The sequence below is a fragment of the Gluconacetobacter entanii genome (assembly GCF_003206495.1).
GTDB classification, from domain to species: domain Bacteria; phylum Pseudomonadota; class Alphaproteobacteria; order Acetobacterales; family Acetobacteraceae; genus Novacetimonas; species Novacetimonas entanii.
Map to the genome: position 1 here is coordinate 112,686 of NZ_NKUF01000001.1, position 57,671 is coordinate 170,356.

A 57,671-nucleotide genomic window follows, 5' to 3' on the forward strand; every position below is an offset into this window, starting at 1 on the left:
TTCTTGTGAAAGGATGGGCGCATGGCCTCCGCGGCCGAACAGTTGGCTGCCAATCTGAATTTCAATTCTTTTGCCAACGCAACGGAATTGAAAAAGCGCATCTGGTTCACACTGGGCGCGCTGATCGTTTATCGGATTGGCACCTATATTCCGGTTCCTGGCGTCGATGCGACGGTCATGGGGCAACTGCTGGCCCGGCATCAGGGTGGTATCCTGGGCATGTTCGACATGTTTACGGGTGGTGCGCTTGGGCGCATGACCGTGTTTGCGCTGAACATCATGCCCTACATCAGTGCATCCATCATCGTGCAGTTGATGTCGGCAGCAATTCCGTCTCTTGAGGCCCTCAAGAAAGAGGGAGAGGGCGGACGCCGCAAGCTGAATGAATATACGCGCTATCTGACGGTCGCCATTGCGCTGTTCCAGGCGTATGGAATCGCCATCGGGCTGGAGAACATGCATACCGAGGCCGGATCGGCCGTTATCTCGCCGGGCATGTTCTTCATCGTTTCGTGCGTGCTGACGCTGGTGGGTGGCACGATGTTCCTGATGTGGCTGGGTGAACAGATCACGTCGCGCGGGGTGGGGAACGGGATTTCCCTCATCATCTTCGCGGGTATCGTCGCCAACCTGCCCAATGCGCTGGCAAGCCTGTTCCAGCTTGGCTACACGGGGGCGCTTTCGCCTTTCTTCGTGCTGGTGTTCCTGGTCCTTGCGGCCATTACGATCGCGTTCATCGTGTTCATGGAACTGGCGCAGCGACGGGTGGTGATCCAGTATCCCAAGCGTCAGGTGGGGCAGCGGATGTTTGGTGGCGACTCCACGCATATGCCGCTGAAGGTGAATACCGCGGGTTCGATTCCGCCGATTTTTGCCTCTTCCGTGCTGCTGATTCCCGTGACCATCGCAGGCTTCATGAACAACAGTTCCCTTCCGGGGTGGCTGTCGTTCCTGGGGCAGTCGCTGGGGCAGGGGCAGCCGCTCTACATGCTGTTCTATGCCGCGATGATCGTGTTCTTCTCCTATTTCTATGCGGCGGTGACCTTCAACCCGCAGGAAACGGCGGAGAACCTGCGCAAGCAGGGAGGCTTTGTCCCCGGCATCCGTCCGGGCGCGAATACGGCGGTCTTCTTTGACCGGATCCTGACGCGCATCACGACAATCGGGGCGATGTATCTGGTGGCCGTGTGTCTGCTGCCGCAGATCCTCATCAGTCACTATAACGTGCCGTTCTATTTCGGTGGGACGAGCCTCATCATCATCGTGACGGTGACGATTGATACAGTGACACAGATCCAGTCCCATCTCGTGGCGCACCAGTATCAGGGACTCATGCGCAAGGCGCGTGGCAGGAAGGGTAAATTCCGGTGAACATCATTTTTCTTGGGCCGCCGGGCGCGGGAAAGGGCACGCAGTCAAAGCTGCTGGAGGCCCATTATGGAATCGCACAGATTTCAACGGGCGACATGCTGCGTGCGGAAGTCGCGGCAGGCAGTCCGCTGGGCCAGAAGGTGAAAAGCATCATGGCGTCGGGGCAACTGGTCCCCGATGACCTGATCATCGCCCTGATCGAAGCGCGGATCGACCGCCCTGACTGCGCCAAGGGATTTATCCTCGACGGTTTCCCCCGGACCCGGGCGCAGGCCGAAGCCCTCGATTCCATGCTGAAGAAGACTGGCCGTCACATTGACCTGGTTCTTCTGCTTGATGTGGATGAAGATGCGCTGGCTGACCGGATCGCAGGACGTTTCACCTGCGCCAAGTGTGGCGAGGGCTATAACGACCTGTACAAGCGTCCCAAGGTCGAAGGCACATGCGATGTCTGTGGCGGGCACGAATTCGTGCGCCGTGAGGATGATCGCAGGGAAACCGTGGCCGCGCGCCTGAAGGCCTACCGTGAGCAGACTGCACCGATCCTGCCTTATTATGAGGAGCAGGGGCGCCTGTGCCGGATTGACGGCATGGCTGATATCGACGATGTGACGAAGCAGGTCTTTGCCGCTGTCGATGCTATCACGAAAAAGTGATGCAGAATAATTGACTTGGATGGGCTGGCGGGTATATTCCGCGCCCTCAAGGTATGAGTGCCGCGTGAGTCGTTGACCGGCCGCGCGGTGCTGGTATGACCAACTGGAATTGATGATGGGGTTGGCCGGCGTCTGTCCGGTATGTTCACGACGCTGCGGGGTGTAACCCGGTGGCGTGAAGCAGCCCTGCCGAAATGTTAGTGCCCGTCGTGGACGGGCGGACGAGGAGTAAGTGGCGTGGCGCGTATTGCCGGCGTGAACATCCCAACGAACAAGCGGGTAACGATTGCCCTGCGTTATATCTATGGTATCGGGGCGACGAAGGCCCAGACGATCTGCGACAAGCTTTCGATCCCCGCCGAGCGTCGCGTGAACGAGCTGTCCGATGACGAGATCGTCAAGATCCGCGAACTGATCGACAACGACTATCGCGTCGAAGGCGACCTGCGTCGTGAAGTCGCGATGAACATCAAGCGCCTGATGGACCTTGGCTGCTATCGCGGTCTTCGCCATCGTCGCGGCCTGCCGGTTCATGGCCAGCGGACACATACCAACGCCCGTACCCGCAAGGGCAAGGCTGTTGCGATCGCAGGCAAGAAGAAGGCGGCCCGCTAAACCGGGCACCCTGACATGCATGGACCGGACCTGCCCCGCGCGGGCGGTCGCGGCCATGCCCAATGAACTGACAGGATCGAGAAGATTATGGCGAAAGCTGCGGCACCGCGTATTCGCAAGAAAGAGCGGAAGAATATCATTTCCGGGGTGGCACACGTGCTGTCCACCTTCAACAACACGATGATCACCATCTCCGATGCGCAGGGTAATGCGATTGCATGGTCTTCCGCCGGTGCGCAGGGCTTCAAGGGGTCGCGCAAGTCGACGCCTTATGCTGCCCAGGTCGCGGCCGAGGATGCTGGCCGCAAGGCGCGTGAGCATGGCATGGAAACACTCGAGATCGAGGTTTCCGGTCCGGGGTCGGGGCGTGAGAGCGCCCTGCGTGCCCTGCAGGCGGTTGGTTTCTCCATCACGGCGATCCGTGACATTACGCCGGTTCCCCACAACGGATGCCGTCCGCGCAAGCGTCGCCGCGTCTGATCCGGGAACTCGAATTCGCTTCTCCCTGTTCCGCCCTATGGCAGGGCAGGGGGATCTGATTGTCATCAGGCACCCGGTATGGGTGCCATCTGTTGTCTTGAGTGACGGCAGATCAGTCTTGAAAGGCCATTACCTTGGTCCTCCAGAAAAACTGGCAATCCCTGATCAAGCCGGAAAAACTGGAAGTCGAACCGGGGGCAGAACCGTCGCGCACGGCGACTGTCGTTGCGGAACCGCTGGAACGTGGTTTTGGCATGACGCTCGGCAATGCGATCCGTCGTGTTCTGCTGTCCTCCCTGCAGGGGGCTGCGGTTACGGCAATCCAGATTGACGGCGTTCTGCACGAGTTCTCTTCTGTTGCGGGTGTGCGCGAGGATGTCACCGACATCGTCCTGAACATCAAGCAGCTTGCCCTGCGCATGCATGGCGAAGGCCCCAAGCGCATGGTCCTGACCGCCACCGGTCCGGGCGAAGTGCGCGCAGGCCAGATCCAGACCGGCCATGATATCGAGGTGATGAACCCCGACCTCGTGATCTGCACGCTTGATGAGGGCGTGAAGTTCGGGATGGAGTTCACGGTCAACATGGGCAAGGGGTATGTTCCAGCTGCGGCCAACCGGCCCGAGGATGCACCGATCGGCCTTATCACCATCGATGCGATCTACTCCCCGGTGCGTCGCGTTTCCTACAAGGTCGAACAGACCCGCGTGGGACAGGTGACGGATTATGACCGCCTGCTGCTGACGGTGGAAACCAACGGCGCGGTGACGCCCGAAGATGCGGTGGCCCTGGCCGCGCGTATCCTTCAGGACCAGCTGCAGCTGTTCATCAACTTTGATGAGCCGCGTGCCGTCCGTACCGAGGAACCGCAGGACGACCTGCCGTTCAACCGCAACCTCCTGCGTAAGGTTGACGAGCTTGAACTGTCGGTCCGCAGTGCGAACTGCCTGAAGAACGACAACATCGTCTATATTGGCGATCTGGTTCAGAAGACAGAGCAGGAAATGCTCCGTACCCCGAATTTCGGGCGGAAGTCTCTGAACGAAATCAAGGAAGTCCTGACCGCCATGGGGCTTTCGCTGGGTATGAACGTTCCGGCATGGCCGCCGGAGAACATTGAAGATCTGGCCAAGAGGCTCGACGAGCCGTTCTGATCCTCTGAACCGGAAAGACAGGAAGACTACATCATGCGTCACGGTGTTGCTGGCCGGAAGCTCGGCGTTACCTCGTCCCATCGACAGGCCATGTTTCGGAACATGGCTGTCGCCCTGATCAAGCACGAACAGATCACGACCACCCTGCCCAAGGCAAAGGAACTGCGTCCGGTCGTCGAAAAGCTGATCACCCTCGGCAAGCGGGGCAACCTGCATGCCCGTCGGCAGGCCTTTGCGCAGCTTCGTGACGATGTGATCGTGACCAAGCTGTTCTCGGCCGTGGCTGAACGTTACAAGGCCCGCTCGGGCGGTTATACCCGCGTCCTGCGCGCCGGTATGCGCCATGGCGATGCGGCCGACATGGCCGTGATCGAACTGGTCGATCGCGACGTGACGGCCAAGGGCAAGGATAGCGGCCCGCGTCCGGCCACCGAAGCCAAGGAAGACCTGGCGGCCTGATCGCCACGGTATGTCCTGGAAAAGCCCGGCTTAGGCCGGGCTTTTTTTATGCCATGTGCGCGTAAGTACCATATTATGCGCTGTCTCAGGTTTATTTCCTGTTTCGGATCGTCTAATGAATGGCGGTATAAATTAATAACGATTAAGTTCCGGTAATTTTTCGGGAATGCGCGCGATGGCACGGTCTATATTTTCACGTTTCGGAACGTATGTTTTTGCGGCGGTCATGGCCCTGTGCACGCAGGCATATGCCGCCCCGACGGTGCGTGTGGGCTATATTCCTGTCCTGGGGTCCGCGCCGCTGTTTGTCATGGATGGCGAACACTGGCTGAAGGATACGGGAATCGACATGCAGTTGATCCGCTTCCAGTCCGGGCCGCAGGCGATCCAGGCGCTTGCGGCGGGGAAGATCGACGCCTATGTGGCCGGTGTGCTGCCGCTGCTGCAGGCGCGGGCGCATGGTGTGAACGTCAAGGTGGTCGCCAGCGCCGCGATCGAGGAACTTCAGGTCATGGCGCGCGGTCCGCTGGCCGAAGGGCTGCCGGAAACACCGACCCAACCGATAGAGGGTGCGGCGCTGAAGCAGCGGTTTGACGATTTCGCCCGCACCAGCAGTCGCAAGGCCAAGATCGGCGCGCAGCCACTGGGTTCCGTGCCGGATTCGATGCTGCGGTACTGGCTGAAGGCGCGTAACGGCCTCGACCCGGCGCAGACGGCGGATATCGTTGGCGTTGACCTTGATGCCGAACAGCAGGCATTCTTGGCAGGGGCCGTGGATGCGGCGGTCCTGCGTGAACCGACCCTGACGCTGGTGCGCCATCGCCTGCCGCAGGCGCGCATCCTTGCCACCGGTCATGACATGATGCCGGGCCAGCCGGGATCGGTCCTCGCCATCCTGAACGAGGACGCGCCGGATCGTGCGGAATGGAAGGACAAGTTCCTTGCCGCGTTCGTGCGCGCGACCGACCTGCTGTCGCATTCACCGGACGAGGCCGTGCCCTTTGTGCGCGGTGCGCTGGCGGGCGGCATGCTGCCGCAGGCCATCGTGCAGGAGTCGCTGCGTGCATCGGCCTCGCATTACGTGTCCGACCCGGCCAGCATTGTCGAGTCCGTGACCAAGCTGCAGGACTTTGAGGTCCAGAGCGGCCTTCTGCATGCGCCGCAACCCGTGGCGGACCTGTTTGACCTGGAAAGTTACCGGCGTCTGGGCAAATGAAGCCTGACAGGAAATCACTGATCCGCCTTGGCCTGGGCATCGTCGGCCTTGTGGTGCTGTTTGGCGTCTGGGAGGCGTCCGTGCGTCTGGGCTGGGTGCCGGCGGGACTGCTGCCTGCGCCGTCCTCGCTGGGGCCTGCGTGGCTGGACGAGGTCCGCAATGGCGCGTGGCAGACGGCCATCCGCGACAGCCTGACGCATTACCTCCTCGGGCTTGTGATCGGGACGGTGCTGGGGGCGCTGGTGGGCCTGCTGTGCGGGGCGGTCGGGGTGCTTGATGCGCTGCTGGCCGGTGTGGTGCGCGTCCTGCGGCCCATACCGGGGCTGGCATGGGTGCCGTTCGCGATCCTGTGGTTCGGGCTGAACACCGCCGGGGCGACATTCGTCATCGCAATTTCGGTCTTCTGGATCAATTTCTATGCCGCCTATGGCGCGGTGCAGTCGATCGATCCCGACCTGTATGAGGTCGCCGCCGCATTCGGCCATGGCAGCTTCCTTGGGCGGCTGACGAAGGTGGTGCTGCCCGCGTCCGCGCCGGGCCTGCTGGCGGGGCTGCGCACGGGACTGGGGCAGGCCTGGATGTCGGTCGTGGCGGCCGAACTGTTCGGCGTGCCCGGGATCGGCGCGCGCATGATGCAGGCATCCAGCCTTCTGGCGACGGACCTGGTCGTGGTCTATATGCTGACGATGGCGCTTTTGTATGCACTGACGGACATGGCGTTCATGGTGGTGCGCAGACGGCTTCTGGGCTGGCAGGGGTAGGTATATGGACATGGCAATGCCCGAGACCGGGGTGCGGACCGGGGATGCGACCGATACGACGATGGTCCGCCTGTCCAATATCGGCCTGTCCCATGACAGGGGAAAAAGCTTCATCCTGCGTGGCGTGGACCTCAGCATCGGCAAGGGGCAGTTCGTGGCCCTGCTGGGGCCGTCGGGTGTGGGGAAGTCCACCCTGCTGCGGGTCATCATGGGCCTGACCCCGCCGAGCGAGGGCACGGTCACGCTGACGGCGCCGGCATCCCCCCTTGGGCGGTCCACCGCGCTGGTGTTCCAGGACGCGAAGCTGATGCCATGGCGCACGGTGCGGCAGAATGTCGAACTGGGGCTGGAGGGGATCGGCCTGTCACGCGCCGACCGTCATGCGCGCGCGATGGCTTCGCTGGAACTGGTGGGGCTGGCGGACAAGGCCGATCGCTGGCCACGGCAACTGTCGGGGGGACAGCGCCAGCGTGTCGGCGTGGCGCGCGCGCTGACGGTGGAACCTGACCTCCTGCTGATGGATGAGCCTTTTGGCGCGCTGGATGCGATCACGCGCAGCAGCCTTCAGGAGGAACTGCTGCGGATCTGGGCGCAGACGCACAAGACGGTCCTGTTCGTCACCCATGATATTGACGAGGCCCTGATCCTTGCGGACCGGATCATCGTCCTGTCTGGGCATCCGGCCTCCGTGCGGGGGGATTTCATGGTGGGGCCACGGCCGCGTGACCGTGCCGCCCCCGCGACGCAGGCGCTGGTCGAACGGCTGAAGGCCCTGATCGCAGGCGAACCCGATCCCGGTGAACGGCCCGCGTACTGGCAGGCAGCGGAAATCTGAATCCTGCCGTCACGATGGACAGCACGCCATGTCCCCGACATGATGGGGCATACATGGACCGGCCATGGGGCAGGGGCGTCGTCGCGTGATGCGTCCTGCCGGATGGATAACCGGCAAGGGAGTAACTGGAATGAATGAATTCGAAGCGCAACTGGAAGAAGGCGTCGGCCGCCTGCAGGATGACATCAATGGCTGGGCCGCCGGTGCCCCGCGCGTGGGCGGTGCAAAGGGACTGGGTGGCGCATGTGATACGGTGCGTGACCTGACGGCGGATCGTCCGCTGTTCGCCCTGCTGGGCGCGTCGTTCGCGGCGTTCGTCGCAACATGGCTGTGGCGGCGGCGCTGATCGGCCGCAGGGGTCGCGGGCGGCATGGCTGATGCGCGGGCAACCCTGTGTCGTTATGCCGCGTTCAGGAACGACATGAAGGATCAGGGACTTATATCATGCTGAAACTGGCGTTGTTTTTTCTGGTGGTCTCGCTGGTCGCCGGAGTGTTCGGGTTCAGCGGTATCTCCGCTGTTTCGGCGGGGATGGCCAAGGTCCTGCTCTTTATTGCGATTCTGGGCTTTGTCATCGTGGTGGTGCTGTGCGTCATGCTGGCCCGCACGCTATTCAACTAGAACCCCGCCTTTCTTTACAGAAGGCGACACCCACCCGAAGGTCCCCGGCATGCGCCGGGGGCCTTTTTTACTGGTTTTTGTCCTTCTGGATGAAGGACGGCAGGAACGGGTTGTCCTTCTGCAGCGAACCCTTCGTCGGCAGGCGGGAGACATCCCAGCCGCCGCCCAGTGCCTCGACAAGGTTCACGCTGTCCACCACGCGCTGCTGCTGGATGGACAGCACGTTTTCCGCATCACTCAGGGCCGAGGTCTCGTTGGTGATGACGGTGGTGTAGATCGCGGTCCCGGCCTTGTACTGGTTCAGCGCGACTTCCACCGAACGGTTGGCGAATTCCAGCGCCTTTTGCTGCTGTTCCTGCTCCTGCGCAAGGATGCGCAGGTTCGACAGGCTGTCTTCCGTCGATTGCAGCGCCGTCAGTACCGTCTGGCGGTAGGTGGCGACAGCATTGTCATACTGGGCGTTCGCCTCATGCACGGCGGCGGTGCGTGATCCGCCGGAGAACAGCGTCTCCGTCGCGGCGGCGCCAAGCGACCAGATGCGGTTGGCCGCGTTCATCAGCGACGTGACCGGGTCGCCGCCACTCTGCTCGAAACTGGCGTTGATGGTGATGTCGGGGAAGAAGGCGGCCATGTCCGCCCCGATCTGGGCATTGTACTGCTCCATCGTGCGTTCGGCGGCTGCAATATCGGGGCGACGTTGCAGCAGGTCTGCGGGCACCGTAACCGGGATCGGCGGGATGGTGCGTGTCAGTTCGCCCGGCGTAATGGTCACGTCGGCCGGCGGCTTGCCGATCAGCACGGCAATCGCATGTTCGTACTGCGCGCGGGCAACGCCTGTCTGCACCAGGGCGGCGCGGTTCTGTTCCAGCGTGGTGCGCGCCTGCAGCACGGCGGTCGGATCGGCCGTGCCCGCGTCATACTGGTTCTGCGTGATCTGCAGCGCCTGTTCATTGAACTGGACATAGCGTTGCAGCAGGTCGTGCAGGGAATCCTGATAACGCAGGTTGAAATACGCGGTGGCCAGTTGCGCCTGATAGGACAGGGTGGCGTTCGCGAGGTCGGCGGCACTGGCCTGTGCCGCGGTCACCTGCTCCTGGATCTGGCGGCGGATCTTGCCCCAGATATCAAGGTCCCAACTGGCGGACGGGCCGATGTCATAGGTGTTGTACTGGCTCTTGCCATACAGGGAACTGCCGGTGGAGGACAGCGATCCCGACCCGTGCGCATTGCGGTTGAAGCCGAGGCTGCCGCTGATGGTGGGGAAAAGCTGCGCGCGCACGCTGTCGATCAGCGCGCGTGCGTTGCGGTAGTTCGCCTCGTATTCCTTGATGTTCTGGTTCGACAGCGCAACCTGTGATTCCAGCCCGTTGAGCACCGGGTCATTATAGATCGTCCACCAGTTCTGCTTCGGCAGGCTGGCCATCTGCGGGGCCGCGAGTTCCCATCCCGGCGCGGGTTGCAGTTCCTTGAACCGTGCGGAGACGATGGCGGAAGGGCGGTGGTAATGCGGCCCGACCATGCACCCGCCCAGCAGGACCGCAGGCAGCGCCAGCGACACGACCCGCCAGAGCGCGCGTCGCGCCCGCGCCCGGTTGCGGGGAAGGGCGGCACGAGGGGGCGGGCAGGTGCGCGGCGATGGCCTGGAATGTGTCATCCGGGTCAGGAATCCTGTTTGGAAAGGTTGGGGCGCGAGGATGAAATGCCGGAGGTCAGCCGACGATAACGGTCCCGGCATGCCGCGCCAAGGCGGTCAAGGTAAAGATAGACAACCGGCGTGGTGTAGAGCGTCAGCGCCTGGCTGACGAGCAGGCCGCCGACGATGGCGATACCCAGCGGCCGACGCAGTTCGGAACCGTATCCATGGCCGAAGATCAGCGGCAGCGCGCCAAGGGCAGCGGCGAAGGTGGTCATCATGATCGGGCGGAAGCGCATCAGGCAGGCCGTGCGGATCGAGTCATGGGGTGTCATGCCGTCCTCACGCTCCGCCGTGATGGCGAAATCCACCAGCATGATGGCGTTCTTCTTGACGATCCCGATCAGCAGGATCACCCCGATCATCGCGATCAGCGAAAACTCCTCCCCGAACACCTGCAGCGCCAGCAGCGCCCCCACACCGGCCGACGGCAGGGTGGACAGGATCGTGAAGGGATGGACATAGCTTTCATACAGGATGCCCAGCGTCATATAGACGGCGGCCAGCGCCGCAAGGATCAGCAGCGGTTCGTTATTGACCGATTTCTGGAACTGCGCCGCATTCCCCGCAAAGCTGCCCTGGATGTTGGTGGGCATGTGCAGGCGGACCATTTCCTCGTTCATGATCTGCACCGCCTGGCTGAGCGAGGCGCCATTGGCGAGGTTGAACGAAACGGTGGTCGCCACCGACTGTCCCTGATGGTTGACGCTGAGCGCGGTCAGCACCGGCTTCGGCGTGGAGACCAGCGTCAGCGGCACCATCGTTTCCGAATTGGTCGAGACGGCGGAGCCGGAAGACGTACTGCTGCCACCGGCCAGGGTATTGGCGATCTGGTTGCGGAAGGACTGCGAACTCAGCGCGGATTCCGTCGTGCTGGCGGTGGAACTGACGCGGATGGTGTTCGACACGGTGCCACCGGCGGCACTGCCGCCCGCGACGCTGACCCACACCTGCTTGAGGGTCGTGGGATCCTGCCAGAAGCGTGGCTGGACCTCCATCACCACGCGATACTGGTTGAGCGGGTTGTAGATGACCGACGCCGCGCGCTGGCCATAGGCATCGTACAGCGTGTTTGAAATCAGCTGCGGGGTGATGTTGACGCGGCTGGAGGTGTCGCGGTCGATCGAAACCTGCAGCGCCTCGCCGCCCTGCTGCACGTCGGACGAGATATCGGTCAGTTCATGATGGCGTTGCAGCGCGGTGACAAGCCGGGGCGTCCATTCATACAGGTCGGCCGATGAATCCGACTGGAGCGAATACTGGTAGGCCGCGTTGCTCTGTCGCCCGCCGATGCGCAGGGTGCCCGGCGCCGTGGCATAGAACCGCGCGCCGACCATGTTGCGCAGGCGGTGGTTGATCCGCGCGATGGTCGTCGCGGGCGGGTCGGTGCGTTCCGACTTGTCCTTGAGGATGACGAACAGGTTGGCCTGGTTGGACGACCCGCGCCCCCCCATGAACCCCATCACGCGGGAGACGTCGCGATCCGCCATGATGGCTTTCTGCACCGTGTCGATCTTGCCCTGCATCGCCTGGAACGAAATCGACTGGTCCCCCATCAGGCGTCCCATCAGCATGCCCGTGTCGGATTCGGGGAACAGGCCCTTGGGCATCTTCATGAACAGCGCGGCCATCAGGATCACCGTCAGCGGCAGCGACATGACCGTCAGGCGGCGGTGCGCAAGGGCGATGTCCAGCGTGCGGGCATAGAACTGCTGCAACCCGACCAGCACACCTTCCAGCGCGCGCGATATCCGTCCCAGCACGCCGTTCGTGGGGGGCTTTTCCCCCTCCCGCGACAGCACGCGCGCCGTGATCATCGGCGTCAGCGTCAGCGACAGGATCATGGAAATCACGATGGTGATCGACATGGTCATCGCAAATTCATGGAACAGGCGTCCCGCAACACCCGCCAGCAGCAGGATCGGCAGGAACACGGCGATCAGTGACACCGTGATCGACAGGACGGTGAACGCGACCTCCCGCGTGCCCAGCAGGGTGGCCTGCATCCGGCCCATCCCGCCCTCCAGGTGGCGGCTGATGTTTTCCACCACCACGATCGCGTCATCGACCACGAACCCCGTGGAGACCGTCAGCGCCATGAGCGAGAGATTGTCGAGCGAGTAGCCAAGGAATTTCATCGCGGCAAAGGTCGCGATGATGGAGGTGGGGACGACGATGGCCGGCACGATGGTGATCCGCCATGACCGCAGGAACACCAGCACCACCAGAACGACCAGCACCACCGACATGACCAGCGTGAACTGCGTATCCTCCAGCGCCGCGCGGATGGTGGTGGAGCGGTCCATCATGTTCGACAGGGTCACATCCGCGGGCAGGGCGGTGCGCAGGGCCGGGATTTCCGCGCGGATCTGGTCATTGGTGCGGATGATGTTCGCCCCGGCCTGCGCAAAGATGATCGCAAGGACCGCATGTTCGCGGTTGACGTAGCCCGCGTTGCGCACGTCCTCCACCCCGTCCACGACATAGGCCACGTCGGCCAGGCGCACCGGGCGGCTGTCATGATAGGCGACGATCAGGTCGCGATAGGCCTGCGCGTTGTGCACCTGGTCATTGGTCGCCAGCGTGTAGCGGTAATTGCCATGGTCGATGAAGCCCTTGGGCGTATGCGCGTTGGCCGATGCCAGGGCGGCGCGCACGTCCTCGAACCCGATGCCGAATTTGTACAGCGCCAGCGGGTTCATCTCCACCCGCACGGCAGGCAGCGAACTGCCCCCGACCTCGACCTCGCCCACGCCGCCGATCTGCGACAGGTGCTGCTGCAGCACGTTGGAGGCAAGGTCGTAAAGCTGTGGCGCTGTGCGTGTCTTGGACGTCAGCGCCAGGATCATGATCGGCGCGCCGTTGGGATTGGCCTTGAAATAGCTGGGATTCTGCCGCAGCGACGTCGGCAGGTCCGCATGCGCCGCCTGCAGCGCGGCCTCCACGTCGCGCGCCGCGCCATTGATGTCGCGCGACAGGGAAAACTGCAGCGTGATGCGCGCCTGGTTGGCCGTGGACTGCGACGTCATTTCCGTCAGGTCCGCGATCTGCCCCAGATGGCGTTCAAGCGGGGCGGCGACGGAACTGGCGATTTCCTCCGGCGTGCCACCGGCCTGCCGCGCCTGGACCTGGATGACGGGGAAGTCCACGTTCGGCAGGTCCGCCACCGGCAGGGTCAGGTATCCGATGATGCCGCCCATCAGCAGCGCCACCGTCAGCAGGGTGGTTGCGACCGGTCGCCGGACAAACAGGGCAATCGGATTCACGAGGGCGCCTGCGTCGGGTCGGTGGTGCGTGGCGCGACGTCGTCATCCATGGCGAAGCGCCTGCGCAGGCGCAGGCTGATGCGGTCCATGAACAGGTAGATGACCGGCGTGGTGAACAGCGTCAGCAACTGGCTGACCAGCAGGCCGCCGACGATCGCGATACCCAGCGGCCGGCGCAGTTCGGACCCCGTGCCGATCACCATCGGGACCGCACCCAGCATCGCCGCCAGCGTCGTCATCAGGATGGGACGGAAACGCAGCAGGGCGGCATGGCGGATCGAATGCAGCGGCGACATCCCCTCGATCCGTTCGGCCTCCAGCGCGAAGTCGATCATCATGATGGCGTTTTTCTTGACGATGCCGATCAGCAGCACCAGCCCGATGATCCCCATGATGTCCAGCCCCGACCCCGTGACCAGCAGCGCAAGCAGCGCGCCGATCCCGGCGGAAGGCAGGGTGGACAGGATGGTGATGGGATGGATGAAGCTTTCATACAGGATGCCCAGCACGATATAGACCGCCGCCAGTGCCGCCAGCACCAGCCAGACCTCGTTCGACAGGGAGTTGCGGAACGCCGCCGCCGTGCCCTGGAATGACGTCTGGAAGGTGGAGGGCAGGTGGATGTCATGTTCCGCCCGTTCGATCGCATCTGTCGCACTGCCCAGCGAATAGCCCGGTGTGACGTTGAAGGAGATCGTCGTCGCCGGGAACTGTCCCACATGCGTGATCAGCAGCGGGGCCGTATCCTGCGTAACGGAGGTGACGGAGGCCATCGGCACCAGTCCCGACGTGGGCGAACGTGTCGGGCCGGAGGTGCTTTCCCCCGAATTGCCGCTGATGCCCGGCAGGTACATCTGGTCCAGCGAGGTCAGGCTGGTCTGGAACCGGGGATCGGCCTCCAGGATCACGCGATACTGGTTGGACTGCGTGAAGATGGTGGAAATCTGGCGCTGCCCGAAGGAATCATACAGCACGTTGTCGATCGTCTGTGGCGTGATGGAGTACCGCGCGCCCGTGGTGCGGTCCAGCGTCACATGCGCCACCAGGCCCGCCGCCTGCAGGTCGGACGTCACATCCGACAGGGCCGGTTCCTTTCGCAGGCGGTCGAGGAATTTCGGCACCCAGTTCGTGAACTGGTTGTAGTCCGGGTTTTCCAGCAGGAACTGGTACTGCGTCGCGGCGACGGAGGTATCGAGCGACAGGTCCTGCACCGGCTGCAAATACAGGCTGGCGCCCGCGATGTCGGCGGTTTCACGCTGGATGCGGCTGGCGATCGTGGTGGCGTTGTCGTGGCGCTTGTCCTGCGGGCGCAGGTTGATGAGGAAGCGCCCCTGGTTCAGGGTCACGTTCTGCCCGTCCACCCCCACGAACGACGACAGGCTGACGACGTCGGGATCCTTGAGGATACGCGCCGCAAGCTCCTGCTGGTGGCGTTTCATCGCGTCAAACGACGTGGACTGCGCCATGACGGAAATGCCCTGGATGACGCCCGTGTCCTGCGTGGGGAAGAAGCCCTTGGGGATAATGACCGCCAGCACGCCCGTCAGGCCCAGGGTTGCGACAAAGATCGCCAGCATCAGCCGCTGGTGACGCAGTACCACATCCAGCCCGCGGCCATAGGCGGCGATGGTGGCGACCATCGCGCGCTCCACATGCACGGCCCAGGCGGCTTCCTTGCGGTTTTCCCGCTTTTCCGACAGCAGGCGCGCGCACATCATCGGCACAAGCGTCAGGGACACCACCGCCGACAGGATGATCGTGACCGCCAGCGTGACCGCGAATTCGTGGAACAGGCGTCCCACCACGTCGCCCATGAACAGGAGCGGGATCAGCACCGCGATCAGCGAAACGGTGAGCGAGATGATGGTGAACCCGATTTCCCCCGCACCCTTCAGCGCGGCGGTCATGCGGTCGTCGCCCATTTCGATGTAGCGGGCGATGTTCTCGATCATGACGATGGCGTCATCGACGACAAACCCCGTCGCGATCGTCAGCGACATCAGCGACAGGTTGTCGAGCGAGAATCCCAGCAGGTACATCGCCGCCAGCGTGCCCACCAGCGACAGCGGGACCGACAGGCTGGGGATGATGGTCGCGGGCACGTTGCGCAGGAAGATGAAGATCACCCCCACCACCAGGAACAGCGCAAGGCAGAGTTCGAATTCCACGTCCTCCACCGAGGCGCGGATGGTCGTGGTGCGGTCCGTCAGCGGCGTGATGGTGATGCCCGGCGGCAGCGACTGCTGCAGGTGGGGCAGGGCGTACTTGATGTTGTCCACCACGGCGATGACGTTCGCGCCGGGCTGGCGCTGCACATTGAGCACGAGGGCGGGCGTCTGGTTCGCCCATGCCGCGAGTTCCGTGTTCTCCGGCCCGATGACCACGCTTGCGACGTCGCGGATGCGCACAGGCCCGTTGTTCTGGTAGGCGATGACCTGGTTGAGCAGTTCATCCACGCCCGAAATCTGTCCGTCGATACGCAGGGTGGTGGCGCGCTGCGGGCCGTCGAACGTGCCGGTGGGGGAATTGACGTTCACATTGCCGATCGTCGTGCGCAGCGTGTCAAGGTCGATGCCGAAGGACGTCAGCTTGGGGATGTTGACCCGCACGCGGATCGCCTTGCGGTTGCCGCCCGACAGGCTGACCAGGCCGACGCCCGAAATCTGGCTGATCTTCTGCGCCAGGCGGGTGTCGATGTAATCCTCCACCTCCGTCAGGGGCATCGTCTTCGACGTGATGCCCAGCGTCAGGACAGGCGTGTCGGCGGGATTGACCTTGGCATAGACCGGCGGCGCGGGCAGGTCGGTCGGCAGCAGGGAATTGGCCTGGTTGATCGCGGCCTGCACTTCCTGCTCCGCGATGTCCATCGTCATCGTCAGGCCAAAGCGCAGCGTGATGACCGACGCCCCGCCCGATGACTGCGACGTCATCTGGTCCAGTCCCGACATCTCCCCGAACTGCGTCTCCAGCGGTGCGGTGACGGAGGTCGCCATCACGTCCGGGCTTGCCACCGGATAGAAGGTCTGCACCGTGATCGTCGGATATTCGACTTCCGGCAGGGCGGAGACAGGCAGGAAGTGATAGCCGAGCATGCCCGCCAGCATGATGGCGAGCATCAGCAGGGTGGTCGCGACCGGGCGCTGGATGAACAGGCGGGAGGGATTCACGCGGGCATCTCCGTCAGGGGCGGGGCGATGGGCGGGGACACGACGGTGGCGTCAGTCGTGGGCGCTGTCGGGATCATCCCTGTTTTGACGCAGGCGTGTTCGACGCGGGCGTGGTGTCCGCAGGCGCCGCCGCCGGGGTGGTTGCCGCCGTTTCCGCCGGGATGCTGACCTTGATGCCGCTGCGCAGGTGATCGACGCCATCGGTCACGACGGTTTCGCCATCCTTCAGGCCGGAGGTCACGACCGTCATGCTGTCATTGGCGTGGCCGGTCTTCACATCGCGGACGTCAACGGTGTGGTCGGGCTTGACGACATAGACGAACTGCCCGTTGGGGCCAGTCTGCAGCGCATTGGTCGGCACCAGCAGGACGCCATGCTCCGTCGTGACCATCAGGTGCGCGTTGACGAACTGGTTGGGGAACAGCGTTTCCTCGTTGTTGGGGAAGATGGCGCGCATGCGCACCGTCCCGGTCGAGGTGTCGATCTGGCTGTCGAGTACGCTGACCTGCCCGTCGGCGATCTTGTGTTCGTTGGCGCTGTCCCATGCCTCCACGGCCAGCGCCGTGCCCGCATGCAGGCGTTCGGCCACGGGGCCGATATCATTTTCCGGCAGGGTGAAGATGACGGAAATCGGCTGCATCTGCGTCAGGATGACAAGGCCGTTTGTCTGGCCCGCCGTGATGTAGTTGCCGGCATCGACCTGGCGGATGCCCACGCGGCCATCCACCGGGGCGATGATGTGGCAGTACTCGATCTGCAGCTTTTCATTGTCCACCAGCGCCTGGTCCGCCTTGACCGTGCCTTCGTACTGCTCGACGAGGAACTGCTGGTCCTTTGCCGTCATGGCGGCGACGCTGTTCTGCCGGATCAGGGTCTGGTAGCGCGCATTGTCCACCCGGGCCTTCTGCAACTGCGCCACGTCCTGCGCCAGTTGTCCCTCGTACTGCGCAAGCAGCACATCATACGGGCGCGTGTCGATCAGGGCGAGCAGGTCGCCCTTGTGGACATGCTGCCCCTCAGTGAACAGGACCTTCATCAGGTAGCCGTCGATGCGTGACTGTACCGTCACGTTGGTGATGGGAACGACCGTGCCAAGTTCCGTCAGTACGAACGGCATGTCACCCGCATGCACGCTTGCGACAGCTACGGGTTGTGGCGCGTTGCCCGCGTTGTGCTTCTTGCTGCCGCCGCCATGCGGGAGCAGGAACGCGACCGCAAGCATGACGGCAAGTGCGCCGACGCCACCCCATACAAGGAGACGCCTGCGCCTGGGAGGGGGAGTGGGCCTGCTGCTGCTGGTGGGGGAAGGGGATGACGGGGACTGGTTTGGGGTATCCATGTTCAGGTCAGTTTTCCACCACAGGTTGCATCACGTAGATCGGGGAAGTTTGGCCGTTCGCCAGGGCGCGCGGATGGGCTCGATTCAGGGTAACGTCTAAGGGACAGGCGCATAAAGTATTGGAATGTAACGTCTCGATAAGGGTCTTTTTTGTTATAAAGATGAATGTTTCAGTGTCGATTTAATTTTTGTTATAGTTTGGTGGCGCGGCGTTCCCTTCGCGCACATGCCCGCTGATTTCAGCGCCCGCGCGTGGGGACAGTCGCGCCAGCAGCATCGACGCCGGCACCGCAAGCACCCCCATCGTCACGAATGCCGCGCTGAACGTGCCCGCCGTCGCCTCTCCCGTCGTGGGGGCGGAGAAGGCCATGCGACTGAGCGATAATACACCGGCCGAGACACAGATGCCCAGCGACAGGCTCATCTGCTGCGCGGTGGAGTAGAAACTGGTCGCCGCACTCATCCGCCCGGTGGGCATGTCGGCATAGGCGATGGTGTTGTAGCCGGTGAACTGCAACGCCTGCGACATGCCCAGCAGGAGCATCATCACCACCAGGATCCACAAGGGCCAGTCCGCTCCGACCATCGCAAGGAAGAAGCATGCCGCGGGCAGCACGCCGGCATTGAGCGCAAGGATGTTGCGAAAGCCCCAGCGGCGGTACACCCGCACCGCCAGCACCCGCACAAGCAGCGCGCCAACGGGGGCGACAAAGGTCAGCGCGCCACTATATGCCGCGCTGAGGCCGAATTCCAGTTGGAGGAAGGACGGCAGCAGGAACCCGACCGCCCCCGTCGCAAGGCGGGAAAACAGCCCCGCGCAGACGGAGACGCGAAACGTCGTAACCCGCCACAGCGACAGGTCCAGCACGGGATGGGCGGTATGGCGGGCATGGCGGGCATAGGCCGCAAGCCCCGCGATCCCCACCGCGCACAGGCCGAGCATCGCCATCAGCGAGATCTGCCCGTGGCTCGACAGTTCCACCCCCAGCATCAGCGCGGCAAGCCCCACGCCGGAAAGCATGATGCCGCGCACGTCGAACGGGACGATTTCGGGCGCGCGGATCTGCGGGATGAAAATGCGCGTCAGCACGATGGCCGCAAGTCCGACGGGCATGTTGATATAGAAGATCCAGCGCCACGACAGGTAGGTCGTCAGCACGCCGCCGACCACTGGCCCGATCATCGGCCCGAGCGTCGCAGGCAGCATCATCCAGAACATCACCCCGATCAGCGCGGATTTCGGAACGTTCTGCAAGATGACCAGTCGCCCCACCGGGACCATCATCGCGCCCCCCATGCCCTGGAGCATGCGCGCGGCGGCAAGCGGCCACAGGCCGGGCGCCACGCTGCACAGCAGCGATCCCGCCATGAAGACGGCGATCGCGCATTGCAGCACGCGCCGCCCGCCGAAACGGTCCGCCATCGGGCCGGAGGCGGGAATGAAGATCGCAAGGCTGAGCATGTATGACGTCAGCGCCACGGCGGTCTGCGCCACATCCACGCCAAAGGTCCGCGCCATGGTCGGCAGCGCGGTGGTCAGTACCGTGCCGTCCATCTGTTCCATGAACAGCATGCTTGCAACGATCATGGCGACAATACGCCGCCGCGATGGCGGGATCGCGCAGGAGGGTGGAGGCTGGGTCGTGGGCATGGCGGTCGGCAATCAACGCATTATCGTGCAAGATAGGCAATAGCCGAAGGGAACGTGCTTTCCGGCAACGCGTTGAATCTTGGAAACACATACAGACAGATGCAGGAGCATTGAACATGTCCGACAACAAGAGCGAAGCACTTGAAAACAAGGCAGAAGGTCTCGTGGAGCAGGGGATCGGCCGCGTCAAGGACGCCGCTGGCGGCCTGACGGGGGATTCGCGCCTGCAGGCGGAAGGGAAGGTCGATCAACTGTCCGGCATGGCGCGGGAGGAGTTCGCCGAACTTTATGAGGAAACCGAGGGCAAGCTGGAAAAGGCCGTGACGTTCGTGCGCGAACGCCCGCTGACGTCGCTGGGCATCGCGGCGGCCATCGGGACGCTGCTTGCGCTGCTGTTTGTTCCCCGCCGCAAAGGCTGAGGAAAGCCATCGAGTCGCTTTTTTTTCATTTTAAGGGACTCGTTGATTCCAGAGCATCTTGCGCAACAGTACTTAAAAATGGTTTTCATCCTTCCAGAGCGGAATTCGCATGCGAATCGGGCTGCGACAGCGCGGTTCGTAGCGAGTCGGGAAGAGGTGAATGCCAGATTACTCACGCGAGAGAGCACATGGCGGCAGGGTCGCGGGCGTGGACGAGGTCGGACGCGGCCCGCTTGCGGGGCCGGTCGTGGCCGCCGCCGTCATGTTCATGCATGACGTGCCCGATGACCTTGCCTCCCGCCTTGATGATTCCAAGAAACTCCGGCCTGCCGCACGCCTGCGCGCCTTTGCGGAACTTCAGGCGCTTCCCTCCGCCCTTATCGGCGTGGCCGCGGCGTCGGTTGCCGAAATCGAACGCCACAACATCCTGCGCGCCGCCCATATCGCGATGCAGCGCGCGGTTGCGCGCCTGCCGCAGGTGCCTGACCTCGTGCTGGTCGATGGCAACGCGGCGCCGGATTTCGGCTGCGTGGCGCAATGTGTCGTGGGCGGTGATTCCAAAAGCCTGTCGATCGCCGCCGCCTCCATCGTGGCGAAGGTCATCCGTGACCGCCTGATGGAACGCCTGTCGGTGCGCTGGCCCGGCTATGGCTGGGAACGCAATGCCGGATATGGCACCGCCGCCCATCGCATGGCGCTGTGTACCGATGGGATCACGCCGCACCACCGCGCCGCGTTCGGCACGGTACGCACCATTGCCCGGTCCCTGAACCCGTCCCCGACCCGATCCCGTGCCCGATCCGCGGCCCGACCTACCACCAAGAATGCGGAGCAGCCATCATGCTGACAAACTCATGAGCGGTGCAGTCATGATGGAACTGCCGCTGGACCAGATCCTGCGCGGCGACTGCGTGGAAATGATGCAGACCCTGCCCACGGGGTCGATTGACTGCGTCTTTGCCGATCCCCCCTATAACCTGCAATTGCGTGGGGAGTTGCGTCGCCCGGATGACAGCATCGTCGATGGCGTCGATGATGACTGGGACAAGTTCGCGGACCTCCAGGCCTATGACCGCTTTACCCGCGCATGGCTGAGCGAGGCGCGGCGCGTCCTGCGCAAGGACGGGACGATCTGGGTCATCGGGTCGTACCACAACATCTTCCGCATTGGCGCGATCCTGCAGGATCTGGGGTTCTGGATCCTCAACGACGTGATCTGGCGCAAGTCCAATCCCATGCCCAATTTCCGGGGGCGGCGCTTCACCAACGCGCATGAAACGCTGATCTGGGCCGCGCGTGGTCCCGACAGCCGCTATCGCTTCAATTACCAGGCGATGAAGGCGCTCAATGACGACGTGCAGATGCGTTCGGACTGGTACCTGCCGCTGTGCACCGGGGGGGAACGTCTGCGTAACGAGCACGGGCTGAAACTGCACCCGACGCAGAAACCCGAAAGCCTGCTGCATCGCGTGCTGATTGCCTCGACCAATGTCGATGACGTCGTGCTCGACCCCTTTACCGGGACGGGGACGACGCCTGCGATGGCGCGCAGGCTGCGGCGGCGTTTCATCGGGATCGAACGCCATCCCGACTATGCCGAGGCCGCGATCGGCCGCGCCCGGCGTGAAAAGCCGGTGCCGCTTGACAGTGTGCTGACCACGCCCGCACGGCGCGAATCCCCACGCATTCCGTTCGGTACACTCGTGGAGCGCGGGATGGTGCCGGCGGGCACGATCCTGATGGACCGGCAGAAGCGCGTGTTCGCCACGGTGGCCCCCGATGGTACCCTGATCAGTGGCGGGCACCGGGGGTCGATCCATAAACTCGGCGCGACGCTGACGAACGCGCCGTCATGCAATGGCTGGACCTTCTGGTATTTCGAGCGCGCGGGCGAACTGCAGCAGCTTGATATCCTGCGCAATGAACTGCGCGCGGAACAGGGGGGTGAACAGGCCCGGGCGTAACTGTCCGGGGCCGGTGGCAGGCGATGGAATGGAACCGCACCGCACATTCCGCGAACAGTACCGATGATTTCCTGTTCAGCCAGCTCATTCCCTATATCGGCAACAAGCGCAAGCTGCTCGACCTGATCGTCAGGGCGATCCGCGCCACGGGGGAGGACCCGCGCGCCGCCGATTTCATCGACCTGTTTTCCGGGACCGGGGTTGTCGGGCGGCTGGCCAAGCAGATGGGATTCCGTGTCATCGCCAATGACTGGGAACCCTATGGCGAGGTCCTTGGCCGCTGCTACCTTCAGACCCAGCGCGCACCGTGCTTTTTCGATGGTGTGGCGTATGAGGAGGTCATCGCGCGTCTCAATGCGTTGCCGCCGGTGGATGGGTGGGTGACGCGGCATCTGTGCCCCGATGACGACGATGCCTATGACGTGACGCGCGACCGCATGTTCTACATGCGCAAGAACGGGCGGCGGATCGACGCCATCCGCGAACAGGTGGCGGTGTGGGAGGCGCGCGGCCTGCTGTCGCCGGCGCAACGGGCCTGCCTGCTGGCGCCGCTGCTGTTCAGTGCGTGCTACAACAGCAATACCAGCGGCCTGTTCAAGGGATTTCACAACGGATGGGGCGGTCGCACGGGGACCGCACTGTACCGGATCGCGGCCGACCTGTGCCTGCGGCCTGCGACATTCCTGGATAACGGACGGGACAATGTGGTGCTGCGCGCCGATGCGCAGGACGTGGCGCGCGACCTGGGGGCGTATCTGCGCGGGCCGGCCATCGCCTATATCGACCCGCCCTACAACCAGCATCCCTATGGCGCGAATTACCATGTCCTCAACAGCATCGCGCTGTGGGACCAGCCTGCGCTTTCACCCAAGATCAGCGGCCGTGACAAGGCCGCGATCCGCACCGACTGGCGCACCGTGCGGCGCAGTGCCTACAATTACCGCGATCGCGCGACCGGGGCCTATACCCGCCTGCTGCAGACGCTGCCGGTGCGCTGGATCGCGACGAGTTACAGCACGGACGGGATGATTTCCATGCCGGACATGGTCGCGGCGAACCGCGCGCTGGGACAGGTGTCGGTGTTTACGCGGGGCTATAAACGCTACCGCGTCAGCAGCCAGCGTTTTTCCCCCAAGCCGATGAATGTCGAATTCATCCTGCTGACACGGGTGGGGCACGACAGCAGGCGCAGCGTGGCGCAGATCGTCGATGAAATCCGCATGGCGGAGGCGCGCATCCTTGCACAGCACCCCGAAACCGCGACGGACTGAAAACAGTCAGAGGTTTCTGGGGGCTATGCCTCAGCTACCACCAAAGCCAAGGAAGCCCGCCGCCGGTTTCGCATGGCCGCCGGTCGTGTCATAGCGCGAATCAACCCGCTTGACCCGTCCGGACAGGGGCGGGGTGCGGACCGTATCCGCCGCTTCATCCATCTCCGAATCCGCCGCCGAGCCAGAGGCGAAATGCGGATCTGAATCGGAGAAGGTGCGCATCGACAGCAGCAGGAACGTAATGTCGTTGCGGTTCAGGTCGATGGCCATGTCCAGCGGGCTTTGCCCCAGCACGTTATGCGCCGTCATGTCCGCCCCGCGGTTCAGCGCCTCTTTCGCGGCGCCCAGGCTGCCACGGTTGATCGCATCGAACAGGGCGTCGGTCGGGTTCATGTCGTTGCTGGCATGCCCACGTTCTTCCTCGTTCGATTCCGCACCGGGCAGGGCCGCGGGCGGGGCTGCGGCCTTGGCGGCGCGGCGGGCCTCCGCCTTCTTGGCGGCATCGGCGGCCTCGGCCTCGGCCTCCGCATCATCGGCCTCCTGCGCGTGGGCCATGTGCAGCGGCATTGCGATGACAGGAACAGCCGACAGGAAAAACGCCGCAAGAAACCCGATGCCTGGTCTGGAAATCATGTCTTGTCCCGTAAATGAACGCTGCGCCCGGTACGCGATGCAGGCCTGCATAACCAATGGTGCAGCAATATCGCACGGCGGCGGGGGAACGCAAACTTTGTCTTACGCGCGCCTGCGTCCTTCACGCCACCATCCGATCATCAGCATCGCCAGCACGAAGCACAGCACCATCCATGCGGGCACAAGCGCCCGGGCCTGCTGCCCCGTCACGACATGGGCATGACGGTCGGGAAAGTCGAACCGCGCGGCAGTGGAATGTGGTGCGCCGTCAACCATCCGCATCGCGGGCAGGGAAGGGGCCTCCGGCCTGTCGCCCAGCCAGTGCATACCCCCGCCCGTCATCGCCACAAGCGGTTGCAGGCGGGTGGCGGTGGCGCGCAGGTCAGCGAATTCCTGCGGGTCTTCGGCGCGGGGCGCGGCAAAGGCCTCGTGCCCGTCGCTGTCACGCACGCTCCAGATCCCGTTCTCGTGGGCGGGAACATGCGCGGTGGTGACACCCTTGGCGCCGGTGGCGGTCAGGGGAACCTGCTGCACCGTGCCATCGGGGTGGGTGACGCGCACCGTCCCCGGTGGTGCGGGCAGGAGCGAGCGGCGGGTGATGTTGAGCACCCCGCCGGTAATCTCCGCCTCAAGCTGGTTTTCCTCAAGCTCCGGCTCCTTCATCAGCCAGTGCGAGATGCGCCGCAGCAGTTCGGACTGCGGGCCGCCGCCGCCCTCCCCATGCGACCACAGCCACGCCTGATCCGACAGCAGGAAGGCCACGCGCCCCTTGTCCGCATGGTCCAGTACCAGAAGCGGCTGCTGATGTGGCCCGGTCATCAGGACCTCGCCATTGACGGAATCCGACTGCAGGCTGCGATACCATGGCCCCCAGCCCGGACCGGTGGCCGATGTCGGGGCGCCGGGCAGGTTCGCCGTCACCGGATGGCGCTGCCCCGCCTCGGTCAGCATGGGGCGGAACTTCTCGTCCATCACCCCGTCGGGCTGGATATGGGCGGGCAGGATTTCCGACAGGGGCGTATCCTGCAACGATCCCGGCCCGACGAACTCCGGCCCGCCAATCAGCAGCAGGCCGCCGCCCTCGCGCACATGGTTGGCGATGTTGCGCAGGTAGGCCTGCGGCAGGATGCCGTGATTTTCAAACCCGTCGAGGATGATGAGGTCGAACTGCCCGATCTTCTGCTGGAACAGCTCGTTGACGGGAAACGCGATCAGCGCGAGGTCCGACAGCGGCGTCCCGTCATCCTTGTCGGGGGGGCGCAGGATGGTGAAGTGGACCAGATCGACCGACGGGTCGGCCTTCAGCAGGCGCCGCCACACGCGCTCGCCCTGGTTGGGCGTGCCGGAGACCAGCAGCACGCGCAGGCGGTCGCGCACGCCGTTGATGCGCACGATGTCCTGGTTGTTGACGCCCGATGCCTCGCCCGGCAGTTCCGGCACCGACAGCCCCACCAGCATCGGGCCCGGACGGGTGACGGGCAGGGTGATGTCCTGTGGCTGCCCGATCTGGACGGTACGGGTGCTGGGCTGCGCGCCGCCCTGCGTCATCGTCAGTTCGGTCGCAGCCCCCCGCGCGTCGGGACGGCCAAGGTCGTCCACCTCCACACGCACCGTCACGTCCTGTCCCACGATGCCATAGGGCGGGGCCTGCAGGATGCGCAGGCGGCGGTCGGTTTCCTCCCCCCGTCCGGTCAGCAGCACATGCAGCGGCAGCGTGACGTGATGGTCATGCCCGTCCGATGGCGTCAGGATTTCGGGGGGCTTGGGTGGGATGTCATGGACCTGCCCGTCGGTAATCATGACCGCCCCGGCAAGGCGCGAGGGCGGGATGTCCGACGCCGCCTGTGTCAGCGCGGCGAACAGGCGCGTGCCGTCATGGTGGGCGTCGCGCACGGTCACGGTGCGGGTCTGCAGCCCGTCGATATGGCCGATTTCCTCCTGCACGCGTTCGGCGGCGTGGTGCGCCATGACCGCGCGGTCGCGGATGGACATGGAGGCCGACTGGTCCACCACGACCAGCGCCGTCTGGGGCAGGGGACGCCAGCTTTCGCTCAGGCGCTGCGGCCCCGACAGCCACAGCACAAGCCCGGCCCCCGCCAGCACGCGCCACGTGGTCCCGCGTGCGCGGCGGATGATCCCCCACGCGCCCATCGCAAGGAGCGCCGCCCCCAGCGCCCAGAGCAGCCAGGGCGGCACCAGCGGCTGAAAGCAGATCATGTGATGCAGGCGGTCAAGAGACGGCATCATTCCCCCAGGCGTTTCAGCAGGGCCGGGACATGGACCTGATCGGCCTTGTAATTCCCCGTCAGGGCATACAGCACGGCATTGACGCCAAAGCGGTAGGCCAGCGTCCGCTGCTCCGCCCCGTCGGGAATGGTGGCATAGGGCGTGTTGCCGCTGTCGTCCACCGCCCAGGCATGCGCCCAGTCATTGCTGCCGATGATGACGGGACTGACGCCGTCATTGGTGCTGTCGCCCTCCTGCGCGACCCAGACCGGCATGCCATCATAACGGCCCGGGAAATCATGCAGCAGGTAGAAGGTGTGCGTCAGCACATGATGGTCATCGAGCTTCATCAGGGGCGGGATGTCCAGGCCCGCCGTCATGCGCCGCAGGGCAGCGGCCGTTCCGGGGGCGGAGCCGGTGAAGCTGTCGTCGCTGCCCCCCTGCGCCGTGGCCGGGTCCTGTCCCTGCGTGTCGATCATCAGGATGCCGCCATGGCGCATATAGGCATTCAGCGCCGCCGTGCGCGCGGGCGTGGTCGTGGCGTCCGCCGTCACCGGCCAGTAGATCATGGGGTAGTAGGACAGGTCATCGCGTTCGGGCACCAGCGCGTCGGGATGGCCCAGCACGGCGGAGGTGCGGGCATTGACGTAATCCGACAGGCCCTGCAGCCCCTCGCGGGAGACGGTGTCGATATCTTCATGGTTGGTGACGATATAGCCCAGCCGCGTCTCCAGCGCCGCCCCCGGCACGGAGGAGGAGGCGTCCGGGTGATCGACGATGACCCTGGGTTCATCCGGGTAATCGCGCGTCTCCGCCCCGGCGGGGGAGGCAAGCGCCGCCCCCGCCATGACAAGGGCCAGAAACGTCATGCGTCCCGAAACCCGCCCGGCCTTCCGCCCGCCCCCCGAACGCAGCAGGATCGCCACCACGCCATCGACAAGGATCAGCGCAAGTCCCAGCACGGCAAGGATCGGGCCAAGGGCGATGTCCGGGGCCTGCCCGCGCAGGTCCATCATCGTGCCGGTCGCATTCTGCGGCAGCATCTCCCCGGCCTCGTCCCCCACATTCAGCGCCCGGCGTGACGCGCGCGGTCCATACAGGCCCGGCGGGTGGATGGCGGAAACCGCGATATGCCCGAACGCATCGGCGCGCACGGCCTGCGCGCCCGCGGGCGGCGGTCCTTCCACCCCCGCGCCGTCCAGCGTCAGGTAAGGCGACAGCAGGCTCTGGTCCGCCGGGGTTTCGATCCCCACCGCGCGTTCGCCAAGCCGTTGCAGCATGCTGACAAACAGCCCCGACAGCGGCAGGTTGGACCAGTCCGCCGTACTGGTGACATGGAACAGCAAGACCTGTCCCGCGCCCAGCGCCGCATGGGTGACCAGTGGCGTCCCGTCCGTCAGGCGCGCCCAGGTATGGGTGTCAAGGTCGGTCGATGGCCGCGCCAGCACCTGCTTCGACACCGTGACGTCGCCGGGAACAGGCAGGTCGTGGAACGGCGACTGCGCATCAAAGGGGGCAAGGTGTTCAGGTTTGCTCCACGACATCGCGCCGCCCAGCACACGCTCCCCATCCATCAACTGCACCGGCAGCAGCGCATCGGCCGCAGGCGCGTTCGTCCCCGGCACGTTCGCCCCCGGCGCATCGGCGGAAGGTGGGGCGGAGGTGGGGTTCGCAAGCCCCGGTCCGCCGGCGGCCTGCACCAGCAGGGGACCGGCAAAGCGGATCAGCGTGCCGCCCTTGCGCACCCACTCCTCGACCTTGTGGCGTGCATCGGGACTGCCCAGCGTGCCGTCCGGGGCGATCAGGATGGACAGGGGCCGCGACAGCAGGCTGTCAAGCGATCCTTCACGCAGTTCCGCCCCCGGCGCCAGCACCCGGCGCAGGTAGAACAGGCTGCCCATCAGGGGCGTGTCCGACGCGTTGCCCGAAATCAGGCCCACGGGCCGCCTGCGGTCGTTTTCATCCAGCAGCCGCACGCTGGCGGGACCGCTGATGGCATCGACGTCCACATGGTCCAACTGGTTGCGCAGTTCGACCGGCAGGTTCAGCCGCACGTCCGCCTGCCGTGCGTCCGGCGGCAGTGTCACATGGACAACCTGCAGCGTGCTGTTGTCGATGGTCTGCGCCCGCAGCGCCAGTTCACGCAGGACGGGGCGCGGCACCGTGCGCAGCCGCAGGTCCAGCGCCTCGCTGCCATTATGGCCGGGGGCGAGGGTCACGATGTCCGCATCGGGCAGGCGCAGGTCGCGCACCGGCCCCACGGCGCGCAGGGCCGCGGCAAAGGCCGCATCGTCCGGTGTTGCCAGCCAATCGGCCAGATAGAGCACCGGCCCATGCCATCCCCCCTGCACCAGCGCCTGCAGCGCCGTGGTCGCGGCATGGCGGTCCACGCCCCATGGCTGCGCCTCGGTGGGGTCGAGCGTCGTGCGCAGGATGGCCGGATCCTGTGGGCCGCTGACCCGCACCGGTTCATCCCCGGCGGGCGGGGCCGTCAGCAGCAGGCGCACCGCATGGCCGTTGCGCGACAGGCGTTGCAGGATGCTGTCCACCGCACGCAGGCGCTGCGTCCAGCCGGGGGCGGCGGCCCAGCCATTGTCGATCACCAGCAAGGTGTCGGCCGACGTGGTGATGCCCGCGCGTTCACGCGTGATGAAGGGCTGCGCGCAGGCCGCGATCACCAGTGCAACGGCGAGGCAGCGCAGGACCAGCAGCCATGGCGGCGCGCGGGCCACGTCGTCATTGCGCGCGCCAAGCCCGCGCAGGATGGCGATGGGGGGGAAGGCCTGTTCACGCGGGCGCGGCGGCAGCGCGCGCAGCAGCAGCCAGACCACCGGCAGCAGCACGAACGCCCATAATACCCACGGTGCGGTCAGGATCATGCGCGCGCTCCCCCGCCGCTCTGATGTGCCGCCGCAAGCTGCGTGCGCAGCGCCAGAAGCGCGCGTTCGGGCGGGTCATCGGTGGTATGGACGATCATGGCGTTCCCGCCCGCGCGGCACAGGTCCGAAAGCTGCTGCTGATGCCGGGCGAATGCCGTGCGATAGGCCGCGCGCAGGTCGCCCCAGGCGGACAGGGTCAGCGGGGCCTCGTCCTCCAGCCCCATGAAGCGCGTGCGCCCGGCATAGGGCATGTCGCGTTCGGCCGGGTCGATGATTTCGATCAGGCTGGTACGCACCTGCCGCGCCAGTGCCGCGCGCAGCAGGCCCGAAAATGCATCCGGGTCGTACAATCCGTCGCCCAGCAGCACCAGCCGCCCGTTACGTGCAAGGTGCCCGGCCTGCGGCAGGGTCGCGGAGGCGGAGGGATGGCGCATCGCATCAACCAGCAGCGTGCCCATGCGTTCAAGCGCACTGTTGCCCGAAATGGCCGTAACCGTGCCGCCATCCGCACCCAGCAGGCGCACGCGTTCGCCCTGCCGCAGCAGGATCGCCGCCAGCGCCAGCGCCAGCAGCAGCGCACGTTCTGCCTTGACCGGCACCGCGTCGGAGGAACGCCAGCCCATGGACGGGCTGTTATCGCACCAGATGAAAATGGTCTGCGATGACTGTGCCTCGTTTTCACGCACGAACGGGCGGTCGCCGCGCGCGGACTGTCGCCAGTCGATGCGCGATGCGGTCTCGCCCGGTTGTGCGGGGCGGTATTGCCAGAAATTCTCCCCCGATCCCGCGCGGCGGCGGGCGTGGCTGCCCTGCTGCACCGTCAGGGCGATCTTCTGCGCCGCCACGATCAGGGCGGGCAGCCGTGCGGCAAGCACGCGCGCAAGGGCCGGCCCATCCTGTGCGGACATCGGCCGGGACGCGCCAGCGGCGGCGCCCATGGCAGGGCGCGCGTCCGCGGCACGCGAAAACAGGCGTCGGAGGAAAGCGGGCACGGGCATGCGATCAGCCACGGCCCATGTCAGCCCAGATGCCCAAGCAGTCCGTCGATCAACTGCTCCAGCTTCATGTTTTCGGCCCGCGCGGTAAAGGTCAGGGCCATGCGGTGCGCCAGCACTGGTTGCGCCAGCGCCGCCACGTCATCAAGCGTGGGCGACAGCCGCCCGTCAAGCAGCGCGCGCGCCCGTGTCGCCAGCATCAGCGCCTGCGCCGCGCGGGGGCCGGGGCCCCATGCCACGGCCTCGCGGATGGTGGGGTCGGTGGTGGTTTCGGGCCGGGCCTCGCGCACCAGATGGACGATGGCGTCCACCACCTTCTCCCCGGTGGGCAGGGCGCGTACGACCTGCTGTGCGGCGATGACGTCATCCGCGCTCATGACGGGATCCGCCGTGGCCTGCGTCGCGCCGGTGGTCGCCAGCAGCATGGCGCGCTCGGCCTCGAGGTCGGGGAAGTCGAGCAAGATCTGCATCATGAAGCGGTCAAGCTGCGCCTCCGGCAGGGGGTAGGTGCCTTCCTGCTCGATCGGGTTCTGCGTCGCCAGCACATGGAACGGGCGCGGCAGGGCGTGGTCGGTGCCCGCGATTGCGACATGGTGTTCCTGCATCGCCTGCAGCAGCGCGGACTGCGTGCGCGGGCTTGCGCGGTTGATTTCGTCCGCCATCAGCAACTGGCAGAAGACCGGCCCCGCGACAAAGCGGAAGCTGCGCCGCCCCTGCGCGTCCTCGTCAAGGATTTCACTGCCGAGGATGTCCGACGGCATCAGGTCGGGCGTGAACTGCACCCTGCGCGCATCAAGCCCGAGCACCCGGCCCAGCGTCGTGACCAGCAGCGTCTTGCCCAGTCCCGGGGCACCCACCAGAAGCGCATGCCCCCCCGCGAGGATGGAGACCAGCGCAAGGTCGATCACGCGATTCTGTCCCAGGATGACCTTGCCGACCTCCGCGCGGGCGGCGTGCAGCCGTCTGGCAGTCGCGTCGGCCATCGCCGCGGCCTGTGTGGCATCGGGGGGAGAGGATATCGTCATGCTCGCAGGCTCCGCGCGGGAAGGAGAAAAGGCATCGGAGGTCATCATTCCTTCAGTCTGACACGTCCGGGGGTTTCATCAAGCCGGGGTTGCTCCCTATATCAGGTGAAGCAAGGTTTCATAATGTTCGGGTTAACGCACTTGACGGACGATTTCGAGACGAGAGTCATATTCGGTGGCATGCGCCCCGCCGCCGGGTCCCCCGATACCGGACAACCGGATCCCGCACGGCCGGGGCACGATGCCGTCCCGGGCATGCCTTCGCAAGGGGCGGCGCAGGGGCCGGGCGCATCCACGGGGACGGCGGGCGCGACATCGGGCACGACATGCGGGGCGTTGCCTTTTCTGATCCGTCGCGACGGGACGTGGCTGTATCGCGGTTCACCCATTACGCGCAAACCGATGATCTGCCTGTTCGCCGGCACGCTGCGGCGTGATGCGGCGGGGGTGTTCCGGCTGCAGACCCCAGTGGAATCCGGCACGATCGAGGTGGAGGACGCGCCCTTTGTCGCCGTCAGCCTTGAATGGTGTGGCTGCGGGCGCGAACAGGTCCTTTCCTTTCGCACCAATGTGGACCAGGTGATCTGCGCCGGGCCGGAGCATCCGATTCGTGCCGACTGGGACCGTCCCTGTGACGAGGACGGGACCGGGGCCGTGCCCTATGTCGAGGTCCGACCGGGCGATGGCGACCTGCCGATTGAGGCGCGGGTGTCGCGTCCCGTCTATTACGAACTCGCGGCGCTGGCGGTGCCGGGGCATCACTGCGGGGTGCCCTGCCTCGGGGTGTGGAGCCGTAACGTCTTCTTCCCCCTTGGCCGGCTGTCTTCCTGCCGCGATGGGGAATGCTGTGACGGCGATGACGACGCCCCCTAATGAAGTACCTGCTGACGGGGGCCGGGCCATGAATGACCTGCCGCCTGCCGCCACGCTCGATCCGCTGGCGCGCCTGTACCGCACGCGGCCCGATACGGCCGCGACGCTGGCGCGTATCTGGGATGTCCTGCCCGATGCGCGACTGGTGGGCGGGGCGGTGCGTGACCTTCTGTGCGGGCGTGCGGTGACGGATATGGACCTTGCCACGGCCGTACCCCCGTCCGACGTGATGGCGCGCCTGCGCGCGGCGGGGATCAGGGTGGTGCCGACGGGACTGGTGCACGGGACGGTGACGGCGGTGATCGACGGCCGCCCGCATGAGATCACGACCCTGCGCCGCGACGTGCAGACCGATGGCCGCCACGCGCAGGTCGCATGGACCGATGACTGGCGCGAGGACGCGGCCCGGCGCGATTTCACCATCAACGCCATGTCCTGTGACCGTGCGGGCGTGGTGCATGACCCGTTTGGCGGGCAGGCGGACCTTGCGGCGGCGCGTGTGCGTTTCGTGGGCGACGCGCGTGCCCGCATTACGGAGGATGCGCTGCGGATCCTGCGGTTTTTCCGCTTCAACGCCCGTTATGGCGGTGACGTGCCCGATGCGGAGGCGATGGCGGCGGCAACCGCGCTTGCGCCCATGGTCGAACGCCTGTCGGTTGAACGGATCTGGTCCGAACTGCGCCGTATCCTTGCCGGTCCCCGGGTGGCGGAAACGCTGGCGCTGATGGAGCATGCCGGCGTCCTCGCCCGCATCCTGCCCGAAGGCTACGACCTGTCGCGGCTTGGCCGGCTTCTGGCATGCGACGGGCCGGTGGATCCCCTGCTGCGCTGTGCCGCGCTGTTTGCGGGGGATGTGGCGGAGATCGCGCAACGCCTGCGCCTGTCGCGCGCGGACGGGCGCTTCATGCTTGCGGTGCGGGACGGGACCGCCCCGCATCCGGGCATGACAGCGCATGATATCGCGCGCATGCTGGCGGCGGACCCGGCGGAGATCCTGATCGCGCGCGCATGGCTGCGTCAGGCGCACGAACTCGGGCGGCCCGACGCGCGGTGGGATGGCCTGCGCGATGCCATTGCCCGCACCCCGCGCCCGGTGTTCCCGCTGGCGGGACGTGACGTGGTGGCGGCGGGATGCACGCCCGGCCCGCGTGTGGGCGAGGTGCTGGAACAGGTGCGGCAATGGTGGCTGGCGGGGGGGTGTGAAGCCGCGCGTGCCGCCTGCCTTGCGCATCTGCGGCAGGTACTGGCGGGCTGAGGGACAGCGCGCCCGGTTACTTAACGTTATGAGAAAAACAGGGATCAGTTTTGCATTTCAGGCGTGCGGGAGTTTATAGGGCCGTATGAACGTTGTTCGATCGACGCGGCCCGACGCCGCCGGCAAAGTGCAGTCCGATCCGCATGCCCCGGCACCGACGGCCGGACTTGTGCGTCGCCTGTGGCGCGAGGATCTGAGCCATTATCGCCTGCGCATCGCAGGCGTGGTGATCCTGACGGCGCTGATGGCCATCTTCAGCGCGCTCTATCCGCTGGTGATCCAGCGTGCGCTCGACATGTTCGCGGCACAGGACAGGCGCATCCTGTACCAGGTGCCGATTCTGGTGGTCCTGATCACCACGGCCAAGGCCATTTCCCAGTACTGGCAGAGTGTCGCGGTGCAGGGACTGGTCCTGTCGGTCATCCGTGGCCTGCAGGGGCGGATGTTCGCCCATCTGGTCAATGCCGACATCTCCCGCATCGAGGCGGAGGCCCCGGCCCAACTGGCCGCGCGGTTCACCACCGACGCCGTTTCCATCCGCGAGGCGCTGATCCGCGCGACCAATGCATTGGGCGATGCGGTCACGGTCATAGGTCTGATCGTCTCGATGTTCTACATGGACTGGGAACTCAGCCTGATCGCTGCCGTGCTGTATCCCATCGCCGCCATGCCGGTGCGCAGGCTGGGCAAGCGCCTGCGCCGGGAATCGGGCGGCGTGCATGAACAGACAGGCAGCACGGCCGCGCTCCTGACCGAAAGTTTCGCGCAGGCGCGCACCATCCGCGTCTACGGGCTTGAGGAGGTGGAGCAGAAACGCGCGAACCATGTCCTCGACATGCTGCATGCGGGCCTGCTGCGCATTGCGCGGGGGCGGGCGCGCGTTGACCCGATGCTTGAGGTACTGGGCGGGATTGCGGTGGCGGCGGTGCTGGGCTTTGCCGGGTGGCGCGCGACACAGGGGGGCGCGACGCTGGGGGATTTTTCCGGCTTTGTCGCGGCCCTGCTGCTGGCCGCGCGGCCGCTGCGCGCGCTGGGTACCCTCAATGTCGCGCTGCAGGAAGGCATGGCCGGGCTGCAGCGCGTCTTTCAGGTCATTGACGAACCCGCCGCCGTGCGCCAGTCGCCCGATGCGCGTCCGCTGCCCCCCGGACGTGGGGACCTGCGCTTTGACGATGTGTCGTTTGTCTATCCCGACGGGCGGATGGGACTGGCGGGTCTGGATTTCATCGCGCGTCCCGGCACGACCGTGGCGCTGGTGGGCGCGTCGGGGGCGGGGAAGTCCACGGCCCTGTCGCTGGTGCCGCGCCTGCATGACGTCTCGGGCGGGGGGATCGTGCTGGATGGGGAGGACCTGCGCAACCTGATCCTGCCGGACCTGCGCGACGCCATCGCCTATGTCAGTCAGGATTCGCTGCTGTTCGACATGTCGGTGGGAGACAATATCCGCATGGGCGACCGCCACGCGGATGAGGCGCAGGTGCGCGCGGCGGCGAGTGCGGCGTCGGCGGATGATTTCATCATGGCGCTGCCCGAGGGGTACGACACCCTCGTCGGGCCGGGGGGGCAGCGCCTGTCGGGCGGGCAGCGCCAGCGTGTCGCCCTGGCGCGCGCGCTGCTGCGCAACCCGCGTATCCTGCTGCTTGATGAGGCGACAAGCGCGCTTGACAGCGAGAGCGAGGCCACGGTGCAGCAGGCGCTGGCGGGCTTACGTCACGGGCGCACGACCATCGTTGTCGCCCATCGCCTGTCGACAATCCGCTCCGCCGACCTTGTCGTCGTGATGGCGGAGGGGCGCGCGGTGGAGCGCGGAACCCATGATGACCTGATGCGTCAGGACGGTGTCTATGCCCGCATGGTCCGTACGCAGGCGTTTGGCCTGTAGGTCGCCTGCCGGGAGATTCCACTCGAATAAGCTGTGCGCGATGGTTGAAGTCGCATCGTGTTCGTGTCATGCATTGACCGACCCGTTCGGTCAATGCGGCTGCGCTGCGCGGAACCGGGATACGAATCGCACGAAATGAGGGAACCACATGGCCGGTGACGAAGCCCAGACGCCAGACAACGGACAGGCAGGCAAGGACAAGCCCGCGGAAAAATCATCGCGCAAGATCATCATGATCGTGGCCCTTGTCGCGCTGGTTCTTGCGGCGGTGGTGTACTGGTTCCTGCATCGCGGGGAGGTGGAGACCGATGACGCCTTCACTACGGGCCGCGCGGTCACCGTGGCGCCGCATGTGCGTGGGTATGTGACCGAACTTCTGGTCAACGACAACCAGTTTGTCCACGAAGGGCAGGTCCTGGCGCGGCTTGACGACCGTGACTGGCGCGCCGAGCGTGACCAGGCTGCCGCCAATCTGGAGGTTGCCCGCGCGCAGGCGGCCAGCGCCGAACTGATGCTTGCGGTGGCGCAGAAGAATTTCCCCGGCCACCTGCTGGCGGCACAGGGCGCGCTGCAGGGCGCACAGGCGCAGGAATTCCGCGCGCAGACGGATTTCAGGAGGCAGCATTCCGTCGCCCGCGCCGCCACGTCGCAGCAGGATATCGACTATGCCACCGCCGCACTGGACGCGGCGAAGGCCCGCGTCCTGCAGGCGCAGGGTGAACTGCAGCAGGCCCTGCCGGTCGAGCCCAATATTTCCAGCACCCAGACCAAGGTGTCGCAGGCACAGGCGCAGGTGCACGAGGCCGAAGCCCGTCTGCGTCAGGCGGAACTGAACGTGGAATGGACCACCATCCGCGCCCCGCACGATGGCTGGATCTCGCAGCGCAATATCGAGCGCGGGACCCTTGCGCAGGCAGGGCAGGCGGTCTTCTCCATCGTGGAACCCGAGGTCTGGGTCATCGCGAACTACAAGGAAACGCAGCTTTCGAACATGCGTCCGGGACAGAAGGTGGATATCGCGGTTGATGCCTACCCGTTCCTGAAGCTGAAGGGACATGTCGATTCCCTGCAGCTTGGCACCGGTTCGACCTTCAGCGCCTTCCCGCCGGAGAACGCGACCGGCAACTACGTCAAGATCGTCCAGCGCGTGCCGGTCAAGATCCTGATCGACGAAGGGCTGCGCCCTGACGTGCCGCTGTCGCTGGGCCTGTCGGTCGAACCCACGGTCTATACGCGATGAGTGCGGCGGCAGCCCCCACCGATGACCACGCCGACCAGGCGTGGAAGCCGAAGCATAATCCGTGGCTGATTGCCGTGGTGGTCACGGTTGCCGCGTTCATGGAGATCCTTGACACCACCATCGTCAATGTCTCGCTGCCGCACATCGCGGGGAACCTGTCGTCCACCTATGACGATGCGACATGGACGCTGACGTCCTACCTTGTCGCCAACGGCATCGTGCTGACCATCTCCGGCTGGCTGGGGAAGCTGTTCGGGCGAAAGAGATACTTCCTGATCTGTATTTCGATGTTCTCGATCTCGTCCTTCCTGTGCGGGATTTCGACCAGCCTGCCCGAACTGATCTTCTTCCGCCTGCTGCAGGGTTTTTTCGGCGGGGGGCTGCAGCCGAACCAGCAGTCGATCATCCTTGACACCTTTCCCCCCGCCAAGCGCGCCGCGGCCTTTGGCCTGACGGCGATCGCGACCGTGGTGGCCCCTGTGATCGGGCCGTCGCTAGGCGGGTGGATCACCGACAATTATTCGTGGCGGTGGGTGTTCTTCATCAACGTGCCCGTCGGCGCGCTGGCGACGGTGGCGGTGTCGTTCATGATCGACGACCCGCCATGGGCGCGCAAGCAGGCCGCCCCGCTGGATTTCGTCGGCATCGGCCTGATCACCATCGGCTTCGGCTGCCTCGAAGTCGCGGTTGACCGTGGCGAGGACGAGGACTGGTTCGGTTCACGCATCATCGTCATCATGGCGATCCTCGCTGTACTGGGGATCGGCGGCGCGGTGCTGTGGCTGCTGCATACCAAGAAACCGGCAGTGGACCTGCGGGTGTTCAAGGACCGTAATTTCGCCGTGGGCACGGCGCTGATGGGGGCGGTGGGGGCGCTGCTCTATTCTTCCGCCATTATCGTGCCGCAGTTCGCGCAGCAGGTCATGGGCTATACCGCGACCCTGTCGGGGCTGATCCTGTCGCCCGGTGGCGTGGCCGTCATCATCCTGATCCCGATCGTCGGCATGGCGATGAAGAAGATCCAGTTGCGCTACATCATCGCCTTCGGCTTCTTCCTGATGGGCATGTCGATGCTGTGGTCGGCGCGACTGGTGCCGGCCCTCGATTTCCGCCACCTCGTCTTCTTCCGCATGAGCCAGACGGCAACGATGGCGTTTTTGTTCGTGCCGATCTCCACCATCACCTATGCCACCCTGCCGCGTGAACTGAACGCGGATGGCTCCGCCCTGTTCAGCATGGTGCGCAATGTGCTGGGCTCGCTCAGCATTTCGGGGGCGACCGCGCTGGTGACGGAACTGCGCCAGGCGCACCAGACCCATATGGTCCACTGGATGACGCCGTTTCACCAGCCTTTCAACGAATACCTCTCGCAGGCGCGGATCGCGGCGCTGGCGCGGGGTTTTGCCGAACCCGTCGTCAATTCCGTCGCCATGGGCAAGCTGTACCAGCAGTTTTCCAAGCAGATCGCGATCCTTGCCTATAACGAGGTGTTCATGATCCTTGGCATCGGTTCGCTCCTGGTGGTGCCGTTCTGTTTCCTGATGTCGCCGCTCAAGGGGGATGACAAGCCATGACGACGCGCGACATCCGCGTCGTCTGCGCCGCGATCGTGCGCGACGGCGCGCTGCTGTGTGTGCGCAAGGCGGGGACGGACCTGTTCATGCTGCCCGGTGGCAAGCCCGAGGCGGGGGAGGACGCCCTTGCCACCCTGCATCGTGAAGTGACGGAGGAACTGGGTTGCGACCTGCATCCGGGCAGTGCGCGCCTGCTGGGGCAATATGCCGCCCCCGCCGCGCATGAGGCGGGGTGTACGGTGCGGGCCGATATATGGCGGGCGGACCTGTCGGGCGCGCCAAGGGCACAGGCGGAAATCGCGGAACTTCGCTGGGTCGATCTGCATGATCGCACGGTGGAACCCGTGCTGGCCCCGCTGCTGCGCACGCAGGTCATGCCCCTGTTACGGCAGTCGTAAAGAAGTTTTTGGTGAAGCTTTTTTCAAAAAGCTTCGAAAGACGCCGCCTTTTTCGATCAAAAGGCGGCACCCAAAAACTTTTGTTATTTAAGGAATCTATGTCCCGGCCGGTCGCGCAAACCGGCTGAATTCCTGCATCACCTGATCATAGATCGGACGCTTGAACCCGACATTGAGCCGCGAGATGTCTGCCGCGGGCACCCACTGCCACATGTCGAATTCGGCGGGCAGGTGCGTGTCGAGCCGGATATCGCTGTCGTGCCCCGTAAAGCGCAGGGCAAACCATTTCTGTGTCTGTCCCCGGTACTGGCCGCCCAGTGCCCTGCCGATCAGGTGGTCGGGCAGGTCATAGCTGATCCATTGCGGATATTCGCCAAGGATGACGGCATGGTCGGTGCCGATCTCCTCCCTCAGTTCGCGCATCACCGCCTGCCGGGGATTTTCCCCTTCGTCGATGCCGCCCTGCGGGCACTGCCACACGCCGTCGCTGGCGGGGCCGCCCGCGCCGGGCATGTCGGTCCGGCGCGCCATCAGCACCTCACCCCGCATATTGAACAGCATCGCCCCCACATTGGGGCGATAGGGCAGGGTGGCCTTGTCGATGCTCATGGATGGGCGGGGGTGGAAGGTGTCGCGGGTTTGGCCGGCGTGGCCGGTGCGGCGGGCGGCGTTGTCGTCGCTGGTGCCGCAGGCGCAGGTGTGGCCGGCACGGGGGTGGCTGGCGCCTGCTGTTCGGCGGGGGTGTCATTCGTCGCGGGCTTGGCCTGCGTCGTGGGGGTATTGACCTTGGTGGGGGCCGCTGCGTTCGCCTTGGTGGTGTCGGGCGTGACCGGCAGGCCCGCCATCGCATGGACGACCTTCAGGCCCTCCTGCAACTGGAAATCGGTGGTGGGCTTGGTCGGGTCGTAATCCGGCCACCCGGCGGGCGGTTCATGCGGCAGGGTCTTGGCGATGGCAGGCAGGTCGGTGCGGGTCGGGGCCTGCGCCGTGTTGCCGCCGCTGTTCTTGATGATGTGCGCCAGGTCCGCCTCGCGGATGCTGTAGCTGTCATCATCGCGGCTTTCCTTGACCATGATGTCGGGCATGATGCCCAGCCCCTGGATGGAACGGCCCGATGGCGTGTAGTACCGCGCGGTGGTCAGGCGGATCGCCCCTTCGCCCGGGATCGGCAGGATGGTCTGCACCGATCCCTTGCCGAACGTCTTTTCCCCCACCAGCACGGCGCGATGGTGGTCCTGCAGCGCACCGGCCACGATTTCACTGGCGGAGGCGGAACCACCGTTGATCAGCACCACGATCGGCAGGCCGTTGGTGATGTCCACGTTATGCGCGTCCCAGCGCTGGTTGTCCTGCGCATGGCGCGCGCGGGTGGAGACGATCTCGCCATTCTTGATGAAGTCGCCGCCGACGTCGATCGCCTGCGTCAGCAGGCCGCCCGGATCGGAACGCAGGTCGATGACCAGGCCGTTGAGCTTGCCATGCGTCTGGGCCTGCAGCTTCTTGTAGGCGTCAACCAGACCGCGCTGCGTTTCCTCGTTGAACTGGGCGATGCGGATATAGCCGGTGGAGTCATACAGCGCCGACTTGATGACCTGCAGCGGGATGATCGCGCGCGTCAGGGTCACGATGATGGGCTTGGGCGTCTTCTCACGGATCAGGGTCAGGGTGATGCGCGTGTCGGGCTTGCCGCGCATGCGGGTCACGACCTGGTCGAGCGGCTGACCGTCGATGTTCTTGCCGTCGATGGCGACGATGAAGTCACCCGGCTTGATCCCCGCGCGCGCGGCGGGCGTGTTGTCCACGGGGGAGACGACGCGCACATGCCCGTCCTCGCCCTGCACCTCCAGCCCGAGGCCGCCGAACGTGCCCTTCGTCTGGACCTGCAGGTCGGAAAACTGCTTTTCCGTCATGTAGGAACTGTGCGGGTCAAGTCCGGTCAGCATGCCGTTGAGCGCGTTGGTGATGAGGTCGCGCGTGGAGACGGGTTCGACGTAATTGGCCTTCACCTTTTCCAGCACGTAGCCGAACAGGAACATGAGCTGTTCGATCTCATGCGGGGAATTGTCCTTGGGTGACGGGCTGTCCGCATGGGCGATGGATGTCAGGTCAAGCCAGCGTCCCCCCGAATGGAAGGCGAGCTGGGGACCTGCCGCGATGCCAGCAAGAAAGGCGCAACCAAGCAGCAGGCCATTACGGAACTTCATGCGTCGTCGTCTCCTGAATGGCCATCCACGCAATCGGCGTCTGACCTGCATATTGTGACCGGCCCCATATGGGAGGGGGGTCATAGTCCGTCATCGGTCGCACACCTTATACCGAACTTGATGCACACGGAAACCGTGTAAACCAATTCTACAGGTATGGCGCGGGGTTAACGGCGGTACCTCCGCGCCGCAACTGCACGAACAGGGTGGGCCGTGCCTGCGCGCCCGACCAGGCCGGCATCTGGCCCACCGGCGCGCCCTTGACGATCTGCTGTCCCGGGGCGACGGCCATGTCCCCGATTCCGGCCAGGACAAAGCGGTAATGCTGCCCGCAATTGAGGATCATCATCTGCCCGTAGGAGCGGAACGGCCCCGCGAAATCGACTCGCCCGCTGCAGGGCGCGCGCACGGTCGCGCGTGACGGCGGGGCGTAGGTCACGCCGCTGGCCGGGCCGCTTTCGGTGGACTGGCCCCATCCTGTGACGATGCTGCCGGGCACGGGGGCGCCCGCGCTGCCGGGACGTGTCGCGTTGACGCCCGGACCCGGCCCCGCGGCAAGGGCGCGGGCACGGGCGCGCGTGGCCTCGGCCTCCTGCGTGCGGTGGGCGCGCTCGGCCTCCTGTGCCGCGCGTTCAAGGTTGGCCTGTGCGGTGCGTTCGACCTCCTCGATCCGGCCGATGGCGTCCTGCAGGCTCGACGCCTTGCGGGCCGCGTCCTCCACCTGCTGGGTGGCGCTGCGTACGGCGGCGTTGGACTGCCTCTGCGCCTCCAGCGCGGCATGGGCGGAACGGTTGACGCTGTCGCGCTGGCTTTCCTGCTGCGCCAGCAGTTGCGTCATGCGCCCCTTCTGCTGCGCCAGTTCGGCGTCAAGCTGCGCAAGGCGGGCGCGACGGTCATGGATCTGGCGCGCCTGCTGGGCAATGCGCGTGGTCAGGCCGCGCATGACCAGCAGGCCCGTCACCGCGCGATCGGCTGGCAGCGGCACCGCAAGCAGCGTGTCGGCGGGATAGAGGGAGAGGCGTTCGACCACCGGCAGCAGCGGCGTCAGCGCCGCGACATCCTGCGTCAGCGCCCTGTGCAGGGTGTCCTGTTCGGTGTGCAGGGCGGCAATCCTGCTGTCGAGGTCGGCGGTGTCCTGTTCCGTGCGTTGCAGGCGCGCGGTTGCGTCCACCGTCGCCGCCGACAGTTCGGTGGCGCGGGCGGCATCACGCTGGGCCTGTGCCTCGGCGTCGTGCTGGGCCTTGATGCGGGCCTGCATTTCCGCGCCCTGCTGTTTCTCACGCGCCAGAAGGGCCTCGCGCGCGGTGCGGGCGTTCTCGATCTGGCGGCGGATGCTCTGGGTCTCGTGCCACTCCGGCGTCGCGATCGCCGGGCCGTGCGCGTGATGGAGCGTGTGTGAGGCCGATGGCGTCGCGGCAGGGCAGGAAGGGGCGGCCTGCACAATGGCGAGGCACACCCCCACGAAAAGACCGCGACGCAGGGTAATGGCGGATGGGGCGGCCGTCAGGATGGCGTCGGTCCATCCAGCAGGGAGCGCCAGGTCATGGCGGCAGGCTGCGCCAGGCCCATCAGCGCCAGCAGCGTGGGTGCAAGGTCCGCCAGCCGCCCGTCATGCACATGCGCGCCCGCCACCCCATGCAGCACGACCGGCACGACATTGAGGGTATGGGCGGTGTGCGGTCCCTGTGTTTCGGGATCGAACATGGTTTCGGCATTGCCATGGTCCGCCGTGACCAGCAGCGCGCCGCCCGCGCGGTCGATGGCGTCCACGATACGGCCAAGGCCGGTATCCACCGCTTCGACCGCCTTGATGGCGGCGGCCAGCACGCCGGTATGGCCCACCATGTCAGGATTGGCGAAGTTCAGGACGATCAGGTCGTATTTGCCGCTGTCGATCGCCTCCACCGCGCGCTGCGTCAGTTCGGGGGCCGACATTTCGGGCTGCAGGTCATAGGTCGCGACCTTGGGGGAGGGGACCATGATCCGGTCCTCGCCGGGCAGTTGCTCCTCTCGCCCGCCATTGAGGAAGTATGTGACGTGGGGATATTTCTCCGTCTCCGCCATGCGAAGCTGCTTCCGCCCGGCGGCGGAGACCACATCGCCCAGCAGGTCGCGCAGTTCCTGTGGCGGGAACAGGACGGAAATCAGTTCCGCCAGCCTGTCGGAATAGCGGGTCATGCCAAGGACAGCGGCGAAATGGATGACACGTTCGCGGTGGAACCCCTCGAACTTTGGCTCCAGCAGCGCATCGAGCAACTGGCGGATGCGATCGGCGCGGAAGTTGAACGACACGATGCCGTCGCCATCCTTCATGCCCTGGTAATCACCGATGACGGTGGGGTCGATGAACTCGTCCGTGGTGCCCCTGGCATAGGACGCTTCCAGCACGGCATCGGCGCTGTCGGCATGCGGGCCGTGGGCGGCGGTGATGACGTCATAGACCTTCTGCACGCGCTCCCACCGGCGGTCGCGGTCCATGGCGTAATACCGGCCTGAAATGCTGGCGACGCGCGCCTGTGGCGGCAGGTCGCGCAGCAGGCGCGCCACGTAATCGCGCCCCGAATGGGGGGGCGTGTCGCGGCCGTCGCTGAAGATGTGCACCGCGACGGGAATCCCCTGCGCGCAGATGATCTTCGCCAGTGCGACGGCATGGTCCTGGTGCGCGTGTACCCCCACGGTGGAGACGAGGCCCATCAGGTGGCACGTGCCGCCGCTTTTCTTCAGCGCGGCAAGGAAATCGCGCATGACCGGGGCTTCGGCCGCGCTGCCATCGCGCAGGGCGGTGGTGATGCGCGGCAGTTCCTGCATGACGACGCGGCCCGCGCCGATATTGAGGTGCCCGACCTCCGAATTGCCCATCTGCCCTTCCGGCAGGCCGACATCCTCCCCACATGTGCGCAGGAACGCATGCGTGTCATGGCCCCACAGCCTGTCGAAGGTCGGGGTATCGGCGGCGGCGACGGCGTTGTCGGCCGTATCCTCGCGCCAGCCAAAGCCGTCGAGGATCGCCAGCATGACGGGACGGCGGGTCTGGATGTCGGGTACATGGGTGGGCATGGGTTGTTCCTCTCCCTTATTTTGTCGCCCATAATGCCCTAAATGACATCCCTGCGGAATGCCTGCCGAGGGCATTATGAAAGGAAAATGACGATGGACCAGACGGAAAGCGGACCGGGCGGGTGTGGCTGCCTGACGCCGGAACAGGTGCGTGTCCTGCGTGAACATGGAACCGAACGTCCCGGTTCCAGCCCCCTGAATGACGAAAAACGCCCCGGCGAATATCGTTGCGCCGGATGTGGCGCCGCGCTGTTTTCCTCCACCGCCAAGTATGACAGCGGAAGTGGCTGGCCGTCCTTTACGCAGGCGCTGCCCGGCGCGGTCGCCACCACCACGGACACCAGTCACGGCATGACCCGGACGGAGGTCCACTGCGCGCACTGCCACGGCCATCTGGGCCATGTCTTCCCCGACGGGCCGCCGCCCACGGGACAGCGCTACTGCATGAACGGCATCGTGCTGACATTCGTCCCGCGCGATGGCGGGGTGGGGGCATGACGGACTTTTCCCATGACCCCGGCGTCGTGGTCGTCACGCATCCGCTGGCGCAGCACAAGCTGACGCTGATGCGTGACGCGCGGACCTCGACGGGGGAGTTCCGCACGCTGGCGCGCGAACTCAGCGTGCTGCTGGGCTACGAGGCGATGCGCGACCTGCCGCTGGAGAACGTGGAGATCGAAACCCCGCTGGAACGCATGGACGCGCCCCGCCTTGCGGGCAAGAAGCTCTGCCTTGTCTCCATCCTGCGGGCGGGGAACGGGATCCTTGACGGGATGCTCGACCTCGTGCCGTCGGCGCGGGTGGGGCATATCGGCCTGTTCCGTGATCCCGAAACGCTGGAGCCTGTGGAATATTACCTCAAGCTGCCTGACGATATCGGGCGGCGCATCTGCATCGTGGTGGACCCGATGCTGGCGACGGGCCACAGCGCCGCCGCCGCGATCGCGCGCCTGAAACAGGCGGGGGCGGAAAATATCGTCTTCGTCTGCCTGCTGGCCGCACCGCAGGGCGTCGCCTGCCTGCGTGCGGAACATCCCGATGTGCGGATCGTCACCTGTGCGATTGACCGCGAACTTGACGGCCATGGCTACATCCGGCCCGGCCTCGGGGATGCGGGGGACCGCCTGTTCGGCACGAAGTAGGAAGGAAGCCCCGGGCTCTGCCCGGACCCGGCAGGGAGCGCGCTCCCTGCACCCTGATTCATTGTCCGGGAAGTTCTGGAAAATCAGGGAAAGTCATAAAAGTTTTTGGTGAAGCTTTTTTTTTAAAAGCTTCGAAAGACGCTGCCCTTTTAAAAAGGCAGCGCCCCCTCACGCGCGGCGCACGATATAGGTCTTCGACAGTTCCGCCTCCAGCGCGCGGGCATGTTCGGGGTCGCGTGCCTCGATCATGACCTCGAGTTCGGCGGCCTGCACGCTGGGCGTGGTGAACAGGCGCTGGTGCGAGACCTCGATGATGTTGCCGCCCGCCTCGCCGATCTTGCGCGAGATGTCGGCCAGCACGCCGGGACGGTCGGGAATTTCCATCTTCAGGCACAAAAGCCGCCCGTCGCGCAGGAGCGAGCGCAGCAGCGTGTTGGCAAGGATGCGGCTGTCGATGTTGCCACCCGTGATCGGCAGCGCGACCCGCTTGCCCCGGAACAGTTCGGGATAGGTCAGCACGGCGGCCAGTGCGGTCGCACCCGCGCCCTCGCTCACCTGCTTGGCACCTTCGGCCAGCATGGTGATCGCGGTCTCGATCGCGCTTTCGGGCACCGTCAGCACGGTGGAGACATGTTCGCGCAGAACCTCGAGTGGCTGGCGCCCAACCTTGAGCACCGCGATCCCCTCGGCAATGGTCGGGCCGCCGGGAGGAAGCACCTCATCACCGGGAAAGCCGGAAAGCGAGGAGTAGTTCTCCACCTGCACGCCCATGATGTCCATGCCCGGACGCAGCGCGCGTGCGCTCACCGCGCAGCCCGACAGCAGGCCGCCACCGCCAATGGGGCAGACGAAGGTGTCGAGTTCGCCCGCATCCTCCAGCAGTTCGAGGGCGAAGGTGCCCTGCCCGGCCATGACCTCGGGGTCGTCATAGGGATGGACGAACACCCGGCCCTCGCGCTCGCACAGTTCGTTGGCGTGGGCCGTGGCCTCGGCGAAGTTGTCGCCATGCAGGACGACGCGCGCGCCCCACGCGGCGGTGCGCGTCACCTTGGCCACGGGGGTGAAGCGCGGCATGACGATCACCGCGTCAATGCCCAGAAGCGAGGCATGGCGGGCCACGCCCTGCGCATGGTTCCCGGCGGAAACCGTGATCACGCCGCGCCTGCGCTCGCTCTCATCCAGCAGCGCAAGCTTGTTGGCGGCGCCGCGTTCCTTGAAGGACCCCACGGCCTGCAGGTTGTCGAGCTTGAGCACGATATCCGCGCCGGTCGCCCGCGAAAGCGCCTGCGACGGAAGGGTCGGGGTGCGCAGGACACGCCCCTCGATCCGCCGTGCGGCGGCGCGGATATCGTCGAATGTGATCACGTTCTTCGCCTCAGCCGTAGGTGACGGCCAGTATTTCATAGGTCCGGTCGCCACCGGGGGCCGGGACGGACACGGTATCGCCCACGCTCTTGCCGATCAGCGACTTGGCCAGCGGGGAGGAGACGGACAGCAGGCCCTGCTTGATGTCGGCCTCATAGACGCCGACGATCTGGTAGGTGGCTTCCTTGTCGGTTTCCTCGTCCACGAGATGGACGCGCGCGCCGAATTTCACCTGGTCGCCCGACAGGGTGGCAGGGTCGATCACCTCGGCGGAGGAGACGATCTCCTCCAGTTCGAGGATACGGCCCTCGGTAAAGGACTGGCGTTCGCGCGCGGCGTGGTATTCGGCATTTTCCGACAGGTCGCCGTGGCTGCGCGCCTCGGCGATGGCCAGTATGATGGCCGGGCGTTCTTCACTCTTGAGCTTGCGAAGTTCTTCTTCGAGCCGTTGCAGGCCAGCGCCTGTCATCGGAAATTTCTGCAAGATGTATCCCCGGGGTGAAGGTCAGCGTTCGATGACTGACGGATGGTGTGGTCATGGCGGACGCCCGCATGAAACGACCCCCGCCCATCCGCGCGGCCGATGGGGCCGACGGACGGGCAGGGGCATGCATGGCGTTCAGTACGATCCCTTAAAGTAGGATTGAAGCGGCGCGACTTCAAGAACCCCGTCGCGCATCGCAGCAATCGCATAGGTCGCGGCCCGTGCGCCCGCGATGGTGGTGTAATGCGGGATGCCATGCGTCAGCGCGGAACGGCGGATGTCAAAGCTGTCGGCAACCGCCTGCGCGCCCTGCGCGGTGTTGATGACCATCTGGATTTCGCCCGAACGGATCGCATCCACGCAGTTGGGACGACCCTCCAGCACCTTGTTGACCACGCGCACCTCGACGCCCGCGTCACGCAGGCACTGCGCGGTGCCACGGGTTGCGACCACGCTGAATCCCATGTCCACCAGGCGGCGGCCCAGCGACTTGACGGCGGCCTTGTCGCTGTCGCGCACCGACAGGAACACCTCCCCCGACAGCGGCAGGCGCACGCCGGCGGCAAGCTGCGACTTGGCGAACGCACGCTCGAACGAGGCGTCGAGGCCCATGACCTCACCCGTGGAGCGCATTTCCGGCCCGAGGATCGTATCGACGTCGGGGAAGCGGTTGAACGGGAACACCGCTTCCTTCACCGCGACATGCGGGGCCACCGCCTGGTCATCAAGGCGGAATTCCGACAGGTGTGCGCCAGCCATGACACGCGCGCCGATCTTGGCGACGGGAACGCCCGTGGCCTTGGCGACGAAGGGCACGGTGCGCGACGCGCGGGGATTGACCTCAAGGACGAAGATGTCGTGTCCCTTGATCGCGTACTGCACGTTCATCAGCCCGACAATGCCGAGTTCGCGGGCCATGGCCTCCGTCTGTGCCTTCAGTTCGGTGACGATGGCGGGCGAGAGGGTATAGGGCGGCAGCGAACAGGCGCTGTCACCCGAATGGATGCCCGCTTCCTCGATATGTTCCATGACACCGGCGACATAGACGTCGGTGCCATCGGCGATGCAGTCCACGTCGGCCTCGATCGCGTCGTTGAGGTAGCGGTCGATCAGCACCGGACCCGACGCTACGTCATGCCCCGCAAGCTGTAGCGCCACGCGCATGTAGCGCTGCAGGCTGGCGCGGTCATGCACGATTTCCATCGCACGCCCACCCAGCACATAGGACGGGCGCACCACGACGGGGTATCCGATCCGGTCGGCCACGTCCTCGGCTTCCGCCAGCGACCGTGCGATGCCGTTTTCGGGCTGGCGCAGGCCGACCTTGTGCAGCATCGCCTGGAAGCGTTCGCGGTCCTCTGCCCGGTCGATGGCGTCCGCCGGCGTGCCCAGCAGCGCAATCCCCGCCGTCTCCAGCGCATGTGACAGCTTCAGCGGCGTCTGGCCACCATACTGCATGATGCAGCCCAGCACGGTGCCGTTTTCCTGTTCGCGGCGGATCAGGGCGATCACGTCCTCTGCCGTCAGCGGCTCGAAATACAGCCGGTCGGACGTGTCGTAATCGGTGGACACCGTCTCGGGGTTGCAGTTGACCATGATGGTCTCGAACCCGGCCTCACGCAGGGCATAGGCCGCATGCACGCAGCAATAGTCGAACTCGATCCCCTGTCCGATGCGGTTCGGCCCGCCGCCAAGGATGACGATCTTCTTCCGGTCGGTCGGATCACTTTCACATTCCGGCGCGCCGAACCCACCTTCGTAGGTGGAATACATGTATGGCGTGGGCGATGCGAACTCACCCGCGCAGGTGTCGATCCGCTTGTAGGCGGGCGTGACGCCCAGGCGCGTGCGCAGTTCGAGGATTTCCGCCGCTGACGTGCCCGACAGCCGCGCAAGCTGCACGTCGGAGAAGCCGAGGCTTTTCAGCGCGCGCATCCGGTCCGCATCGCGCGGCAGGCCGTCGCGCACGATGGCATGTTCGGCGGCGATGATCTTTTGCAGTTCACGCAGGAACCACGGCTCGAACCTGCAGGCGTCGTGGATGTCCTCGACGCTCAGGCCCGCGCGCAGGGCCTGCGCCGCCATCAGGATGCGTTCGGGGCGTGGCTGCGACAGGGCGGCGCGGAAGGCGTCCGGCCCGCCATCGCCCGGCGCGTCCACGGGGTCGAGGCCCGAAAGCCCGATTTCCATGGACCGCAGGCCCTTCTGCATTGCCTCGGGGAAGGAGCGGCCGATGGCCATCGCCTCGCCCACGGATTTCATGCTGGTGGACAGCAGCGCCGGGGTGCCGGGGAACTTCTCGAACGTGAAGCGCGGGATCTTGACGACGACGTAGTCGATCGTCGGCTCGAACGAGGCCGGGGTGCTGCCGCCGGTGATGTCGTTGGCCAGTTCGTCAAGCGTGTAGCCCACCGCAAGCTTCGCCGCGATCTTGGCGATGGGGAAGCCCGTCGCCTTGGACGCCAGCGCGGAGGAGCGCGAGACGCGGGGGTTCATCTCGATCACGACCATGCGGCCATCGACGGGGTTGATGCCGAACTGCACGTTCGACCCGCCGGTTTCCACCCCGATCTTGCGCAGGCACGCTAGGGAGGCGTCGCGCATGCGCTTGTATTCCTTGTCCGTCAGCGTCAGCGCCGGGGCGACGGTGATGGAATCACCCGTATGCACGCCCATCGGGTCGATATTCTCGATGGAGCAGATGATGATGCAGTTGTCGGCGGCGTCGCGCACGACCTCCATCTCGTACTCTTTCCAGCCGAGGACGGATTCCTCGATCAGCACCTCGGTCGTGGGGGAGGCGTCGAGGCCGGAGGAGACGATGCGATCGAACTCCTCGCGGTTATAGGCGATGCCGCCGCCCGACCCGCCCATGGTGAAGGACGGGCGGATGACCGACGGCAGGCCCACCTGCTTGAGCGCCTCGCGCGCTTCGGTCAGGGTATGGGCGATGACGCTGCGCGGGCTTTCGATGCCGATGGCGTCCATCGCCTCGCGGAATTTCTGCCGGTCCTCGGCACGGTCGATCACCTCGGCGTTGGCACCGATCAGTTCGACATCGTGCTTCTTGAGGAAGCCCGACTTGTCGAGCGCCATCGCCGTGTTCAGCGCGGTCTGCCCGCCCATGGTCGGCAGGATGGCGTCGGGCTTTTCACGCAGGATGATGCGTTCGACGAATTCCGGGGTGATCGGCTCGATATAGGTCGCATCCGCAAGGCCCGGGTCGGTCATGATCGTCGCCGGGTTGGAATTGACGAGGATGACGCGATAGCCCTCTTCCTTCAGGGCCTTGCACGCCTGCGCGCCGGAATAGTCGAATTCGCACGCCTGGCCGATCACGATCGGGCCGGCGCCGATAATCAGGATGGAGCTGATATCTGTCCGTTTGGGCATGTCGATACGGCTTTCAGGCGGTGGGGGAGAGGGAGTCGATCAGGGCGACGAAACGGTCGAACAGGTAGCGGCTGTCCGACGGTCCGGGGCTGGATTCGGGATGGTACTGCACCGAAAACGCGGGGTAGCGGTCGGACGCGATGCCTTCGTTCGATCCGTCGAACAGGCTGATATGCGTCGCGCGCACGCCATCGGGCAGGGTCTTGTCATCCACGGCGAAGCCATGGTTCTGGCTGGTGATTTCCACCTTGCCGGTGGCGAGGTCCTTGACGGGCTGGTTCGCGCCGCGATGTCCGCGCTCCAGCTTGTAGGTTTTCGCCCCCAGCGTCAGGGCCAGCAACTGGTGGCCAAGGCAGATGCCGAACACCGGCTTGCCCGCGTCAAGCACGCCACGGATGGCGGGGACGGCATAGGACGCGGTGGCCGCCGGGTCGCCGGGGCCGTTGGACAGGAACACGCCTGCCGGATCGTGCGACAGGATATCTTCGGCCGTGGCGGTGGCGGGGACGACGATCACCTCGCACCCGGCCGATGACAGGCAGCGCAGGATATTGCGCTTCGCCCCGTAATCGACGGCGACGACGCGGCGGCGCTTTGCCGGCAGCGGCACGGTGCCGTGCGGCCAGTGCCACACGCCCTCATCCCAGGCGTAGGGTTTGGCGCAGGTGACTTCGCGCGCAAGGTCCATGCCCTCCAGCCCCGGCCACGCGCGGGCCTGCGCCTGAAGTGCTGCGATGTCGATCCTGCCGTCGGCGGGGTAGGCGACGATGGCCGTCTGCGGGCCGCCATCGCGGATGCGGCGCGTGATCGCGCGCGTGTCGATGCCGCAGATGCCCGGGATGCCGCGTGCCTTCAGCCACGCATCAAGCGATTCCACCGAACGCCAGTTCGCGGGCGCGGTCAGGTCTTCCTTGACCACCAGTGCGCGTGCGGCGACGCGCGCGGCCTCGTCATCCTCCGGCGTGGTGCCGACATTGCCGATATGGGGAAAGGTGAAGGTGATGATCTGCCCGGCGAAGGACGGGTCCGTCAGGGTTTCCTGATATCCCGTCATGCCGGTGGAGAAGCAGATCTCCCCGATGGCGGAGGCGGCTTCGCCATGTGCGCCAAAGCCGCGTCCCCACAGGACGGTGCCATCGGCCAGGATCAGGGCGGCGGTCGCGGCGGTGGGGCGCTCGGCCGGGACGGTCGGGGAAGGCGCGGTCATGGGGGGCTCCGGTCGGTCGGATTCTGTGGCGGGTTGCAGGTCGGACAGGGACAGCCCGGTTTCGCGCAGCACCACGGTCCAGTGCTTGGGCGGGATGGCGCGGGCCTGTCGCCATTTGCGCACGGCCTCGGTACTGACACCCGTCAGGCGCGCGGCCTGTTCGGGGCCGCCAAGGCGCTTTATGATCTCGTCTATTGTCATCGGCATCTGGATGATTGTCCCTTCCGGGTCTATTTCCTATCAGCGGCCGCAGGCGATGGGAAGAAAATTCCGCACCCCCTGCGTGTCGCGGGACGTGGGAAAAACATTCCCGGACGGGATGGCCGTCCTACATCCCCCTTTATCAACAGGAGTTTGAATATGTCCTTGCGCGCACGTTTCATGGAAGACCTCAAGACAGCCATGAAGGCCGGGCAGAGCGACCGTGTCGGCACGATCCGCATGATCACGGCAAAGCTGAAAGACCTCGACATCGCGGGCCGCGCCAAGGGGGAGGATCAGGTCAGCGACGACGCCGTGATCGGCATGCTGCGCAGCATGGTGAAGTCGCGCACGGAGTCCGCGGCGATGTACCTGCAGGGCGGGCGTCCCGAACTGGCGGAAAAGGAAGAGGCGGAAATCGCCCTGATCCGCAGCTACCTGCCCGCCGACCTTGACGAGGAAACGATCGAGGCCGCCGCGCGCGAGGCGATCGAACGCACGGATGCGACCTCCATGAAGGACATGGGCCGAGTCATGGCGGCGCTGAAGACGCAGTTCGGCAGCGCGCTGGATGCCGCGATCGCAAGTTCGGTGGTCAAGTCGCTGCTGTCCGCGCGCTGAAGGCGTAGCGGCCCATGGCATTCGACCCCGCGTTCCTGGACGAACTTCGTGCCCGCACCCCGATCACCTCGGTCATCGGGCGGCGCACGAAGCTTGTGCGCTCCGGCCGGAACTGGAAGGCGTGCTGCCCCTTCCATGGGGAAAAGACGCCGTCATTCTATGTCTATGACGACCATTTCCACTGCTTCGGCTGTGGCGTGCATGGCGATGTGATCTCCTTCGTCATGCAGAGCGAGGGGCGCTCCTTCCCCGAGGCGGTGGAGGAACTCGCCACCGCTGCGGGGCTGGAGATGCCGCGCATGGACCGCCACCAGCGCGACATGCAGCGCGAGGCGCGCACGCTGGGCGATGTGCTGGAGGCGGTGCAGCAGGTGTGGCGCCTGCGCCTGCACCGTAACGAGGGGCGCGAGGGGCTGGCCTACCTGCGCGGGCGCGGCCTGACGGACGAGACGATCGCAGGCTTCGGCCTTGGCTGGTCCGGCGACGGGCGCGGCGGACTGGTGCAGGAACTCGCGGCGCAGGACATCACCCCGCAGATGCTGGCGCAGGCGGGCCTGATGCGGGTGGATGAACAGGGGCGGCCGAAGGGCGAGCTGTTCTTCAACCGCGTCACCTTTCCCATCCATGACCGGCGCGGGCGTCTGGTCTCCTTTGGCGGGCGCATCCTTGGCGATGGGCAGCCCAAATACCTCAATGGCCCGGAAACCGCGATCTTTGCCAAGCGCCGTGTCCTGTTCGGCCTTGACCGCGCCCGCGCTGCGGTGCGCGGGCCACGCGGCGGGGGGGATGTCCCCCCGCGGCCCGAACTGCTGGTGGTCGAAGGCTACATGGATGTCATCGCCCTGCACCAGGCGGGGTTTGGTGGCGCGGTCGCCCCGCTGGGCACGGCGCTGACGGCGGAACAGATGGAGGCGCTGTGGCAGGTCTCCCCCGCGCCGGTGCTGTGTTTCGATGGCGATGCGGCGGGGCAGCGCGCGGCGGTGAAGGCGGCGGAGACGGCGCTGCCACTGCTCAATGTCGAACGGACCCTGCGCTTTTGCACCCTGCCGGAGGGGGAGGACCCCGACAGCCTGCTGCGCCAGCGCGGCACGGCGGCGATGACCGCCCTGATCGACGGCGCGCGCCCGCTGAGCGAGGTGCTGTTCGGGTTGCTCAGCGAGGGGGTGCGCGATCCCGGGCCGGAACAGCGCGCGGCCCTGCGGCAGCGGCTGGAGGGGGCGGCGGCCCAGATCCCGGACCGGGCGCTGGCGTCGGAATACCGCTCCACCCTGCTGGACCGTTTCTTTTCCACGTTCCGCCGCCGTGCCCCTTCCGGGCGCAAGGGGCAGGGGAAAGGGGCAGCACCCCCGCCACGCGCGTCGGCGGGGGTGCTGCCCGTGGCGCCGGACCTCGATGCGCAGGCCGTGGCGCTGGAGCGCATGCGCATCCTGACCGCCATCCTGCTGCGCCATCCCGAAGTGGTCGAGGAAGTGCAGGATGCGTACTGCCGCCTGGACCTGCCGGTTGAACTCTCTGCGCTGCGGGCCGTCATGATCGACATGCTGGCGGAGGAGGACGGTGATCCCGATGCCCCCACGCTGATGGCCACGCTGCTGACGCGCATAGAGGCGGCGGAACTGTCGGACATGCGTGCGCGCGTGCTGTCGTCGCATCCCCTGCCACTGTCGGCGCAGGAGCGCGATGACCTGATGGATGTCGATGTGCGGCAGGAATGGTGGCATTTTTACGCGCTTTTGAACGTGGAGCGTTTTGCCGCCGACGTGCGCCTTGATACCGAACGCATGATGGCGGGGGAATTTGACGAACGCCAGTGGGAAAACCTGCGTGTCCGGCTGCTGGCGCTGGAGTCGCTGCGGCGGGGCGGGAACATTCCCGATACGCAATGAGCGCGCGGTGTTTTTGGGGAAATCAGGGCGTGCCCCTTGACTTCGGGGGGTGAATCGACCACCTGCACCTGTCGAAAGAACTGTATGCTATACAATGGCCGTATTTGTGTTTCTGCCGCGTGTCAGGCGCGATGGAAACGGCGGAAGGGACAGTGTTCCCCGACGCGGGGCCTTTGATGTTTCCGCCCGGACCGGGCGGGCCACAGATTTGCTGGGTAGGGATTGATCGGGCATGGCGACAAAGACAGCCGCGGGAACGGATGCAGCTTCCGGTGATCAGGACAATGACACCACCTTGCTGGATACGCAGTCCGGAGCCGTCAAAAGGCTGATCGCGCGTGGCAAGGAACGGGGCTACATCACCTTTGACGAACTGAACGCCGTCCTTCCGCAGGACCAGATGTCTTCCGAACAGATCGAGGACGTCATGGCGGCCCTGTCGGAAATGGGCATGCAGGTCGTCGAGAACGAGGACAACGACAGCGAGTCCGAAGACACCGCTGCCGAGCCGGAAGCCAAGAGCGAGGAACCCGCCGAGGGCGAAAGCGAGGAACCGGCCGCCGGTAACGTCGATAGCGAGAACCTTGGCCGCACCGACGACCCGGTGCGCATGTACCTGCACGAAATGGGATCGGTCGAACTCCTCTCCCGCGAGGGCGAGATCGCGATCGCCAAGCGGATCGAGGCGGGCCGTGACGAGATGATCGGCGGCCTGTGCGAAAGCCCGCTGACGTTCCGCGCCATCATTTCGTGGCACGAACGGCTCAAGGCCGGGGAAATGCTGCTGCGTGACATCGTCGATCTCGAGGCGATGCAGTCCGGCAATGCCGCCCCGGGCGAGGAGACGGAAGAAGGCGAGGAACCCGCGTCCGAAGACGGTTTCGAGGCCACGTCCGAGAACGAGGAGGCCGAGGAAGGCGAGGGTGAGGGCGAAGGCGCCGGCCTGTCGCTCTCCGCGCTGGAGGAAAAGCTCAAGCCCGAGATCCTCGAACAGTTCGAGGAAGTCGAGGCGCTGTACGCCCGCCTGCACGAACTTCAGGCCACGCGGCTTGAGAAACTGACGTCGGGCGGTGAAATCTCCGCCGAGGCGGAGGCCGCGTACGAGCAGTTGCGCTGCGAACTTGTCGGCAAGGTCCAGCAGGTCCACCTCCACAACACCCGCATCGAGGTGCTGGTGGAACACCTGAAGGCCATCTTCCAGCGCCTTAACGGGCTGGAGGGGCGCATGCTGCGCCTCGCCGAAAGCACCAAGGTCTCGCGCGAGGATTTCCTGCTGAAATATCGCGGGCGCGAACTGGACCCGGGCTGGGTGGATGTCGTCTCCGCCCTGCCGGGCAAGGCGTGGAAGAATTTTGTCGCCAAGCACATGGACACGGTCATCCGCCTGCGTGGGCAGGTGGCGGAACTGACGCAGGAGACGGGGCTGCCGGTGGGCGAATTCCTCCGCGTCTATGCCACCGTGTCGCGGGGCGAGCGTGATTCCGCGCGCGCCAAGAAGGAAATGATCGAGGCGAACCTGCGCCTCGTGATCTCGATCGCCAAGAAATACACCAATCGCGGCCTGCAGTTCCTCGACCTGATTCAGGAAGGCAATATCGGCCTGATGAAGGCGGTGGACAAATTCGAATACCGCCGTGGCTACAAATTCTCGACCTATGCGACATGGTGGATCCGCCAGGCGATCACGCGCTCCATCGCGGACCAGGCGCGCACGATCCGCATCCCGGTCCACATGATCGAGACGATCAACAAGCTGGTGCGTACCTCGCGCCAGATGCTGCACGAGATCGGGCGCGAGCCCGCGCCGGAGGAACTGGCCGAAAAGCTGGGTATGCCGCTGGAGAAGGTGCGCAAGGTGCTCAAGATCGCCAAGGAGCCGATCTCCCTCGAAACCCCGATCGGGGATGAGGAAGACAGCCACCTGGGTGATTTCATCGAGGACAAGACGGCGGTCATCCCGCTGGATGCCGCGATCCAGACGAACCTGCGCGAGGCGACGACGCGCGTGCTCTCCTCGCTCACCCCGCGAGAGGAGCGTGTGCTGCGCATGCGCTTTGGCATCGGCATGAACACCGACCATACGCTCGAGGAGGTGGGGCAGCAGTTCAACGTGACGCGTGAACGCATCCGCCAGATCGAGGCCAAGGCCCTGCGCAAGCTCAAGCATCCCAGCCGCAGCCGCAAGCTTCGCTCCTTCCTTGACGATAACTGATCGTCCCGGGGGCCGGGTCGTGGTGCAGGGTGTCACGCGGGTGTCGGTGGACGTGACGTTCCTGTGCATGGACCGCCAGCCACCCGGTCCCGTCCCGGAATTGCCGGAAGGTTATGAGATACGGCGGGAGATCCATCCCGCCGTATCGCTGTACCGCGACCTGTACAACCGTATCGGGCAGGATTACTGCTGGTGGCTGCGGCGTGTGATGGGGGATGCGCAACTGGCCGAACTGCTGGGCAATCCGGCGGTCGGGGTCTATGTCCTGCGCGACCATGGCGAGGTGGCCGGGTTCTTTGAACTCGATGCGCGGCAATGTCCCGATATCAACCTTGCCTATTTCGGGCTGCTGCCCCGGTGGATCGGGCGTGGGGTCGGGCTGTCATTCCTGCATGCCGCCATCCGCACGGCATGGCGGCAGCGTCCCGCCGCGCTGCGGGTCAATACCTGTTCCGCCGATCATCCACGTGCGCTTCCGAACTATGTCCGGGCGGGATTCCGCGTGGTTCGGGTCCTGCGAGAGGTATGGGACATTCCCGACCATATCGGGCTGCACCTACCGGAAATCCAGTAAAATCTGACAGTTAGGAAATTCTGAAACTCATACTTAATGTAAGTGCAAAATTATTTTGTTTCGCCAGTTGTTATGACAACATATGGAACCAATATCTGCTCCAGAAAAGGAGATATGGTCGGGTGGAATACAATTTTTCCTATTATTCGTTTTGCGGGATAAGCAAGGCAGACCTGCTGTCCGGTCTGGGCATGCAGGACACCGGTACCCTCGACGCCAATGGGCAGTATGATTTTACCATGGCGCAGTTGCCGGACCACTGGATTGTCTTTCGCTACAACAACCTTGGTCGGCCGCCTGCCGTCGCGCGAAAGGAACTGTCGCGGCAGGGGACCCTGATTGCGTGCGACGTGCGCGAAGGCGAGCATGTCTGCCGCGTGGAGTGTTATGAACATGGCGTACTGAAATGGTCCATCAGCCACGATGGGGAGGCAGGCGATACGCTGGACCTTGAGGTGGTGGGGATCGTGCCGCCCACCTTCGCCCCCATGCGCAGGGCTGCCTTCGCCGCGCAGCAGAAGGCCGATCAGGCGGGGGAGGACGCCCATTACATGTACTGGCTGCCGCTTGACTTTGCCGCCAGCCTGACCGGTTACCGCTATGACCGGGAAAAATTCCCGTGGGGCACGCCGCAGTTCACGGAAATCGAACCGGTCATCCCGACCACGTTCTGATGCATGGGAAGGGGCCTGCCGCTCAGGCGGCGGTCCCTTCGCGGACGCGGGTATAGAACGCCTCGATCAGGTGCGCCTGGCGATCGGGGTTGAAACGTTGCATGTCCCACTCCTGCGGGCCGAGTTGGCGCATGTGGCGCAGGCCCTGCGCCATGGCGGCGACATCGCCAGGCGGGACAAGCGAAGGCGAGGCGGGGGGCAGGATGTCAAGCACCCCGCCCGCCGCCGTCGCGATGACAGGCAGGTGCGCCGCCATGGCCTCCAGCAGGGCAAGGCCGAAGGGTTCATGCAGCGATGGCATGACGAAGCCGTCAAGCATGCCCAGGTCGGCCGGGAAATCGGAGCGGTAGCCCGGGAAGATGACATCCCCGCCGCCCATGGCCTCCAGCCGGGCACGTTCGGGTCCATCCCCGAACAGGATCAGTCGCGCATCGGGCAGGGCGGCCTGCCTGAACGCGCGGATCAGGATATCAAATCCCTTCTTTGTCACCATCCGGCCCCCGCCGCCGACCAGGAACGTTTTGTCCCCCACGCCGAACTGCGTGCGCATGCGCTGGCGTTCGGCGGGTGTCGGGCGCGGGCGCTGGCGGGTCCAGTTGCCGATGACGGTCCGTGCGCCCGCGAATGTGGACGGGATTTCGTCGGCCTGCCACCGGGCAATGCAGATCAGCGCGTCACAGCGGCCATAGGCGCGCGCGCTGAAACGGCTGTGCAGGGTGGCGATAAGCGGGAC

47 protein-coding genes (1 of these 47 only partly in view) are annotated in these 57,671 nt (G+C 65.5%); 28 read left to right on the forward strand and 19 right to left on the reverse strand.

Going from position 1 to position 57,671, the window contains the following annotated elements; translation table 11 throughout:
* Positions 1-21 precede the first annotated feature (21 nt).
* From secY to CFR72_RS00605, 11 genes are all read left to right on the forward strand, one after another.
* On the forward strand, positions 22-1,371 hold the full coding sequence (gene secY / locus CFR72_RS00555; RefSeq protein WP_110094603.1) for a preprotein translocase subunit SecY: 1,350 nt from the start codon (positions 22-24) through the stop codon (positions 1,369-1,371).
* Positions 1,368-2,027, forward strand: a complete 660-nt coding sequence (locus CFR72_RS00560; protein WP_110912122.1) for an adenylate kinase — start codon at positions 1,368-1,370, stop codon at positions 2,025-2,027. The genes secY and CFR72_RS00560 overlap by 4 nt, the downstream gene beginning before the upstream one ends.
* A gap of 237 nt (positions 2,028-2,264) precedes the next feature.
* Positions 2,265-2,642 (forward strand): 30S ribosomal protein S13, encoded by a 378-nt coding sequence (gene rpsM / locus CFR72_RS00565; protein ID WP_110094601.1) that lies wholly within the window; start codon positions 2,265-2,267, stop codon positions 2,640-2,642.
* Between the two features lie 87 nt (positions 2,643-2,729).
* The gene (rpsK, locus tag CFR72_RS00570) at positions 2,730-3,122 is read left to right on the forward strand and encodes a 30S ribosomal protein S11 (protein ID WP_110912123.1); all 393 of its coding nucleotides are present in this window, start codon (positions 2,730-2,732) and stop codon (positions 3,120-3,122) included.
* A 134-nt stretch (positions 3,123-3,256) separates the two neighbouring features.
* On the forward strand, positions 3,257-4,276 hold the full coding sequence (locus tag CFR72_RS00575) for a DNA-directed RNA polymerase subunit alpha (RefSeq protein WP_110912124.1): 1,020 nt from the start codon (positions 3,257-3,259) through the stop codon (positions 4,274-4,276).
* Between the two features lie 33 nt (positions 4,277-4,309).
* The gene (gene rplQ / locus CFR72_RS00580) at positions 4,310-4,735 is read left to right on the forward strand and encodes a 50S ribosomal protein L17 (protein WP_110912125.1); all 426 of its coding nucleotides are present in this window, start codon (positions 4,310-4,312) and stop codon (positions 4,733-4,735) included.
* A gap of 175 nt (positions 4,736-4,910) precedes the next feature.
* Positions 4,911-5,951 carry an ABC transporter substrate-binding protein gene (locus CFR72_RS00585; protein WP_167400255.1) on the forward strand — a complete coding sequence of 347 codons (1,041 nt, stop codon included), beginning with the start codon at positions 4,911-4,913 and terminating at the stop codon, positions 5,949-5,951.
* Positions 5,948-6,712 (forward strand): ABC transporter permease, encoded by a 765-nt coding sequence (locus CFR72_RS00590; RefSeq protein WP_110912126.1) that lies wholly within the window; start codon positions 5,948-5,950, stop codon positions 6,710-6,712. The genes CFR72_RS00585 and CFR72_RS00590 overlap by 4 nt, the downstream gene beginning before the upstream one ends.
* 16 nt (positions 6,713-6,728) lie before the next feature.
* A complete protein-coding gene (locus CFR72_RS00595; protein ID WP_110912127.1) occupies positions 6,729-7,547 on the forward strand; it encodes an ABC transporter ATP-binding protein in 819 nt (272 codons plus the stop codon).
* A gap of 130 nt (positions 7,548-7,677) precedes the next feature.
* Complete coding sequence (locus CFR72_RS00600; protein WP_110912128.1) at positions 7,678-7,893, forward strand: hypothetical protein; 216 nt, start codon at positions 7,678-7,680, stop codon at positions 7,891-7,893.
* 98 nt (positions 7,894-7,991) lie between these two features.
* Positions 7,992-8,168 (forward strand): DUF1328 domain-containing protein, encoded by a 177-nt coding sequence (locus tag CFR72_RS00605; protein WP_110912129.1) that lies wholly within the window; start codon positions 7,992-7,994, stop codon positions 8,166-8,168.
* A 67-nt stretch (positions 8,169-8,235) separates the two neighbouring features.
* On the opposite strand, the gene CFR72_RS00610 is transcribed toward CFR72_RS00605, so the two are convergent.
* From CFR72_RS00610 to CFR72_RS00630, 5 genes are all read right to left on the reverse strand, one after another.
* Positions 8,236-9,822 (reverse strand): efflux transporter outer membrane subunit, encoded by a 1,587-nt coding sequence (locus CFR72_RS00610; RefSeq protein ID WP_208629932.1) that lies wholly within the window; start codon positions 9,820-9,822, stop codon positions 8,236-8,238.
* A 5-nt stretch (positions 9,823-9,827) separates the two neighbouring features.
* Positions 9,828-13,127 carry an efflux RND transporter permease subunit gene (locus CFR72_RS00615; protein ID WP_110912130.1) on the reverse strand — a complete coding sequence of 1,100 codons (3,300 nt, stop codon included), beginning with the start codon at positions 13,125-13,127 and terminating at the stop codon, positions 9,828-9,830.
* Complete coding sequence (locus tag CFR72_RS00620) at positions 13,124-16,294, reverse strand: efflux RND transporter permease subunit (RefSeq protein ID WP_110912131.1); 3,171 nt, start codon at positions 16,292-16,294, stop codon at positions 13,124-13,126. Before CFR72_RS00620 ends, CFR72_RS00615 begins: the two co-directional genes overlap by 4 nt.
* A gap of 73 nt (positions 16,295-16,367) precedes the next feature.
* Positions 16,368-17,633 carry an MdtA/MuxA family multidrug efflux RND transporter periplasmic adaptor subunit gene (locus CFR72_RS00625; protein WP_110912132.1) on the reverse strand — a complete coding sequence of 422 codons (1,266 nt, stop codon included), beginning with the start codon at positions 17,631-17,633 and terminating at the stop codon, positions 16,368-16,370.
* 181 nt (positions 17,634-17,814) lie between these two features.
* Positions 17,815-19,284: an MFS transporter gene (locus tag CFR72_RS00630; RefSeq protein ID WP_110912133.1), complete on the reverse strand. Its 1,470-nt coding sequence runs from the start codon at positions 19,282-19,284 to the stop codon at positions 17,815-17,817.
* 116 nt (positions 19,285-19,400) lie between these two features.
* On the opposite strand from CFR72_RS00630, the gene CFR72_RS00635 reads away from it, so the two are divergent.
* The 4 genes from CFR72_RS00635 (at position 19,401) to CFR72_RS00650 (ending at position 22,938) form a co-directional block, all read left to right on the forward strand.
* On the forward strand, positions 19,401-19,703 hold the full coding sequence (locus tag CFR72_RS00635) for a CsbD family protein (RefSeq protein ID WP_110912134.1): 303 nt from the start codon (positions 19,401-19,403) through the stop codon (positions 19,701-19,703).
* A gap of 160 nt (positions 19,704-19,863) precedes the next feature.
* A complete protein-coding gene (locus CFR72_RS00640) occupies positions 19,864-20,550 on the forward strand; it encodes a ribonuclease HII (protein WP_110912135.1) in 687 nt (228 codons plus the stop codon).
* Between the two features lie 7 nt (positions 20,551-20,557).
* A complete protein-coding gene (locus tag CFR72_RS00645; protein WP_110912136.1) occupies positions 20,558-21,667 on the forward strand; it encodes a site-specific DNA-methyltransferase in 1,110 nt (369 codons plus the stop codon).
* A gap of 23 nt (positions 21,668-21,690) precedes the next feature.
* Complete coding sequence (locus tag CFR72_RS00650; protein ID WP_110912137.1) at positions 21,691-22,938, forward strand: DNA adenine methylase; 1,248 nt, start codon at positions 21,691-21,693, stop codon at positions 22,936-22,938.
* Between the two features lie 30 nt (positions 22,939-22,968).
* On the opposite strand, the gene CFR72_RS00655 is transcribed toward CFR72_RS00650, so the two are convergent.
* The 5 genes from CFR72_RS00655 to CFR72_RS00675 all read right to left on the reverse strand — a co-directional run bounded on the left by CFR72_RS00655 (position 22,969) and on the right by CFR72_RS00675 (position 30,744).
* Positions 22,969-23,571, reverse strand: a complete 603-nt coding sequence (locus CFR72_RS00655; RefSeq protein ID WP_110912219.1) for an ankyrin repeat domain-containing protein — start codon at positions 23,569-23,571, stop codon at positions 22,969-22,971.
* A gap of 102 nt (positions 23,572-23,673) precedes the next feature.
* Positions 23,674-25,815, reverse strand: a complete 2,142-nt coding sequence (locus CFR72_RS00660) for a VWA domain-containing protein (RefSeq protein ID WP_110912220.1) — start codon at positions 25,813-25,815, stop codon at positions 23,674-23,676.
* On the reverse strand, positions 25,815-28,676 hold the full coding sequence (locus CFR72_RS00665; protein ID WP_110912138.1) for a DUF4159 domain-containing protein: 2,862 nt from the start codon (positions 28,674-28,676) through the stop codon (positions 25,815-25,817). Before CFR72_RS00665 ends, CFR72_RS00660 begins: the two co-directional genes overlap by 1 nt.
* Positions 28,673-29,584, reverse strand: a complete 912-nt coding sequence (locus CFR72_RS00670) for a DUF58 domain-containing protein (RefSeq protein ID WP_244182083.1) — start codon at positions 29,582-29,584, stop codon at positions 28,673-28,675. Before CFR72_RS00670 ends, CFR72_RS00665 begins: the two co-directional genes overlap by 4 nt.
* Before the next feature lie 110 nt (positions 29,585-29,694).
* The gene (locus tag CFR72_RS00675; RefSeq protein WP_110912140.1) at positions 29,695-30,744 is read right to left on the reverse strand and encodes an AAA family ATPase; all 1,050 of its coding nucleotides are present in this window, start codon (positions 30,742-30,744) and stop codon (positions 29,695-29,697) included.
* A 207-nt stretch (positions 30,745-30,951) separates the two neighbouring features.
* Between CFR72_RS00675 and CFR72_RS00680 the strand changes: the two genes are divergently transcribed.
* From CFR72_RS00680 to CFR72_RS00705, 6 genes are all read left to right on the forward strand, one after another.
* Positions 30,952-31,569, forward strand: a complete 618-nt coding sequence (locus CFR72_RS00680; protein WP_110912221.1) for a DUF1285 domain-containing protein — start codon at positions 30,952-30,954, stop codon at positions 31,567-31,569.
* 28 nt (positions 31,570-31,597) lie between these two features.
* Positions 31,598-32,824, forward strand: a complete 1,227-nt coding sequence (locus CFR72_RS00685) for a CCA tRNA nucleotidyltransferase (RefSeq protein ID WP_110912141.1) — start codon at positions 31,598-31,600, stop codon at positions 32,822-32,824.
* An 85-nt stretch (positions 32,825-32,909) separates the two neighbouring features.
* A complete protein-coding gene (locus CFR72_RS00690; protein WP_244182084.1) occupies positions 32,910-34,706 on the forward strand; it encodes an ABC transporter ATP-binding protein in 1,797 nt (598 codons plus the stop codon).
* 148 nt (positions 34,707-34,854) lie between these two features.
* Positions 34,855-35,946 carry an HlyD family secretion protein gene (locus tag CFR72_RS00695; RefSeq protein ID WP_110912142.1) on the forward strand — a complete coding sequence of 364 codons (1,092 nt, stop codon included), beginning with the start codon at positions 34,855-34,857 and terminating at the stop codon, positions 35,944-35,946.
* Entirely contained in the window at positions 35,943-37,520 is a 1,578-nt protein-coding gene (locus CFR72_RS00700; protein WP_110912143.1) for a DHA2 family efflux MFS transporter permease subunit, read from the forward strand. Before CFR72_RS00695 ends, CFR72_RS00700 begins: the two co-directional genes overlap by 4 nt.
* On the forward strand, positions 37,517-37,918 hold the full coding sequence (locus tag CFR72_RS00705; protein WP_110912144.1) for an NUDIX hydrolase: 402 nt from the start codon (positions 37,517-37,519) through the stop codon (positions 37,916-37,918). The genes CFR72_RS00700 and CFR72_RS00705 overlap by 4 nt, the downstream gene beginning before the upstream one ends.
* Positions 37,919-38,014: 96 nt before the next feature.
* Here CFR72_RS00705 and CFR72_RS00710 read toward each other — a convergent pair whose 3' ends face one another.
* The 4 genes from CFR72_RS00710 to gpmI form a co-directional block, all read right to left on the reverse strand.
* Complete coding sequence (locus CFR72_RS00710; RefSeq protein WP_110912145.1) at positions 38,015-38,527, reverse strand: RNA pyrophosphohydrolase; 513 nt, start codon at positions 38,525-38,527, stop codon at positions 38,015-38,017.
* A complete protein-coding gene (locus CFR72_RS00715) occupies positions 38,524-40,122 on the reverse strand; it encodes a S41 family peptidase (RefSeq protein ID WP_110912146.1) in 1,599 nt (532 codons plus the stop codon). Before CFR72_RS00715 ends, CFR72_RS00710 begins: the two co-directional genes overlap by 4 nt.
* Positions 40,123-40,270: 148 nt before the next feature.
* The gene (locus CFR72_RS00720; RefSeq protein WP_167400256.1) at positions 40,271-41,584 is read right to left on the reverse strand and encodes a murein hydrolase activator EnvC family protein; all 1,314 of its coding nucleotides are present in this window, start codon (positions 41,582-41,584) and stop codon (positions 40,271-40,273) included.
* A gap of 41 nt (positions 41,585-41,625) precedes the next feature.
* Positions 41,626-43,179: a 2,3-bisphosphoglycerate-independent phosphoglycerate mutase gene (gene gpmI, locus CFR72_RS00725; RefSeq protein ID WP_110912147.1), complete on the reverse strand. Its 1,554-nt coding sequence runs from the start codon at positions 43,177-43,179 to the stop codon at positions 41,626-41,628.
* Between the two features lie 87 nt (positions 43,180-43,266).
* Between gpmI and msrB the strand changes: the two genes are divergently transcribed.
* Both msrB and upp read left to right on the forward strand, forming a co-directional pair.
* Positions 43,267-43,677 carry a peptide-methionine (R)-S-oxide reductase MsrB gene (gene msrB, locus CFR72_RS00730; RefSeq protein WP_171790429.1) on the forward strand — a complete coding sequence of 137 codons (411 nt, stop codon included), beginning with the start codon at positions 43,267-43,269 and terminating at the stop codon, positions 43,675-43,677.
* Positions 43,674-44,321, forward strand: a complete 648-nt coding sequence (upp, locus tag CFR72_RS00735) for a uracil phosphoribosyltransferase (RefSeq protein ID WP_110912148.1) — start codon at positions 43,674-43,676, stop codon at positions 44,319-44,321. The genes msrB and upp overlap by 4 nt, the downstream gene beginning before the upstream one ends.
* A gap of 168 nt (positions 44,322-44,489) precedes the next feature.
* On the opposite strand, the gene CFR72_RS00740 is transcribed toward upp, so the two are convergent.
* From CFR72_RS00740 to carA, 4 genes are all read right to left on the reverse strand, one after another.
* Positions 44,490-45,686, reverse strand: a complete 1,197-nt coding sequence (locus tag CFR72_RS00740; RefSeq protein WP_110912149.1) for a threonine ammonia-lyase — start codon at positions 45,684-45,686, stop codon at positions 44,490-44,492.
* 10 nt (positions 45,687-45,696) lie between these two features.
* Positions 45,697-46,170, reverse strand: coding sequence for a transcription elongation factor GreA (greA, locus tag CFR72_RS00745; RefSeq protein WP_110912150.1), 474 nt, complete (start codon positions 46,168-46,170; stop codon positions 45,697-45,699).
* A gap of 135 nt (positions 46,171-46,305) precedes the next feature.
* Positions 46,306-49,563, reverse strand: a complete 3,258-nt coding sequence (gene carB / locus CFR72_RS00750) for a carbamoyl-phosphate synthase large subunit (RefSeq protein WP_110912151.1) — start codon at positions 49,561-49,563, stop codon at positions 46,306-46,308.
* A 13-nt stretch (positions 49,564-49,576) separates the two neighbouring features.
* Positions 49,577-50,977 carry a glutamine-hydrolyzing carbamoyl-phosphate synthase small subunit gene (carA, locus tag CFR72_RS00755; protein WP_110912152.1) on the reverse strand — a complete coding sequence of 467 codons (1,401 nt, stop codon included), beginning with the start codon at positions 50,975-50,977 and terminating at the stop codon, positions 49,577-49,579.
* 153 nt (positions 50,978-51,130) lie between these two features.
* Here carA and CFR72_RS00760 point away from each other — a divergent pair, with 153 nt between their 5' ends.
* The 5 genes from CFR72_RS00760 (at position 51,131) to CFR72_RS00780 (ending at position 56,938) form a co-directional block, all read left to right on the forward strand.
* Positions 51,131-51,592: a GatB/YqeY domain-containing protein gene (locus tag CFR72_RS00760; RefSeq protein WP_110912153.1), complete on the forward strand. Its 462-nt coding sequence runs from the start codon at positions 51,131-51,133 to the stop codon at positions 51,590-51,592.
* A 14-nt stretch (positions 51,593-51,606) separates the two neighbouring features.
* Positions 51,607-53,478, forward strand: coding sequence for a DNA primase (gene dnaG, locus CFR72_RS00765; protein WP_110912154.1), 1,872 nt, complete (start codon positions 51,607-51,609; stop codon positions 53,476-53,478).
* 232 nt (positions 53,479-53,710) lie between these two features.
* A complete protein-coding gene (rpoD, locus tag CFR72_RS00770; protein ID WP_110912155.1) occupies positions 53,711-55,690 on the forward strand; it encodes an RNA polymerase sigma factor RpoD in 1,980 nt (659 codons plus the stop codon).
* Positions 55,691-55,757: 67 nt separating this feature from the next.
* Entirely contained in the window at positions 55,758-56,264 is a 507-nt protein-coding gene (locus CFR72_RS00775; RefSeq protein ID WP_110912225.1) for a GNAT family N-acetyltransferase, read from the forward strand.
* 122 nt (positions 56,265-56,386) lie between these two features.
* Positions 56,387-56,938, forward strand: coding sequence for a hypothetical protein (locus tag CFR72_RS00780; RefSeq protein ID WP_110912156.1), 552 nt, complete (start codon positions 56,387-56,389; stop codon positions 56,936-56,938).
* 22 nt (positions 56,939-56,960) lie between these two features.
* Here the strand turns inward: CFR72_RS00780 and CFR72_RS00785 are convergent, their stop codons facing one another.
* On the reverse strand, positions 56,961-57,671 hold the 3' portion of the coding sequence (locus tag CFR72_RS00785) for a glycosyltransferase family 4 protein (protein ID WP_110912157.1). Its footprint extends 285 nt past the window's final position; 711 of the gene's 996 nt are visible here — the last part of the coding sequence; the start codon falls outside the window, past its right edge — the gene reads right to left on this strand; its stop codon occupies positions 56,961-56,963.

Bases quoted from the DNA above. Each gene is read 5' to 3' on its own strand.
- rplQ (WP_110912125.1), top strand. From the start codon at position 4,310: ATGCGTCACGGTGTTGCTGGCCGGAAGCTCGGCGTTACCTCGTCCCAT.
- CFR72_RS00690 (WP_244182084.1), top strand. From the start codon at position 32,910: ATGAACGTTGTTCGATCGACGCGGCCCGACGCCGCCGGCAAAGTGCAG.
- CFR72_RS00610 (WP_208629932.1), bottom strand. From the start codon at position 9,822: ATGACACATTCCAGGCCATCGCCGCGCACCTGCCCGCCCCCTCGTGCC.
- CFR72_RS00645 (WP_110912136.1), top strand. From the start codon at position 20,558: ATGAGCGGTGCAGTCATGATGGAACTGCCGCTGGACCAGATCCTGCGC.
- rpoD (WP_110912155.1), top strand. From the start codon at position 53,711: ATGGCGACAAAGACAGCCGCGGGAACGGATGCAGCTTCCGGTGATCAG.
- CFR72_RS00590 (WP_110912126.1), top strand. From the start codon at position 5,948: ATGAAGCCTGACAGGAAATCACTGATCCGCCTTGGCCTGGGCATCGTC.
- secY (WP_110094603.1), top strand. From the start codon at position 22: ATGGCCTCCGCGGCCGAACAGTTGGCTGCCAATCTGAATTTCAATTCT.
- CFR72_RS00625 (WP_110912132.1), bottom strand. From the start codon at position 17,633: ATGGATACCCCAAACCAGTCCCCGTCATCCCCTTCCCCCACCAGCAGC.
- CFR72_RS00640 (WP_110912135.1), top strand. From the start codon at position 19,864: ATGCCAGATTACTCACGCGAGAGAGCACATGGCGGCAGGGTCGCGGGC.
- CFR72_RS00630 (WP_110912133.1), bottom strand. From the start codon at position 19,284: ATGCCCACGACCCAGCCTCCACCCTCCTGCGCGATCCCGCCATCGCGG.
- CFR72_RS00680 (WP_110912221.1), top strand. From the start codon at position 30,952: ATGCCTTCGCAAGGGGCGGCGCAGGGGCCGGGCGCATCCACGGGGACG.
- CFR72_RS00665 (WP_110912138.1), bottom strand. From the start codon at position 28,676: ATGATCCTGACCGCACCGTGGGTATTATGGGCGTTCGTGCTGCTGCCG.
- CFR72_RS00595 (WP_110912127.1), top strand. From the start codon at position 6,729: ATGCCCGAGACCGGGGTGCGGACCGGGGATGCGACCGATACGACGATG.
- dnaG (WP_110912154.1), top strand. From the start codon at position 51,607: ATGGCATTCGACCCCGCGTTCCTGGACGAACTTCGTGCCCGCACCCCG.
- CFR72_RS00650 (WP_110912137.1), top strand. From the start codon at position 21,691: ATGGAATGGAACCGCACCGCACATTCCGCGAACAGTACCGATGATTTC.
- CFR72_RS00775 (WP_110912225.1), top strand. From the start codon at position 55,758: ATGGACCGCCAGCCACCCGGTCCCGTCCCGGAATTGCCGGAAGGTTAT.
- CFR72_RS00705 (WP_110912144.1), top strand. From the start codon at position 37,517: ATGACGACGCGCGACATCCGCGTCGTCTGCGCCGCGATCGTGCGCGAC.
- CFR72_RS00605 (WP_110912129.1), top strand. From the start codon at position 7,992: ATGCTGAAACTGGCGTTGTTTTTTCTGGTGGTCTCGCTGGTCGCCGGA.
- CFR72_RS00670 (WP_244182083.1), bottom strand. From the start codon at position 29,584: ATGTCCGCACAGGATGGGCCGGCCCTTGCGCGCGTGCTTGCCGCACGG.
- gpmI (WP_110912147.1), bottom strand. From the start codon at position 43,179: ATGCCCACCCATGTACCCGACATCCAGACCCGCCGTCCCGTCATGCTG.
- CFR72_RS00635 (WP_110912134.1), top strand. From the start codon at position 19,401: ATGTCCGACAACAAGAGCGAAGCACTTGAAAACAAGGCAGAAGGTCTC.
- CFR72_RS00710 (WP_110912145.1), bottom strand. From the start codon at position 38,527: ATGAGCATCGACAAGGCCACCCTGCCCTATCGCCCCAATGTGGGGGCG.
- CFR72_RS00695 (WP_110912142.1), top strand. From the start codon at position 34,855: ATGGCCGGTGACGAAGCCCAGACGCCAGACAACGGACAGGCAGGCAAG.
- upp (WP_110912148.1), top strand. From the start codon at position 43,674: ATGACGGACTTTTCCCATGACCCCGGCGTCGTGGTCGTCACGCATCCG.
- carB (WP_110912151.1), bottom strand. From the start codon at position 49,563: ATGCCCAAACGGACAGATATCAGCTCCATCCTGATTATCGGCGCCGGC.
- CFR72_RS00685 (WP_110912141.1), top strand. From the start codon at position 31,598: ATGAATGACCTGCCGCCTGCCGCCACGCTCGATCCGCTGGCGCGCCTG.
- CFR72_RS00760 (WP_110912153.1), top strand. From the start codon at position 51,131: ATGTCCTTGCGCGCACGTTTCATGGAAGACCTCAAGACAGCCATGAAG.
- carA (WP_110912152.1), bottom strand. From the start codon at position 50,977: ATGCCGATGACAATAGACGAGATCATAAAGCGCCTTGGCGGCCCCGAA.
- msrB (WP_171790429.1), top strand. From the start codon at position 43,267: ATGACGATGGACCAGACGGAAAGCGGACCGGGCGGGTGTGGCTGCCTG.
- CFR72_RS00655 (WP_110912219.1), bottom strand. From the start codon at position 23,571: ATGATTTCCAGACCAGGCATCGGGTTTCTTGCGGCGTTTTTCCTGTCG.
- CFR72_RS00715 (WP_110912146.1), bottom strand. From the start codon at position 40,122: ATGAAGTTCCGTAATGGCCTGCTGCTTGGTTGCGCCTTTCTTGCTGGC.
- rpsK (WP_110912123.1), top strand. From the start codon at position 2,730: ATGGCGAAAGCTGCGGCACCGCGTATTCGCAAGAAAGAGCGGAAGAAT.
- CFR72_RS00660 (WP_110912220.1), bottom strand. From the start codon at position 25,815: ATGCCGTCTCTTGACCGCCTGCATCACATGATCTGCTTTCAGCCGCTG.
- CFR72_RS00700 (WP_110912143.1), top strand. From the start codon at position 35,943: ATGAGTGCGGCGGCAGCCCCCACCGATGACCACGCCGACCAGGCGTGG.
- CFR72_RS00585 (WP_167400255.1), top strand. From the start codon at position 4,911: ATGGCACGGTCTATATTTTCACGTTTCGGAACGTATGTTTTTGCGGCG.
- CFR72_RS00600 (WP_110912128.1), top strand. From the start codon at position 7,678: ATGAATGAATTCGAAGCGCAACTGGAAGAAGGCGTCGGCCGCCTGCAG.
- CFR72_RS00675 (WP_110912140.1), bottom strand. From the start codon at position 30,744: ATGATGACCTCCGATGCCTTTTCTCCTTCCCGCGCGGAGCCTGCGAGC.